The sequence below is a fragment of the Blastococcus capsensis genome (assembly GCF_030165005.1).
In the GTDB taxonomy this organism is placed as follows: domain Bacteria; phylum Actinomycetota; class Actinomycetes; order Mycobacteriales; family Geodermatophilaceae; genus Blastococcus; species Blastococcus capsensis.
This window is the reverse complement of record NZ_JASNNW010000026.1, coordinates 1-44,330: the sequence shown is the minus strand read 5'-3', so window position 1 is coordinate 44,330 and position 44,330 is coordinate 1. Positions and strand designations below refer to the sequence as shown.

The window sequence follows — 44,330 nt, the reverse complement described above, 5'->3', positions numbered from 1 at the left end:
GGCCCGGCTGCCCCGCGGGCGGGGGGGGCGGGGCGGGCGCCCGCGCCGGGGTGGGGGGGGCCGCCGGCCCGGCGACGGCGCAAAGGGTGGAGCCGGACCTCAGGTGAGCAGGTCCTTGGCCTTCTGCAGCATCGACTGGCCGGGCATCTGCGGGGTGCCCCACAGTCGCGGGTCGCCCGGGGGCAGCTGCGGTGCGTCCGCGGCGGCCTCGATCGGCCGGGCGGTCATCTCGCCGCGGCCGTCCAGGGCCGGGCCGTGCGCCCAGCGGCCGGCGGCGGCGTCGGGGCCGTCGGAGGCGACGATGAAGGCGTAGCCGAAGTCGGCGGGCTCCTCCTCCATCGGGAAGGCCTCGGGCACCGGGATGCCCTCGAGGCCGTCCGCCTTGAGCTCCTCGATCGCGGCCAGCCACTGCATCTGGTGCATGTGGTCACGGGCGATGAGGAACTTCAGGGTCTCCTTGACCCCCGGGTCGTCGGTCATGTTGTACAGCCGCGAGACCTGCAGCCGGCCCTGCATCTCGGCGGTGGCGTTGTAGTGGAAGTCGGCCATCAGGTTGCCGCTCGCGGTCACGTACCCGCCGCTCCATGGGAACCCCATGCTGTCGCGGAGGTAGGCGCCGCCACCGTTGACGATCGCGTGCTGCGGGTTGGACTGCCCGTACCCGGCGGCGGACTCCTTGCTGTGGTCCGCGGCGTCCGGCTTGAGCGGGATGTGGTCGAGCAGCCGGTCGATCATCGTCACCAGGATCTCGACGTGCGCCAGCTCCTCGGTGCCGATCGACAGCAGCATGTCCTTGTACTTGCCGGGCAACCGGCAGTTCCAGCCCTGCAGCAGGTACTGGGTGGCCACGGTCATCTCGCCCCACTGGCCGCCGAGGACCTCCTGCAGCCGGCGGGCGAACGCCGGGTCCGGACCGTCGGGCTTGGCCTCGTACTGCAGGGCCTGGGTGTGCGTGAACACGGCGTTCTCCTTGCGTCGTCACCTGCACCGCGATCGCGGTGGCACAAGGGATCTGCCCCGCCCCGGTGGCCCACCCGTGCCGTCCGGTGGCCCGCCGGTGCCAAGCTGGGCCGGGTCGTGCCGAGTGGGGCCCGGAGGGTTCCGCGCAGGCGCGACGGACGCGCTCAGCGCACATCGGGACGGCTCGTGGTCGCGGTGTCGTCCGGAGGACGACGATGTGCGCAGCTCAGCGGTCGGGGAGCTGCACCGTGAACGTGAACTCGCCGTCCCGGTCGGCCCACAGCAACCGCCCGCCGAGCTCGCGCGTCTGCTGCTGCACCGACCACAGCCCCAGCCCGGTCAGGTCGACCGGGGGGCGGGCGGTGCCCAGGTGCTGGACGATCCGGTCGACCGGGACGCCGCCCTGGCCGAGGGCCAGCTCCACCCAGCCGGCCCGGCGGCTGACCAGCAGCCGGACGGGGGCGCCGCCGCCGTGGCGGTGGGCGTTCTCGAGGAGGTTGATCAGGATCCGCTGGACGCGGGCGTCGCCGACGGCCACGCTCCCGGCGTCCTCCGGCATGTCCAGGGTCAGCTGCGACCGGGGCAGGCCGGACGATGCCACGGCCGCCAGGACGACGTCGCCGAGCCGGCGGGTCGTCCGCGACCGGCGGACGGCACCGCCGCTGGCATCGGCGGTCCGCAGCATGGACGACAGGTGCGCGGTCTGCGCGCGGGCCAGCTCGAGCAGCTCGGCTCGCTGCGCCGGAGCGCGGTCGAGCGACCCGAGCACCGCCTCCAGGGAGGCCAGCGGTGTCCGCATGTCGTGGCACAGGGCCCGGATGGCGGCGTCCTCGGTGCTGGTCGCCTCATCTGTTGGATCCGCCCGGCGGGGGCGCGGGAGATGCGCGCGCAGCACGCGGGCGAGATCGTTGAGCAATCCACGGCCGTGCGGCGGTGGCTGGGTGTCGGCGGCCAGGGTCACGGGCACCTCCTCGGGGAGTCCGGGCGGCCACGCCGGGCGACGCGCCGACCTTCGGGAGTGAAGTGAGCGAGGCCGACGGCACGGCCGCTGCTGGCCGCAGGCCGCCGGTGGACGTGGTGGTCGTCGACGACCACCCGCTGTTCACGCGCGGGCTGAGCCTGCTGCTGCCGGGGCTCAGCGGGGGACGGGTCCGGGTGGTGGGCACGACCGAGGACGCGTCGGCGGCCGCGGCGCTGGTCCGCCGCCACCACGCCGACGTGGCGATCGTCGACCTGCACATGCCACCGCCGGGCGGGACGAGGGCGATCGCGGCGATCCGCCGGGCGGATCCGCTGGTGCGGGTGGTCGCGCTGTCGGGGCTGGCCGAGGCGGACGCGGCGATCGAGGCGCTGCGGGCGGGAGCGTCGGGGTTCCTGCCGAAGACCGCGGACCCCGACGCGCTGGTGCGTCCGCTGCTCGCCGTCCTCGACGGGTGGTCGGTGCTGCCCGAGGCGCTGTTGCGCCAGCTGCTCGCCGACGCGGCGCCGAGCGGGCAGCAGAGCATCGCCGACCAGCTGACCGCCGACGAGCGCCGGCTGTGGCGGCTGGTCGCCGACGGCACCAGCACCGTGGACATCGCGACGACGCTGCACGTCTCGGAGCGGACGACGAAGCGGCTGGTGGCGCACCTGCTGCGCCGGCTGGACGTGGCGACGCGGGTGGAGGCAGCCGCACTCGCCGGCCGGGTGGGCCTGGGCAAGGAGGCCGGCGGCCTCGGCGGGCAGGCCGGCGGGCTCGCGGAGTGACTCCTGCGGGGTTGCATCGACCGGCCAGCTACCCGCGCGGATGATCCACAAGCACCGGTAAGGAAAGGTTCACTTTCGTTTCTGCCGGCGCACCCGCGCCGGGTCAGCCCTCCCGGCGGGCGACCAGCGTCCCGGCCCACGGGCCGGAGGCGGCGAGGGCGAACCCGGCGACGTCGCCGGTAGCCATGTCCACCGCGGCGTAACCGCCGCTGCCCGCGCCGACGCAGGCGGTGACGGTGGCCAGCCCGGCCCGGCGCTGGAACAGCGACTGCCGGACCTCCCAGCCGACGACGGCCCGGCGCTCCAGGACGGCCTGCTCGCGCACCAGCCACCCGCGCCGCACGCTGAAGGAGCGCGGGCCGGCGGCGTGACCGAGGGAGGCGTACAAGCCGCGGGCCAGCGGGGCGCCGAGGAGGGTCAGCGCGACGCCCGCCGCGAGCAGCTCCCAGCGGCCCAGCGAGGCCGCGAGCACGCCGCCTGCCGCCGTGACCAGCAGGCCGGCGGCGAGCGCGCGGACCACCCGCCGGCGCAGCGCCGCGGGGGGATGGGGGTGCAGCGGTCCGGGGTCGTCGATTAGCCGGTGGGTCAGCGACCACGCCTCCGTACGAGGGCCGAGCGGCAGCAGCTGCCCCCGGCGCTCGGCGTCGCCCAGCCCGGTCACCAGCGCGCCGACGCGAGCCGCGCGCACCCAGCGCATGCCCAGCCCCTCCGACACCGTGATCCCCCGGATGCGGTCGAGCTCCAGCTCGGTGTGCCGCCGGGTGAGCAGCCCGCGGACGGCGATCAGCGAGCTGCCGCGGCGCGCCAGCCGGAACCCCCAGTTGACGACGGCCGCGCCGACGACCGAGCCGGCGCCGACGAGCAGCAGCATGCCGACGAGCGCGACGCCGATCATCCACCCCGCCGGGACGTCGAGCAGCTCCACGCCGTCCAGCAGGTCACCGGGAAGCTCGTCGCCGAAGCGCAGCAGGGCGCCGAGCCCGGCCAGGGGCAGCGCCAGGTAGCTGCCGACCAGGGGCGCGTACAGCAGCCACCGGTTGTCCCAGCGGGAGAGCTCCTCCTCGGCCGGTCCGGTGTCCTCGGCGGGAACCCCGGGCGCTCCGCGGTGGGTGAGGACGGCGACGCGCAGCCGGTCGCCCTCGGCGCGCGGAACGCCGTCGACCACGAGTTCCTCGTCCTCCCCGGCGGCTCCCGCGGCGGCGTCGATGCGCACCCGGACGAGACCGAAGAGCCGGTGCAGCGCCGGTGCCTCCACCTCGACGCCGCGGATCCGGTCGTTCGGCACGGTGCGCACCGAGCGGGACAGCAGGCCGCGGGTGACCACGACGGAGGCCGGCCCGTCGGTGTAGCCGAACCGCCACCAGGCGACGGCGGCGACGGCGGCGGAGAAGACGGTGATGCCCACGACCAGCGCGGCGATCGTCCCTCCGCCGTCGAGGCCGGTGGCCGCGACGACCGGGATGAGCACCGGCACGAACTGCCGGGCCTGCCGGAAGGTGACCGTGTGCACCAGCACGATGCGGGGGGAGGTCCGCCGGCCCGGGGCGGTCACGTGGCGTGGTCGCGGACGAGCTCGGCCCGCCGGGCGAGGTCGTCGGCGACCCGCTGCGCGACGTCGTGCTCGAGGTGCCAGATGCGCACCGTGCCCTGGCTGGAGGCGGTCAGCACCGCGACCGTGGCCAGGCCGAACAGTTGCTGCAGCACGCCGCGGGTGACGTCGACGGTCTGGATGCGGGAGACGGGCACCAGCGTCCAGGTCTGGGTGAGCCAGCCGGTGCGCGTGTAGGCCGCCTCCGCGGTGATCTCCCAACGGTGGACCCGGTGCTTGATCCGCGGGCTGATGCCGATGCTGACGACGGCCTGGACCACCCCCAGGACGGGCAGCAGCCAGCGCAGGACGGGAACCGGGCCGCCCGCCGAGGCCGGTACGAACAGCAGGAACCCCCCGATCCCCAGCCACAGCAGGACCGCCCCGATCACGCCCTCGGTGGCCCACAGGCCGATCGCCGACCGGGGCAGCGACCAGGCGGGCTCGCGCACGGGTGAGGGGACGGTGGTCATCGTTGCCCATCCTGGCAGCCGGGGGAGCTCCGTCCCGTCGACCGCACCCGGCGGAGTCGGTGCCCCCTGCCCTTGCGCCTGGTCGGGTGACAGGCCTCGGGCACCGGTCCGACGGCGTGCTCGGATGGCGGGATCTTCGACCACGGGCCTGGCGGCCGCCCTTTCTCGCCGTAGTGGCGGTGCGCCACGTGAGCGGCGGCGTCGTCCTCCTGATCGTCCTCGCCGTGGTGCTCGTGGGGGGTGCCGGCCTGTGGTTCCACCTGAAGGCCGACGGGGGCCGGTGGCCCGTCCTTCGGTCATGTGCGGGCGTAACGGCGTGACGGCCGGGGAACAGGTCACGACGGCCCGACCGGCGCCCTGCCGATCGTCATCCGAGGAGCGTGGAGAGCCGGCGGGACGCTCCATGGCGGGCGATCGAGTGGACAGCCATCTTATGTTTTGCGTCTCCGTCACGTGACAGATTGCGACGCCGGGCCGAGTGCCTGTGATTCACGGCACTTTCCGCGAGCGCCGGCAGGCAATTCACTGATCTCCTTCGCGCGTCGCAGCAGGACGACGGGCTCGAGCGCACGTATCTCCTGGTGGATCGCCCATCGGGCGGCTCGCTGGCTTCCCGACCGGCTGGCTGCGACGTCATGTCGGTGATCGCCCGCAGTGGGCGATCGGGGAAGGGAAGCGCATGCTCAGTTCCGAACGACTCCTCCAGAGCCGGGGCCGTCGTGCCACCGCTCTGTTCGCCGCGGGGGGCCTCCTCGCCGGCTCGGCCGTGATCGGGCTGATGCCCACCGCGGCCATGGGCTCCAGTCACCGTGAGGCGCCGCTGATCCTGGGCGATCCGCTCGTGGACAACACCGACGTCTACGCCTTCTCCAGCCCGGAGAACAAGGACAACGTCGTCTTCATCGCCAACTGGATCCCGTTCCAGGAGCCCCTCCAGGGACCGAACTTTCACCCGTGGGCCGACGATGCGGAGTACATGGTCCACATCGACAACAACGGCGACGCCGTCGCCGACCTGACCTACCGGTGGCGGTTCAACACCGAGGACCTCCGCACCGGGGACACGTTCCTCTACAACAACGGCCCGGTCACCTCACTCGACGACGAGAACCTGCTGTACCGGCAGTACTTCACCCTCGACGTGAGCACCGACGGCGGCCACACCTTCGGCCACCCGGTCGCCGAGGGCCAGGCCGCGCCGTCCTACGTGGGGAAGGCCAGCATGGGCACCTCGGAGGACTACGTGGGCAATCTGCGCCAGCCGGCGGTCACTCCCGTCCACGGTGGTGGCAAGACGCTGGCCACTCAGGCGGATGACCCGTTCTTCCTGGACATCCGGGTCTTCGACCTGCTGTACGGCGCTGACCTCGACGAGCGGGGCCACGACACCCTGGCCGGCTTCAACGTGAACAGCATCGCGCTGGAGCTGCCCAAGTCCGCGGTCGCCATCAACGGCGATCCCGACAAGAACCCGGTCATCGGTGTGTGGAGCACGACGACGCGGCCCACCCTGCGCAACGCGGACGGTACTGCTGCGTCGGCGGACTACACCCAGGTGTCCCGTCTCGGACAGCCGCTGGTCAACGAGGTCGTGGTGCCCGTCGGGCTCAAGGACGCCTTCAACTCGATCGACCCCGCCGCGGACGTCGAGGCCGCTGGCGGCGCCGTCGTCGCCCGGGTGCTCGAGCCCGAGGTGCCACGGTTGATCGAAGCCATCTACGGCATCCCGGCGCCGCCGACCCCGCGGTACGACCTGTTCGAGGTGTTCCTCACCGGCATCGTGAAGAGCGACGTCGTCGATGTCGACGGGGATCCCGCCACGGAGAACCCGATCAACGTCAACCTCAACTCGCAGGCGTTGAACGCGGCCGCGGATCCGAGCGCATTCCAGCCCTCGGAGATGTTGCGGCTCAACATGTCGATCACCGGGCCGACGGGCCTCGACGGGAAACCGTTGAGCAGCGCCAGCCGGCTCGGCGTCATCGGCGGTGACATCCAGGGCTTCCCGAACGGTCGCCGGCTCACCGACGACGTGGTCGACATCGAGCTCCTGGCCCTCGAGGGCATCTACGACGTCACCAACGTCCCGGAGGACCGCGAGGCCGCCTTCGAGGCACTGAGGAAGGGTGACAAGGTCGACTCGAACGACAACGGGTTCAGCGGCACCTTCCCGTACCTCCCCGGGCCGAACACCCGGGCCGTCAACCGGGGTGGCGGTACGGGGGCAGACCGGAACGTGGCCCCGAGTTCGGCCGTCGCCGCGCCGGGTGGCTCGGCGCCGGGTGGCTCGGCCGGCAGCGGCGTCCAGCCGGTGGCCGGCCAGACGCTCCTTCCTGCGCTGACCGGCTCGGCCGCGGTGCTGCTGATCGGCGCCGGTGCCGCTTCGCTGATCCGCAGCCGTCCCCCGCGTCGCACGGGGGTGGTCACCGCGGAGGGCTGAGTGCAACGGTCGTGGGGGGGGGGGCCCCCCCCCCCCCCCCCCCCCCCCCCCCGGGGGGGCCCCCCCCCCCCCGGCCCCCCCCCCCCCCCCGGGGGGGCCCCCCGCCCCCCCCCCCCCCCGGGGGGGGGGGGGGGGGGGGGGGGGGGGTGGGGGGGGGGGGGGGGGGGGGGGCCCCCCCCCCCCCCCCCCCCCACGGCCACGCGCGCAGGTACGTACCCTCCCTGCCGTGCCCGCTCCCGCACCAGGGGCGGACGGCGAACAGCACACCGAAGGAGGCCACCGTGGCCGGCAGCACTCCCGAGCAGGCCGCGTACGCACCGGATGTCAGCACGGGCGAGGACCGGCAGCCCCTCGCCGGTGACCTTCCGGGCGTCTGATCGTGCGCACCCGGACCGCGGTGAGCGCGGTGGTGGTCGGTTGCCTGTTCCTGGTGGTCGCGCTGGCGGCTTTCTACACCGCCTCCGTCGACGGCGACGCCGCCGCGCAACAGCAGGCGGCGACTGCCCAGAGCGATCCCCTGACGGCGTCCATCGACGCCGCGCAGCGCCGGCTGGAGGACGTCCCGGGCGACTACACGACGTGGGCGCAGCTGGGCTCGTCCTACGTGGAGCAGGCCCGGGTGACCGCGGACCCGTCGTACTACGACAAGGCCGAGGGCGCCCTGCGGGAGTCGCTCGCCCGGCGGCCTGAGGGTAACGACGCGGCGCTGACCGGGCAGGGCGCGTTGGCCAACGCCCGGCACGATTTCGCCGCGGCGGCGGATCTGGCGGGTCAGGCGCTGGTGATCAATGCCTACAACGCCACCGCGTGGGGTGTGCTCACCGATGCACGCACCCAGCTGGGGGACTACGCGGGAGCGACCGAGGCGCTGCAGCGGATGCTGGCGCTGCAGCCGGGCCTGGCCTCCTTCGCGCGGGCGTCCTATGACGCGGAGCTGCACGGGGATCTCGCCGGCGCCCGGTCGGCCCTGGAGCAGGCCCTGGCGACTGCGCAGGGTGGGGCGGGGGAGGCGTTCTGCCGCACCTACCTGGGTGGACTGGCGTTCTCGGCCGGTGACCTGGAGGAGGCAGCCGAGCAGTTCACCGCCGGCCTCGAGGCCGCGCCGGGGGATCCGGCTCTGCTGCTGGGCCGGGCCCGGGTGCTGGCTGCCCGGGGAGAGGTGGACGCGGCGATCGAGGCCTTCCGGTCGGTGGTGGACACCCAGCCGCTGCCGGAGTACCTCGTCGAGTACGGGGAGTACCTGGAGTCGCAAGGCCGAACCGACGAGGCGGAGCAGCAGTTCGCGCTGGTCGAGACGGTCCAACGTTTGTTCGCCGCGAGCGGCGTGAACGACGACCTGACCACGGCGCTGTTCGCCGCCGACCACGGCGATCCGGCGGCGGCGGTGGCGGCGGCGCAGGCGGAGTTCGGGCGGCGGCAGAACATCGACTCCCACGACGCGCTGGCGTGGGCACTGCACAGCGCCGGTCGGGACGCCGAGGCGCTGCCGCACGCGCAGCAGGCGACCGCGCTCGGCGGAGCCAGTGCGTCGTTCCTCTACCACCGGGGCGCGATCGAAGCCGCTCTCGGCCAGTCCGATGAGGCGCGGGCGACCTTGACCCAGGCGCTGGACACCAATCCCTACTTCTCGCCGCTGCACGCCCCGCGGGCCGAGGAGCTGCTGGCGTCGTTGGGCGGCCGTCCGTGAGAGGACGGCGGTCACTGGCCGTCGTCCTGGCCACCGGGTCGCTCTGCATCGCCGCACCGGGCGGGGTCGCGCAGGCGCATCCGCTGGGCAACTTCACGGTCAACCACTACGACCACGTGCAGCTGTTCCCCGACCGCGTCGAGCTGACCGCGGTGGTGGACCGGGCGGAGATCCCGGCCGCGCAGGCATTGCAGGCGATCGCCCCGGACGGCTCCCCGAGCGGCGATCAGCTCGTCGCCGCGGCCGCCGCCGAGTGCGCGGACCTGTCCGAGGCGGTGCGGTTGGTGGTGGACGGCGGGTCGGTGGAGTGGCAGGTCGTCGGCAGCGGAATGGGGACCGTGCCGGGCGCGGCCGGCCTCCCCACCCTCCGGCTGACCTGCGACCTGCGTGCCGATGCCGAGCTCGATGCCGCGGCCGAGGTCGTCTTCGAGGACGACTACCTGGCCGACCGGGTGGGTTGGCGGGAGGTGACGGCGGACGGCGAAGGCGTCCGGCTGATCGACTCCCCGGTCCCGGTCGCCAGCATCAGCGACGAACTGCGCAACTACCCCGATGACCTGCTGGCGTCGCCGGTCGACGTCCGGTCGTTCACCGTCGCCACCGAGCCGGGGACCAACACCGGCGCCGGGACGGCGATCACCCCCGCTTCGGGTGACCCGTTCAGCAATGCCATGGCCGCGCTCGACCGGCAGCTGGAAGACCTCATCGGCGACCGGAAGCTGACCCCCCTGGTCGGCACGCTCGCGGTGCTGCTGGCGGTACTGCTCGGCTGCGGACACGCGCTGCTTCCCGGGCACGGCAAGACGGTGATGGCGGCGTACCTGGCGGGGCGCCGGGGGCGCAGCCGTGACGCGGTCACCGTCGGAGCCACGGTGACCGCGACGCACACGGTGGGTGTGCTGGTCCTCGGGCTGGCGATCTCCGTTTCCAGCTCGCTCGCCGGGGACCAGGTGATCCGCTGGCTCGGGGTGGTCAGCGGACTGATCGTGGCCGGCATCGGCGTCGTCATGCTGCGGGGGGCGCTGCCCCGGTGGCGGACGGCCAAGGCGCGACGGGTGCCGGCCGCTGAGGCCCTGCCGGAGCCGGCGTTGGCCGCCGCGGTGAGCGGACATGTCGGCGGCGGCGTGGCAGTACACGGACACGCGGTCCACGCCCGCCCGCACCACCAGACCCACGACCACGACCACGGCCATGGCCACGATCACGACCACGATCACGACCACGATCACGACCACGACCACGACCACGGTCATGGTCACGATCACGATCACGACCACGGTGGTTGGTGGGCGGGCGGGCACAGCCACGGTCCCGGCGGACACACCCACGCACCGGGCACGGGCCGCGGTGGATTGATCGGGATGGGCGTCGCGGGCGGCCTCGTCCCCAGCCCGTCCGCCTTGATCGTGCTCATCGCCTCGATCGGACTCGGACGCACCGTGTTCGGCGTCATCCTCGTGCTCGCCTACGGCCTCGGCATGGCAGCGACCCTGACCGCCGTCGGCCTGCTGCTGGTCCGGCTACGCGGTCGTCTCGAGCGCCGGGTCGCCGGCCTGCGCCAGGCCCGGCTGCTCTCCCGCGCCGTGCTCGCCGCTCCCGTGCTCACCGCCGGCCTCGTCCTGTTCGTAGGACTGGCCCTGGCTGCGCGCGGCGTGCTCCTCGGCGCCTGACTGTGCCTGGGTAGGGCCGAAAGGCGTGCTCCCGGCCCTACCCAGGCCGGGGCGTCCTTCGGGCGCTGGTGGGCCTGACGCCGTAGCGGCCGGGAGCGACCGGCTCGGCCCCTCCCGGCCGTCCCACACGTCGCCGCGACGGCCGTCCGACGATCACGCCGTCGTCACGGGCCGCTCGTCGCAGCGCCGGACGGAGCTGTGGCCGTGTGCCACGATGGCGCACGTGATGCCCCAGCAGGTTCCCACCGTCCCCGCCTCCGAGCTGCCCGCGGACGCCGTGATCCTCGACGTCCGGGAGGACGACGAGTGGGTGCACGGCCACATCGAGGGCGCCACCCACATCCCGATGGGCGACGTCCCGGCCAAGCTCGACGAGCTCCCCGAGGGCGACCCGCTGTACGTGACCTGCCGCGGCGGCGGCCGGTCGGCGCGGGTGGCCGCCTGGCTGAACCAGAACGGTTTCGACGCGGTGAACGTCGGCGGCGGCATGGGGGAGTGGCAGGCGGCCGGACGCCCCATGGTGAGCGAGACCGGCGAAGACCCGTTCGTCCGTTGATGCCGGCGGGACTTCCGGTACCGGAAGTTCCGCTCGTGGTGCCTGCTCAGCGCCAGGACGCCGCGGTCGCCTTGTCGTAGTAGCGGGTGAACCCGCACATCCAGGCGATGGGGTCGGCCAAGGCTCCCTCACCCCACCGGTCCTCGCCGCTCACCAGCAGACGCGACCCGACGCCGTAGACGGGGCCGCGTCCAGACCCGGCCGATGACCCCGCGGGCGCCGGGACGTCCACGGTCACCGTCGTCCCCTCCCCGCCGGAGAACCACTCCTGCACGGTGAAGGTGACGCCGACCAGATCCGGCCCCGGCTCGCCGGACCGGTCCGTCACGGTGGGGCCGATCTCGATCACCACGCCGGCGAAGGCGAAATCGCGCTCCTCCACGGCGGCGGGGCTGTACTCGGCGACGCAGGACGCCGCCCCCCCGTCGGCGAGCGGGCCCGTGCGGCCGGCGGTCGGGTCCTGCGGCAGCTGCGACATCGCGCTGCCCGCCGCGGACTCGGCTTCCTGACCGGCCTCCGGAGTCGCCGGCGGGCCGGCGCCGGGCTCCTCGGCGACCACCATCGGAGCCGGCGCGGCGCCGTCCGGTGCCGGGTCGACGACGGTGACGATCCCGCCGACCACCACGGCCACCCCGGCCGCCACCGCGAGCGTCGCACCGGCCGCCCGGCGGCGACGGGCTCGGCGCCCGGCACGGAGCAGCTGCGCCGTCGGCGGCGGGCCCACCGGCACCCGCCCGGCCAGTTCGTCGAGCAGGACGGAGGTCTCCCGATCGGTCACGATGCCCTCCCGCCGCGCAGTTCGGAGACGTCGAGGTCGGTGGACAGCTGGGTCAGCGCGCGGGAGAGCCGGCTCTTCACCGTGCCGGGCGCGATCTGCAGCGCGTCGGCGATCTGCTGCTCGCCCAGGTGGGCGTAGTAGCGGAGCACGACGACCTCCCGGTGCGCCGGGCTCAGCCGGCGCAGCGCCCGCCGGACGGCGTCGGCGTCGTCGACCTGCCCGGTGAGGTCGTCGGCAGGGACCTCGGGCAGTTCCCCCGTGGGCCGCTCGCGCCACCAGCGGCGGCGGTGGCTGTCGTGGTGGCAGTTCACCAGCACCCGGTAGACGTAACCGTCCCGGTTCGTCGCGCCCCGGACCCGACCCCAGGCCACGTAGCAGCGCACCAGCGCCGTCTGCACCAGGTCCTCCGCCTCCGGCGGGGTGCAGCCGAGCAGCACGGCGGAGCGGACGAGCACCGGCCAGCGCTCGTCCACGAACCGCGCGAACTCCTCGTCCCGCTCCACTCGGCCCTCCAGGCGTCCCGCCCTCTCGATCGGACGACGGGTCGGCACCGTACCGTGTTTCCCCCCGGCGCCGTTTATCTTGGGCCGGTGGGTGGCCGACACGCCGGTGCGGGCAGCCACCCGCCGATGATCACCCCGCGGTGGGGGTCAGCTCTTCAGGTCGTACTCGGCGAACCGGCTGCGCAGGTCCTTCTTCGAGAACTTCCCGACGCTGGTCTTGGGCACCTCGTCGATGAACTCGACGGCGTCGGGCATCCACCACTTGGCCACCAGGGGCTCGAGGTGGCGGAGGATGTCGGCCTCGGTTGCGCTCTCGCCCTCGTTCAGCACGACGCAGGCCAGCGGCCGCTCGTCCCACTTGGGGTGCGGGATGCCGACGACGGCGGCCTCCTTCACCGCCGGGTGGCTCATGATCGCGTTCTCTAGGTCGACCGAGCTGATCCACTCGCCGCCGGACTTGATGAGGTCCTTGGTGCGGTCGGCGATCCGGATCGAGCCGAATTCGTCCATCGCGGCGACGTCGCCGGTCTTCATCCAGCCGTCCGGGGTGGTGAGCTCCACGCCGGCGTCCGGGTTGTAGTAGTCCTGCGCGCACCACGGGCCGCGCACCTGCAGCTCACCGGTGGCCTGGTCGTCCCACGGCTGCGGCTCCAGGGTGTCGGAGTCGACGATGCGGGCCTCGACCCCGAACAGCGGGACGCCCGCGCGGGCCCGGCGGTCGGCCTTGGTCGCGTCGTCGGCGTCCTCGAAGCGCCGCGGCAGGATCCCGGAGGACGCGACGGGGGACGTCTCGGTCATGCCCCAGGCCTGCAGGATCGGGATGCCGACCTGCTCGCGGTAGGCCTCGCTCAGCGCCTTCGGAACGGCGGAGCCGCCGCAGCCGATGTCCCGCAGCTTGTGCGGCTGGCCGGCCAGGTGGGGGAGCACGCCCTGCCAGATGGTCGGCACGCCCGCGGTGAACGTGACGCCCTCGTCGACGATCAGCTTCGCCAGCGCCTCGGGCTGCATCATCGCGCCCGGCATGACCAGCGAGGCGCCGGCGGCCGGCGCCGCCTGCGCGATGCCCCAGGCGTTGGCGTGGAACATCGGCACGACCGGCATCGCCACGTCACGGACGCTGAACCCGAACGCGTTGGGCGCGATGGCGGCCATGGCGTGCAGCACCGTCGAGCGGTGCGAGTAGACGACGCCCTTCGGGTTTCCGGTGGTGCCGCTCGTGTAGCACATGGAGGCGGCCCGGTTCTCGTCCTCGACGCGGAACTCGACCGGCTCGGCGTCGGCCAGCAGCGTCTCGTAGTCGAGGATCCGGGCGTCGTCGGGGATCTCGTTGTCGCCGCCGTCGTCCATGACCACGACCTGCTTGACCGTCTTCATGGTGTCGATCAGCGACCAGAGCAGGGGCAGCACCGTGCGGTCGACGAAGACGACCTCGTCCTCGGCGTGGTTGGCGATGTAGGTCAGCTGCTCGGGGAAGAGCCGCACGTTGAGCGTGTGCAGCACGCGGCCGGTGCACGGCGCGGCGAAGTACAGCTCCAGGTGGCGCTGGCTGTTCCAGCCGAAGGTGCCGACCCGGCCGTCGGCGCTGATGCCGAGGGTGTCGAGCACGCCGCCCAGCCTTCGGGTGCGCTGCGCCCACTCCGCGTAGCTCGCCCGGGTCACGCCCCCGGGGTTGTTGGTGACGATGGTCCCGTCGCCGTAGTGCTGCTCGACGTGGCGGAAGATCGCGTCGACGGTCAGTGGGGTGTCCTGCATGAGGCCGCGCATGGCCGGATCCTGCCAGTGACCGCGCTCACGTTCCACTGGTGGTACGCCCGGCCGCCGACCTCACCCTGGGGTCGCCGTCCTCAGGGTGCAGCGCGAGGTCGGCGCCCTCCGGGTGAGGTCGGTCAGCGCGTGAGGACGACGGGCAGCTCGCGCAGTCCCCGGATGACGAACTCCGGACGGCGCTGCGCGGGGCGGCCCAGCTCCAGGTGCGAGGTCCGCTCCAGCAGCGCCCCGAACGACGCCTGCAGCTCCACGCGGGCCAGCGGGGCGCCGATGCAGAAGTGCACGCCGGCCCCGAAGGAGATGTGCGGGTTCTCGGCGCGGCCGACGTCGAGGGTCCCCGGGTCGGCGAACACCGCGGGGTCGTGGTTGGCCGAGCCGAGCAGGGCGGCGATCTTCTGGCCGCGCGCCACCGTGATCCCGCCGATCCCGACGTCCTCGGTCGCGGTGCGCTCGAACAGCTGCAGCGGGGAGTCGAAGCGCATCAGCTCCTCGATCGCCGTCGGCAGCAGGCCCGGGTCGTCGCGCAGCCGCCGCAGCTGGTCGGGGTGCTCCAGCAGCGCGAGCAGGCCGTTGCCGCTCACGTTCACCGTGGCCTCGTGGCCGGCGTTGAGCAGCAGGATGCAGGTGGTCACCAGCTCGTCCTCGGTGAGCCGGTCGCCCTCGGCGTCCCGGACGCTCACCAGGTGGGAGACCAGGTCGTCACCGAGGTGCCTGCGGCGGTCGGCGGCCAGCTCCCGCAGGTAGGCCACGAACTCCGCCGCCGCGCGCTCGGCGTCGTCCTCGACCGCCGTCGTCCGGCCGTACTCGTACATCTTCACGATCGCGTTCGACCACGGCCGCAGCAGCGGCCGGTCGCCCTCGGGCACCCCGAGCAGCTCGGCGATGACCGCCACCGGCAGCTCCTCGGCCATGCCCGACAGGACGTCGACCGGCTCGGTCCCGGCCGACCGCTCGACCAGCTCGTCGACCAGCTCGCGGGCCAGCTCCTCCACCCACGGCCGCAGCCGCTCGACGTGCCCGCGGGCGAAGGCGGTGCTGATCAGCCGGCGCAGGCGGGTGTGGTCCGGCGGCTCCATCTCCAGGATCGCGTTCCGGTGGATCAGGTTGAAGCTCCCGAACCGCTCGGCCGGTGCCCTGTCCGACCAGATCCGGCCCAGCCGCCGGTCGCGCAGCACGGCGTTGGCCTCGGCGTGGGTGAACGCCAGCCACAGGCCCAGACCCTCGTGCCACTGCACCGGCGCCTGGCTCCGGGCGCGGGTGAACGCCGGGTACGGATCGGCGACGACGGCCGGATCGGTCAGGTCGAGCGGCAGCGTGGGCACGGAACGAGCCTAGGAACGGCGGCAACGCCCGTCCCTCCGGGGACGAGTGTGACGAACTGGTGGCGATCGACCGCCGATGACCACCGGTTCGTCGCACTCGGCGCCGCTGCACTGATCGGCGAGGCGGAAGAGGACGACGGACCGCGCGGTGGGCCGGCGCCCGGGTGGGCTGCTCCGCGACTCCGGCGTCCCACCTACGCTTCAGCGCATGGCTTCCCGCAAGCGCTCCTCCGCCCCCGCCGCCGCGCCGGAGGGCACCAACCCCAAGGCCCCGTGCTTCTGCGGCTCGGGTCGCCGCTACAAGCACTGCCACGGCTCCGGGTACGCCCCGGTCGTTCCCCGGCCGTTCGAAGGCCTGCCCGGCGAGACCGACTGGGTGGCGCTGCGCGAGCTGGTCCCCGCGGCGACGGCGAAGCTGAAGTCGGCCGACGGCCGCGACCTCACCCTGGCCAGCGTGCTCCCCGGCGGCGCGCCCGCGCTGGTCCGCGCCAACGGCGAGATCATGGTCGGCGCCCAGCTGGCGACGTCGTCCGACGACGTCAGCCGTGATCTCGGCACCTCGGTCGCCGCCGCCCTGGAGGCGCCGGCCGGCGCGCCGGTGGAGCCCGGCCCGATCGGTGGCGCCGGCTCGGCCGGGCCGCGGCTGCAGGAGGTCCTCGACCTCACCGTCCCGCTCGAGGTGACCGTGCACGACACGTTCGACTTCTGGCTGGAGGGCGCCGAAGCCGGAGCGGCCGCCCGTGCCGGCCTGCAGCAGGCCAACGAGTCGATCCTGCCGACAGTCCGGCTGGAGGGCCTCGAGGCGGCCTACTGGGTGCGGCCGGGCAACGAGCGGGCGCACCTGCGCTGGGTGCGGCCGGAGAAGGAGGAGCAGCTGCTCGACGCGCTGGCCCGCCTCTCGGCCGCCGAGCAGATCCTCCTCGGCGAGGGCACCCGCTACGCCGGCGCCTTCCGCGCCCACGGGCTCGTGGTCCCGGTGTGGGACCTGCCCGCCGACACCCCGGCCGGGGACTGGGTCGGGCCGGCCACCGAGTTCCAGGGGCGGCTGGAGAAGGCCCTGGCCGAGACGGCGCCCCTGAACGCCGACGAGCGGCGCGCCCGCGCCGGGCTGCTCTCCCGGCAGATCACGCTGCGCTGACCCCCGGCTCCCCGTGCCCTTCCGCAGGGCGCGGGGACGCCGGGCCGGGCATGGGCCGCCGTGGCCCGGGTAGGCCGGTCGGTCATGGAGGACCCTCGCCGACCCCCGGTCGGCAACGCCCCGCCGGGGGCCGACGCCACGGCCGCCGGAGCGTTCGCCCCGCCGCCGGGGTCCGGCCGGAGCGTGACCGCCTTCGTCGCCGCCCTGGTCGCGGTCGTCTGCGGGGTGGCCGGCGTGCTGCTGTTCTTCACCGGGCTCCCGGCCTGGTACGGGGTGCTCGTCCTGGCCGTGGCGTCGGTGGCCGCCGTCGTCTGGGTCGGAGCCCTCCGGCGCAGCCGGCGCTGATCTGCCGAGGCGCAGCATCGGGACTTCGTGCACAGGAAGTCCCGACTGCTCAGAGGCTGCGGACGAGGTGGCGGAAGAAGCCCGCGCCGCGGTGCAGCGCGGCCACCGAGATCCGCTCGCCCGCGGCGTGCAGTGCGGTCAGCTCCGCCTTGCCCAGGTCGAAGGGCGTGAACCGGTAGACGCTGTCGCAGATCTGGCTGAAGTGCCGGGAGTCGCTGGCCTGCACCATCACGTGCGGGGCGCCGGTGGCGTCCGGGTACGTCGCCCGCGCCGCGGCGCTGATCAGCGCGAACGCCTCGTTGTCGGCTCGCGACACCGGGGACGGGTCGTTGCCGGACACGCCCCGCAGCTCCACCGACGGGTCGTCGATCACGCGCCGCAGCCGGTCCACCGTCGACTGCACCGTCTCGCCCAGCGCGATGCGGATGTTCAGGTGCACCACCGCCCGGGTGGCGAGCACGTTGGCCGCCCGGCTGCCCTCGAGGCGGGTGACGGCGACCGTCGTCCGCACCATCGCGCCGGCTTCCCGGCCGGCCCGGGCGAAGACCGGGGCGAACACCGGCCGCAGCCCCGCGGCGTGGGCGAACAGCGCGCGGTACGGGAGCGGGCGCGCCGGCCGACGGCGTCGACCATGCCCAGGACGACGTCGTGCAGCCGGGCGGGGAACGGGTGGTCCTCCAGCGCGAGGATCGCCCGCGCCAGCCGCGCCGGGGCGCCGCCACGGACCGGGGCGGAGGCGTGCCCGCCGGCGTCGGTGGTGATCAGCTCGACGTCCAGCAGGCCCTTCTCCGCCAGCCCGACGACGGCGACCTGACCGGCGACGCCGGGGAACATCCCGCTGACCACGGCCCCGCCCTCGTCGACGACGGCCCAGGGCGCGACGCCGCGGGTCCTGAACACCTCCACGGCCAGCCGTGCCCCCACGCCGGCCACCTTTTCGTCGTTACCGAACGAGAGGTGGACGTCCCGCCGGGGCGCGAAGCCGCCGGCGACCAGGTCTTCGACGGCCTCGAGGATCGCCACCGTCGAGCCCTTGTCGTCGATGGCGCCGCGGCCGTGCACGTAGCCGTCCTCGATCGAGCCGGAGAACGGGTCACGGCTCCACTCCTGCCCGGCCACCGGGACGACGTCGTAGTGCGCCATGAGCACCAGCGGCGGCTCGTCGGTGACCCCGCGCCAGCGGTAGAGCAGCGCGCCGCCGCCGAGCTGCTCGCGCTCCAGCGCCGCGTGCGTGTGCGGGTACAGCTCGGCCAGGCGGGCGCGGTGCCGCTCGAAGACGGACCGGTCCACCTCGGCGGGGTCGCGGGAGGAGATGGTCGGGATGCGGATCAGCTCGGCCAGGCGGCCGGCCGCGGCTTCGGCGTCCAGCCCGGTCAGGTCGACGGGGTTGACCGGTAGCTCCTCCGGCCGGAACCGGGCCACCCGGCGGCGGTCGTGGTGGCGGCCGTCACGGCGGCGGCCAGCGCGAGCGTGCGCTCCATGCTGGGACTCGGGGGCCGGGTCAGAGGGGGGCGCGGGCGACCGGGCAGGACATGCACCGCGGGCCGCCGCGGCCGCTGCCCAGCTCCGAGCCGGCGATCCGCACGACCTCGATGCCGGCCGCCTCCAGTGCGGCGTTGGTGACGGTGTTCCGCTCGTAGGCCACCGTGAGCCGGGGGGCCAGCGCGAGGGTGTTGTTGCCGTCGTCCCACTGCTCGCGCTCGGCGGTGACCGGGTCGAGGCCGGTGTCGATCACCCGGAGCCGGTCGATGCCCATGGCCGCGGCGGCCGCGGTGACGAACGGCTGCGGCCCGGTGACGGCGAGGTCGGTGGTGTCGGCGTCGTCGGCCACCCCGTACGGGGCACGGACGGTCCAGGCGACCAGCGAGTCGGCGACCGCCGGGTACATGACCATCGCGTCGACGTCGACCATCGTGGCGATGGTGTCCAGGTGCATCGTCGCCCGCTCCTGGGCGATCGGGACGACGAGCACCGTGTATGCCAGCCCGCGGGCGAACAGCCGCCGGGCCAGCCGCTCGGCGCCACCGGGCGTCGTCCGCTCGCCGACGCCGACGGCCACCACCCCGGGTGCCAGCAGCAGGACGTCGCCGCCCTCCAGGTGCTCCAGGCTCGACGCGTACAGCTGCTCGGCGCCGGCGAACCGCGGGTGGTGGGTGTAGACGGCCGCGGTGATCGTGCTCTCCCGGTGCCGGGCGGGCATCGCCAGCGACGTCACGGCCACCTCGTCACCGATCCAGACCGACGAGTCGCGGGTGAACAGCAGGTTCGGCAGCGGCGGGACGACGAAGTCCGAGCGGTCCATCAGCTGGTAGGCCAGCCCGTGCCCGCGCAGCTCGTCGTGCGCCACGCCCGCGATCAGCGCCGACGCGAGGTCCTCCGGCGACAGCCAGGCCAGGTGGCGGGTGGTGTCGCGCTGCAGGGTGGCGCCCAGCCGGGGGTCGTCGACCGCGGCGCCGATGAGCTCGGCGCGGGCGGCGGGGAAAGCGAGGACCTCGGCGAGCAGGGTCGCCAGGTGCAGCACCTCGACCCCGCGGTCGGTCAGCGCCTGGGCGAACGCGTCGTGCTCCTCCTGCGCGCGGGCCACCCACGGGACACCGTCGAAGAGCAGCTGGTCGTTGTTCCGCGGCGTCAGCCGACGCAGCTCGGGACCCGGCCGGTGCAGCAGCACGGTGTGCAGCGGGCCGACCTCGCTGGTGGCGCCCAGGGTCGCGGCGGAGTCGGTCACGCGCAACAGGCTGGCATACCGTGCGTCGGAAGCGCCGTCCCGGCGGTCCGGACCGCCTCGTTAGGGTGCCGGGAGGGGCGCCGACGACGGCGTCGCGACCACCCGAACCGGAGGTACCCGTGGACCTGTTCGACCTGACCGGCAAGGTGGCCGTGGTCACCGGGGGCACCCGCGGCATCGGCCTGATGATGGCGCGCGGTCTGCTGCAGGCGGGGGCGAAGGTCTACATCAGCTCCCGCAAGGCCGAGGCCGGGGACGCCGCCGTCGCGGAGCTGGCCGAGTTCGGCACCGCCGTCTCCATCCCGGCCGACCTCTCCACCGAGGCCGAGTGCCTCCGGCTGGCCGAGGAGGTCGGCCGGCAGGAGGAGAAGCTGCACATCCTGGTGAACAACGCCGGTGCCACCTGGGGCGAGCCGCTGGAGACCTTCCCCGAGTCGGCGTGGGACAAGCTGCTCGACCTGAACCTCAAGTCGCCGTTCTTCCTCACCCGCGCCTTCCTGCCCAGGCTCGAGGCCGCGGCGGCCGACGGCGACCCGGCGCGCATCGTCAACGTCGGCAGCATCGACGGTCTGCACGTCAACCCGATGCCGACCTACTCCTACGCCGCCAGCAAGGCCGGGCTGCACCACCTCACCCGGGTGCTGGCGCGCGAACTCGGGCCGAAGCAGATCACCGTCAACGCCGTCGCGCCGGGGCCGTTCGAGTCGAAGATGATGGCCGCCACGCTCGACGCGTTCGGCGCCGAGATCGCCGCGAAGTCACCGCTGGGCCGGATCGGCCGCCCCGACGACATGGCCGGCGTCGTCGTCTACCTGTCCTCGCGGGCCGGCTCCTACGTGACCGGTGCGGTCATCCCGGTCGACGGCGGGATCGCCACCACCGTCTGAGCGGACCGAGATCCTCGCAGGGCGCTACGGAGCCACCGACCTCGCCGCCGGATCGCCGTCCTCACGCTGCAGCGCGAGGACGGCGACCGCAGGGTGAGGTCTGTGGCGGGCCGGAGCCCACGGGTCAGCGTGCTCGCCTCAGTTCAGTCGGGGAGCGGGACGCCGGGGTTGCAGATCCCGCTCGGGTTCAGCTGCTGGGGTCATGTCGCGGAACTCAGGCGTTCCTGCGCCCCGAGCGCGGACAGGCTGCGGCGGACACCGACGGCGACCGCACCGAGGGCGAAGAAGCCCTCGTCGTCGGAGACCGTGCTGGTCCGGACGAGACCGACCAGGCGGTGCAGCGCATCGACGGCGCGGGCGATCCGCGCGTCCCGCTCGTCGGGCGCCGTCCCGTCGCCGGTGTGGTACGGGGTGCTGAGCACACCGGCGAGCCCGTCCAGCGCCTCCCCCAGCACCCAGCCGGTCCCGGCGTCGGCGTGGTCGACGCCGCGCCGGTGCGGATGGAACTCGACGAGCAGCGACGTGAGGTCGTCGACGAGGACGGCGACGCGGTCGACCGCACGGGACTCGTCGCGGATGGTCTCGGCGCGTCCCTTCCAGCGGCGGGCCCGCGGGTTGGCGAGGCGGGCCCGCTCGACCTGGCGCTCGGCGGCACGCATGCGGTCGAGCGAGCGGTCCAGCCGGTGGTTGCGTCCGGTCCACTCGGCGGGGTCGGGGATCCGTCCCTCGCGCAGGGTCCCGGCCATGTCGTGCAGGTGCTCGGCGAGGACGGCGCGGGTCGCGGTGATCCGGTCGACGGCGTGGGTGAGCTGCAGGGGCGGAAAGAGCACGGCGGTGACCAGCACACCGATGGCCGCGCCGATCAGGGTGAGGCCGGCGTACCGCAGGACGTAGGGCCCCGGTTGCCCCGCTCCGACGGTGATCATGAGGACCGCGGCGAAGCTCACCCAGCTGGCCTGGTCCCGCAGGAGCCGCCGCCACTGCTCGACGCCGATGGCCAGGGCGACGATCAGGGCGATCGTCAGGGCGTCCGGGACCGACCGGGTCAGCTCGTAGACCACGTACGCCAGGGCGAACCCCATGAGCATCGCCAGGACGCTCCGCCAGGCCGCGCTCGCCGAGTCGGCGATCGTCGGGTGGACGGCGATCACCGCCCCGAGGGGGGCGTAGTACGCGTACTCCGACAGCAACGGCGGCAGGAGGACGGCGACCTGCCAGGCCAGCCCGGCCGCGACGGCAGCCCGTACCCCGCGCTGCGCGGCGGGGCGGTGCAACCACATCCATACGCCCTTCATCCGGTCCCAGGATGACCGCTCACCGAATGTGCTCCACAGCGGGGGGCGGGAAAGCGCCGAGTGGACGTGCGGCTGCGCCGTCGGCCTTCTTCACGACTTCGTAATGTGGTTGCGCTGGCTGGCGGGTGTCTCGTGTGACAGCGTCTGTCAGGGACGAGCGCGGAGGTCCCCGCGCAGCCGGGCATCGGCCCGGCGGGCAGCATCGTGCGCCGGATCCCGGCACCGCGCAGCCACCACGAGGCGTGGCAGGACACGAACGACGAGAGCCGACTGCGGTGTCGGATGGGAGAGGTGCTGTCGCGATGTGGGAGTACGTGACCGAACGTGCCGACCTCGTCGCCTTCCAGGCCTTCCAGCACGTGAGCCTGGTCGTCCAGTGCGTCCTGCTGGGCTCGCTGATCGGCGTCGCGGTGGCCGTGCTGGTGTATCGCAGCCCGAAGGCGACCGCCCTGGCCAACGGCGCGTCGGCGGTGGGCCTGACCATCCCGGCCTTCGCCCTGCTGGGCGTGCTGCTGACGCCGTTCGGTTTCGGGATCACCCCTGCGGTCATCGCCGTGACCTTCTACGCGGCGCTGCCGGTGCTGCGCAACGCCGTGGTGGGCCTGGCCGGTGTGGACCGCTCGCTGGTCGAGTCGGCCCGCGGCATCGGGATGAGCCGGATGCGCACCCTGCTGCGCGTCGAGCTGCCGCTGGCCTGGCCGGTCGTCCTCGCCGGCGTCCGCGTCTCCACCCAGATGGTCATGGGGATCGCGGCCATCGCCGCCTACGTGCTCGGTCCGGGCCTCGGTGGCTTCATCTTCTCCGGGCTGTCCCGGCTGGGCGGCGCCAACGCCGTGAACTCCACGCTGACCGGGACGATCGCGATCGTCCTGCTCGCACTCGTCCTCGACCTGCTGCTCGTGCTGGCGGGTCGGCTCACCACCTCCAGGGGGATCCGTGTCTGAGGCAACTTCCGCGCCGCCGGCCGGAACGGTCGGCAGCGGCGACCGGCACATCAGCGGGGTGGCGATCCGCCTGGACGGCGTGACGAAGCGCTACCCGGGACAGGACCACCCGGCCGTCGACGACGTCACCCTCGAGATCGCCGCAGGCGAGACGGTGATGTTCGTCGGCCCGTCCGGCTGCGGGAAGACGACCCTGCTGAAGATGCTCAACCGGCTCATCGAGCCGTCGAGCGGGCGGATCCACCTCGGCGATGAGGACGTCACCGACCAGGACGCCGACCAGCTGCGCCGGCGGATCGGCTACGTCATCCAGGCCGGTGGCCTCTTCCCGCACATGACGGTCGCCACCAACATCGGGATGGTCCCGCGCATGCTCAAATGGGACAAGCAGCGGATCGCCGAGCGGGTCGACGAGCTGCTGGACCTGGTGGGGCTGGACCCGGCCGTCTACCGCGACCGGTACCCGCGGGAGCTCTCCGGCGGCCAGCAGCAGCGCGTCGGGGTGGCCCGGGCCCTGGCCGCGGACCCGCCGGTGCTGCTGATGGACGAGCCGTTCGGCGCCGTCGACCCGATCACCCGCCAGCGCCTGCAGGACGAGCTGCTGCGGATCCAGGAGGAGCTGGGCAAGACGATCGTCTTCGTCACCCACGACTTCGACGAGGCGGTGAAGCTCGGCGACAAGATCGTCGTCTTCGACGTCGGCGCGCGCGTGGTGCAGTACGACACCCCCGAGCGGATCCTGGCCGAACCGGCCGAGGACTACGTGGCCGACTTCGTCGGCGCCGGGGCCACGCTGAAGCAGCTGACGCTGACCCGGGTCGGTGACGTCGACCTGATGCAGGTGACGACGGCGACCGTCGGATCGGACTCGGCGCAGGTGGTGGCCGCGGCGCAGGCCGCCGGCGACGGCTTCGTCGTCGTGCTGGACCGCCGGGGCCGGCCGATCAGCTGGCCGACCGTGGCCGAACTCGCCCGGACGACCACGGTGCCGGACACGGTCGACGAGCGGCTCCCCGTCGTCGGGCTCCGGTCCACCCTCAACGACGCGCTGGACACCATGCTGGCGGCCAGCCAGGGCGGTGTCGTGGTCACCAGCCGGCGGGGCGGCCTGGCCGGGGTCATGGCGGTGGAGACCGTGATGGCCGCCATCCAGCGCACCCGCACGGAGGTGGCCGGATGACCGCGGCCACGGAACTGCACCCGGAGGACGCGCCGCAGGAGGTACCTCCGGAGGAGACCGCGCGGCAGGCCGACCCGTCCGCCGCCGGGGACGGCGGCTGGCGCGCGCTGCTGCTGCAGCCGACACTCCTCGCCCTCGGCGTCGCCGCCTTCCTGGTCTGGCGGGTCACCGCCGCGCTGAGCGAGACCGAGCGCCGCCAGCTGGGCTGGACGGTCCTGGGTAACAGCATCCGGGAGCACCTGGCCCTGACCGCGGCCGCGGCGGTGATCGTCCTGCTGATCGCGGTGCCGCTGGGCATCGCGCTGACGCGGCGCCCGCTGCGCCGGCTCAGCCCGCTGGTCATCGGGATCGCCAACACCGGGCAGGCCGCGCCGGCGATCGGTCTGTTCGTCCTGCTGGCCATGTGGCTGGGCTTCGGCTTCGGGACGACGGTGGTCGCGCTGGTGGTCTACGCGGCGCTGCCCGTGCTGCGCAACACCATGGTCGGCCTCCAGGGCGTCGACGCGCGGCTGGTCGAGGCCGGCCGAGGCATGGGGATGAGCGCGCTCTCGGTGCTCCTGCGCGTGGAGATCCCGCTGGCGGTGCCGGTGCTGCTCGCGGGAGTGCGCACCGCGCTGGTGCTGCTGGTGGGCACCGCGACGCTGGCGACCTTCATCGACGGAGGGGGGCTCGGTGTGCTGATCAACACCGGGATCACGCTGTCGCTGGACTCGCTGCTGATCAGCGGCGCGGTGCTCGTGGCGCTGCTCGCCCTCGCCGTCGACTGGCTGGGCCGGGTCGTCGAGCACGTCGCCCGACCGAGAGGACTCTGATGCGTTTCCCGCTGGCCGCCGCGGCAGCCCTGCTGAGCTCCGCTGCGCTGGTGGCCGGCTGCGGCCTGGAGAGCGCCAACACCTTCACCCCGGAGGCGCAGCCCGGGCTGATCGAACCGGTCGCCGACGAGGGCGCGGAGATCACCGTCGGGACCAAGAACTTCACCGAGGCGCTCATCCTCGGCAAGATCGCCGCGATCGCCCTGCAGACCGCCGGATTCGAGGTCGTCGACCGCAGCGGCATCCCCGGCGCGGCGCCGGCCCGGGCCGCGATGCTCGACGGCGAGGTCGAGTTCCAGTGGGAGTACACCGGCACCGGGTGGCTGAACTACCTGGGCATGCCCGAGGGCATCCCGGACCAGCAGGAGCAGTACGAGGCGGTGCGGGACGCCGACGCGGCCAACGGGCTCACCTGGCTGCCGCCGGCGCCGCTGAACAACACCTACGCGTTCGCCGTCCGCAGCGAGGCGGTGCCGGAGCTGGGCGGGGTCGACAGCCTCTCCGACATCGCCGAGCTCCCGGTGGAGGAACGGACGTTCTGCGTCGAGTCGGAGTTCGCCACCCGCGGTGACGGGTTCGAGCCGATGCTGGAGGCGTACGGCATCCCGCTCGGCGACCCGCAGGGCGTGCCCCGGGACAACGTCCGGGTGCTCGACACCGGCGCCGTCTACACCGCGACCGACGAAGGCGCGTGCAACTTCGGCGAGGTCTTCACCACCGACGGCCGGATCGAGTCGCTGGACCTGACGGTCCTCGAGGACGACCGCGGGTACTTCCCCGCGTACAACGTGGCGCCCGTGGTGCTGACCGACGTCCTCGAGGAGAACCCGGAGATCGCCGACGTCTTCGCGAAGATCACCCCGCGGCTCACCGACGAGGTGATGATCGAGTTGAACAGCCGCGTCGACGTCGGCGGCGAGACGCCCGCCGACGTCGCGCTGGACTGGCTGGTGTCCGAGGGCCTGGTCACCCGCGGCTGACCGCGCCCGTACGGATGTGAGCGACGAGTGCGACGGACTCGTGGCCATCAGCGGGTGATGACCACGAGTCCGTCGCACTCGCCGGGCTCGTTCGGTCAGGGCGCCATTCCCGGGACGGCGCGGGGCGACCGCCCCGTGTGAGGATCGGGGGCATGGCTGACGAGATCTCCCCCGAGGACCCGTTCCCCCGCCGGCGCGTGCAGGTGAAGGACGCCGAGATGGCATACGTGGAGGCCGGGGAGGGTGACCCGGTCGTCTTCCTGCACGGCAACCCGACGTCGTCCTACCTCTGGCGCAACGTCATCCCGCACGTGCAGCACCTCGGCCGCTGCCTCGCGCCGGACCTGATCGGCATGGGCCGGTCGGACAAGCTGCCGGACGCCGGCCCGGGCACCTACTCGTTCGCCACGCACGCCGGCTACCTCGAGGAGTTCCTCGCCGCGGTGGGCGCGACGGAGCGGGTCACGCTGGTGCTGCACGACTGGGGCTCCGGGCTCGGCTTCGACTGGGCCGCCCGCCACCCCGGCGCGGTCCGCGGCATCGCGTTCACCGAGGCGATCGTCACGCCGGTGACCTGGGACGACTGGCCCGCCGACGCCCGCAACATCTTCCAGCTCATGCGGGGCCCCCAGGGCGAGGCAGCGGTGCTGGACAAGAACGTCTTCGTCGAGCGGATCCTGCCGGCGTCCGTGGCCCGTGGCCTTCCTTCCGAGGCGCACGACCGCTACCGCGAGCCCTTCGCCGGGCCCGAGGACCGCTGGCCGACCCTCGAGTGGCCGCGGCAGCTGCCGATCGAGGGCTCCCCCGCCGAGGTGGTCCAGGTCGTGGAGCGGTACGCCGGCTGGCTCTCGGGCAGCGACGTCCCGAAGCTGTTCATCGACGCCGAGCCCGGGTCGATCCTGGTCGGCCGCCAGCGGGAGTTCGTGCGCAGCTGGCCGGCGCTCACCGAGGTCACCGTGACGGGCAGCCACTTCGTCCCCGAGGACTCGCCGCACGAGATCGGGCGCGCGGTCGCCGACTGGATCGCCACGCTCGGGTAGTCAGGCCAGCGCGCGGACGGTCTCCACGGCGGCGACGACGGCGAAGACGAGGAACAGGCCCGCGGCCACCCGCCTGATCAGCGGGATCGGCAGCCGGTCGGCGAGCTTCCTGCCCAGGAACACCGCGAGGCCGGAGACGACCAGCAACGCGGCCCAGGAGCCGACGAACACCGACACGGGGGCGTCGTAGCGGGCGGCGAGCCCGGCGGTGGCCAGCTGGGAGAGGTCGCCCCACTCGGCGGCGAACAGGACGCCGAACGAGATGGCCGCCGCCCGGAGGAACGACGTCTGCTCCCGGGTCTCGGCGGCCTCCCCGCCGTCCTCGGGCCCGCTCGCGGCGCTGCGCCACAGGATGACCGCGCCCACCAGGAACAGCAGCGCGACGACGCCGGTGACCAGCGCCTCGGGGAGCAGGGACAGCAGCGACCCGGCGGTGACGGCGATCGCCACCTGCAGCCCGAACGCCGTCCCCACCCCGACGAAGACCGGGAGCGGGGGGAAGCGGGTGGCGAGGACGAGGCTGGCGAACAGCGTCTTGTCGGGCAGCTCGACCGGCAGCACCAGGACGAACGCGGCCAGGACGACCGACCAGATCACTCTCGAACTCTCCTCGCTCGGCTCTGCCGGGCGGGGCTCGGGCAGGCGATCTCTCGGTGGCCCACGGTAACGGTCGGTGCTCACGCGCCCGGTGGGAGGCGGATCAGACCGTGGCCGGTGCCCGTCTGTGCGCCGGCCGGCGGGCGGCCTTGACCCGGTACATGGCGGCGTCCGAGGACGCCAGGGCGGTGTCGGCCGTGTCACCGGGGCCGCAGAGCGCGACGCCGATGCTGATGCCGACCGCGTGCTCGGCGCCCCCCGACCGGCGCAGCGGCTGGTCGAAGGCGGTGGTGATCCGGTCGGCGATCACCTGGGCGGCCGCCTCCGAGCCGACCTCGGGGCAGAGCACGACGAACTCGTCGCCGCCGATCCGCGCCACGGTGTCGCCGGGGCGCACCGCGGCGGCCAGCCGGCGCGATGCCTCGACCAGCACCTCGTCGCCCGCCGCGTGCCCCGCGAAGTCGTTCACCGGCTTGAACCCGTCGAGGTCGCAGTAGAGCACCGCCATCGGCCGCTGCGCGCGCTCGGCGGCGGCCAGGCTCTGGTCCAGCCGGTCCAGCAGGAGGTTGCGGTTGGGCAGCCCGGTCAAGGGGTCGTGCAGCGCCGCCTCGCGCAGCGCGGCCTCCAGCGCGCGCTGCTCGGTGACGTCGGTGGAGGTCAGGACGAGGCCCAGCAGCTTGCCCGTGTCGTCGCGCACCCGTGCGCCCGCGGTGGAGACCCGCCGCAGCGGCCGGCCGGGCAGGGCGACGGCCACCTCGGTGGCGTCCAGCCGGCCATCGGCGAGGACCCGGTCCCTCCGATACGGCCGGCGACTCCGATCCGTTCTGTTTCGCAACGGCGCGGACAGTAGCGTCATCGAGGCCCGCCGGGGCAGTTCCCCCGCACGAGTTGTTCCGCTGCTCGCCTCCGGTTCCCGCCTCGGATTCGGGACCGGAGCCGGAGTCGGCGAGTACGGTCCCCGGCATGCGCCGACATTGATCCGCACCCTCCCCGCTGCCCGGGGCGGCCCGGCCGCTCGCCCGCCTGGCCGTGGGCTGGGCCGCGCTCTCCGAGCTGGTGCCGCTCTATCCGCTCTACGCCCTGCTCTTCCTCGACACGGGGCTGTCGGGTGCCCAGCTGTCGTTGCTGTCCGCGCTCTGGTCGGTCGCCGGGCTGCTGGCCGAGGTGCCTGCGGGGCTGCTCGCGGACCGCTGGTCCCGCCGGGGCGTGCCGGCGCCGCCCTCGGCGGCCGGCCGGCCCGGCCCTCGGCGGTCCTCCTGGCCGCGTTGCTGCTGGGGGCCGGGTCGGGTCTGCTCCTGGTGCCGGTGGTGGCTCCGCCGGTGGCCTTGGCCGCGCTGGCGGTGGCCTACGGCCTGTACCTGGCGGTGCTCGTCGCCGCCGAGGCGGAGTTGCAGCGGCGGATCACCGGGCCGTACCGCGTCACGATCACGTCGGTCGCCGGCGCCGGGACCGAGCTGTCCTCACTGCTGGTCTTCGCGGCCTGGGCCGGTGGTGGCGGGACGGCGGTCGCGGTGCTCGTGCTCGCCGTCGTCCCGGTCGTGGCCGCCACCGGGCTGCGCCGCGGGCACTGACCCGGCCAGCGGCAGCGACAGCCGCGGCAGCAGCACCTGCACCAGCGGGCCGATGGCCAGCGCGTACACGACGGTGCCGAGCCCGAGCGTGCCGCCCAGCAGCCAGCCGGTGGCCACGACGGCGACCTCCACCGACGTCCGCACCAGCCGCACCGACCGCCCGGTGCGCCGCACCAGGCCGGTCATCAGCCCGTCGCGCGGCCCCGGGCCGAGGTGCACGCCGATGTAGGCGGCGGTGGCGACGGCGTTGAGCAGCACACCGGCGGCCAGGAACCCGGCCCGAGCCGCCGGGGCCTCCGGTGCGGACAGGACGGCGAGCGTCGCGTCGACGGCCAGGCCGATGACGACGACGTTGCTCACCGTGCCCAGCCCCGGGCGCTGGCGGAGCGGGATCCACGCCAGCAGCACGAGGACGCCCACCGCGATGGTGACCGCCCCGATCGACCAGCCGAGCCGGCCCGCCAGCCCCTGGTGCAGCACGTCCCAGGGCATCACGCCGAGGGTCGAGCGGACCATCAGCGCCATCGAGGCGCCGTACAGCGCCAGGCCCGCGTAGAGCTGCAGCAGCCGCCGGGGGGTGCCGCTGACGGTGGCGGGGGCGCCGATGAGCAGGAGACGCTGGTTCACACGTCGATCATCGGCCAGGATTGGCCCGTCAACCACAGTCCAATCGGGAGGAAATGGCGTGGCGGCGACCTCGGCGCGGCGGCTGGCGGGGCTGGTCGGCGACCTGGGCGCCACGCGCGTGCCCCGGTACGCGGCGCTGGCGTCGCGGGTGCGGCTGCTGGTCGCCGACGGCCGGCTGCCGCTGGGCACCCGACTGCCCGCCGAACGCGAGCTGGCCGCCGCACTCGGGCTGAGCCGGGCCACGGTCACCGCCGCCTACGCACGGTTGCGGGAGGACGGCTGGGCGACCGCCCGCCAGGGCGCGGGCACCTTCGCCGCGCTCCCGGCCGGTCCGCACCGGGGCAGCTGGGTGCCCGGGCCGGCCGACGACGGACTGATCGACCTCGCGCACGCCGCACCGTCGGCCCCGTCGTCGGTGCCCGCCGCGTTCGCCGCCGCGCTGGCCGAGCTGCCGCGGTACCTGCCCCAGCACGGGTACCACCCGGCCGGTCTGCCCGACCTGCGTGCGCGGGTGGCCGAGCGGTACACGGCGCGCGGACTGCCGACGAGCGCGGAGCAGGTGATGGTCACCGTCGGCGCCCTGCACGGTCTGGCGACGGCGTTCACCGGCCTGTTCCCGCGCGGGCGGCGGCTCCTGGTCGAGCAACCCACCTACCCGAATGCGCTGGAGGCCGCCCGGGCGCAGGGATTGCGGCTGCTGCCCACCGCGCTCGACCCCGACGACCTCGACGCCTGGCTCGGAACCGCCGAGCGGGTCCTCGCGGAGGCCCGGCCGGCCGGCGCATGCCTGATGCCCGACTATCAGAACCCCACCGGACGGCTGCTCGACACCGCGGGCCGGGAGCGGCTGGCCCGCGCGCTACGCCGGGCCGGCACCCTGGCCGTCGTCGACGAGACGATCGCCGACATCTGGTTCGAGGGCCCGCCCCCGCCGCCGCTGGCCGCGTTCGGTACCGGGCACGTCACCGTGGGCACCCTGAGCAAGGTCGCGTGGGGTGGGCTGCGGATCGGATGGGTGCGCGCGGACGCCGACGTCGTCCGGAAGCTCACCGCCGTCGCGGTGCGCTCGGTGATGTCCGTGCCGCTGGTGGAGCAGTTGGCCGCCTGCGTGCTGCTCGAGGGGCTCGACGCCGAGCTCGTCGGGCACCGGGCCAGGCTGCGGGAGCGTCGGGACGCGCTCGTGGCGGCGCTCCGGGACCGGCTGCCGGCCTGGCGGGTACCGGTGCCGACGGGTGGGCTGGTGCTGTGGTGCGGCCTGCCGTCGGCCCGGTCCCGGGCGCTGGCCGCCGCCGCCGAGCGGCACGGCCTGCGGCTGGCAGCCGGGCCGCTGTTCGGCACCGGGCACGCCCTCGACGACCGGCTCCGGCTGCCGTTCACCCACCCGCCCGAGGTGCTCCGGGACGCGGTGGAGCGGTTGGCGCGCGCCGATGCGGAGACCGGGCCGGCCCGGGCCGGCGCGGTGGAGCGGGCCGTCGGCGACCCGGTGGTCTGAGCTGCCCGCGCGCGCCGACCTCACCCTGCGGTGCCCGACCTCTCGCAGCAGCACGGGGACGGCGACAGCACGGTGAGGTTCGTGCCGCTGACGCCGGTTGCAGCCCGGGCGCCGTCAGCGCCAGAGCGGCGGGGTGCCGGCCGGAGGCCCGGGCGCGACCGGATGGGCGGCCTCCGCGGCGGCGGTGGCCGCCCGCAGCACCTCCTTGACCGGCAGGCCGAGGTCCTGGGCCAGGGCGGCGACGTCGTCGAACTCGACGCTCACGTTCACCGGCCGTCCGCCGGAGACGGCGAGCTTCACCCCCACCTGCCCGCCGAGCACGGTCACGGCCGCCTGCGTCCGGTCCAGCGCCACCTTGCCGACCTCGAGCACCCGCAGGCCGATGGTCGACGTCGTCGCGAAGACGGCGGCCTGGACCGCCGCCACGGCGTCGGGCCGGCAGAGCACCGAGAGGGTGTGCGCCGGGCGGCCCTTCTTCATCAGGATCGGCGTCAGCCAGGCGTCGGAGGCGCCCGCCGCCAGCAGTGCGTCGAGCACGCCCGGCCACAGCCGGGGATCCAGGTCGTCGACGTTCGCCTCGAGCACCACCGGCCGTGGCAGGGCCGGGTCGGCCGGTTCGCCGAGCACCAGCCGGACGACGTTGGGCAGCTCCGCGGGATCCCGCTGGCCGGCGCCGGTGCCCACCCGCTCCGGCCGCAGGGCGGGCAGGGTCGTCCATTCGTCCACCCGCGCGGCCAGCAGCGCCGCGCCGGTGGGGGTGCACATCTCCGCGGCCACTGCCCCGGCGTGCACCGGGACCCCGGCCAGCAGCTCCAGCACGGCCGGGCCGGGAACGGGGACGACGCCGTGCGCGCCCCGGGCCGAGCCGCTGCCCAGGGCCACGGAGGAGGCGGTCAGCCGGTCGAGCTCCAGGTACTCCAGGCAGGCCACCACCCCGACGACGTCGGCCAGGGCGTCCAGCGCCCCGACCTCGTGGAAGTGCACGTCCTCGGGGTCGGTGCGGTGCACCCGCGCCTCCGCCACGGCCAGCCGTTCGAACACGGCCAGGGCGCCGTCGCGCACCGGTGCGGGCAGGGCGGAGGCGGCCAGCAGCGACCGGACGTCGGCCCAGGTGCGCGCGGTGTCCGACGGAGGGGTGCGGACGTGGACGCGGGTGGCGCCCAGCCCGTGCCGGGTGACCTGCTCGATCTCCAGGACCACGTGCTCGACCGGCAGCGCGGCCACCGCCTCGGCCGGCACGTCCAGCGGCACCCCCGCGTCGACCATCGCGCCGAGCAGCATGTCGCCCGATGCCCCGGCCGCCAGATCCAGCCACCCGATCACGATGACACCGTCGTCCTCCGGACGACACCGCGGCCAGGTGCCGTCCCCCAGAGCCTCACGGCCGCTCGCCGCTCCTCCGGCTCACCCGCGCCGCGAACACACCCGCCGCGTAGCCGTTGTCGATGGTGCTCACCACGACCCCCGGTGCGGAGGAGTTGAGCATCGTCATGAGCGCGCCGAGGCCGCCGAACGCGCTGGGCTGACCGGCGGAGGTGGGCACGGCGACCACGGGGACGTCGGTGAGCGGGCCGATCGCCGTCGCCAGGTAGGCGTCCATGCCGGCGACGACCACGAGGCAGTCGGCGACCAGCGAGCCGCCGTCCAGCAGGGCGCGCAGCCGACTGACGGAGACGTCGTCGAGCCGGGTGACGGACGTGCCGGCCATCCGCGCGACGAACGCCACCTCCGCGGCGACCGGGGCGTCGGCGCCACCCGCGCAGAGCACGGTGGTGCGGCCGACCGGCTCGGGCACCGGGCCCACCGCCGCGGCCATCGCGAGAGCGTCCATGGTCGCGGCCGCACCGTGCTCGGCGGCCAGCGCCAGCAGCGTCTCCGGGGCCGCGCGCAGCACGAGTGCGGGGCGGTCGGGCTGCTCACGCCGCGTCTGACGGACCAGCGCCAGCACCTGCTCGGTGCTGCGGCCGGTGGCCCACACGGCCTCCGGCCCGCCGGCGGTGACGGGAGCCGGCGTCGTCGGCTGCGGGGACCGGGGGAGCGGCCCGAGCAGGGGGTCGCCGGGCCGGCCGCTGCTCAGCGGGGGATGCGGCGGGTCCACCAGCGGCGCGAATCCGGTCGCCTCCTCGCGGACGGCGGCCAGCGCATGGTGCGCGTCGTCCGACGGCCTGGGCAGCACCGGAGCCGGGACGCCGCCGGTGCCGCCGGGGGTCACGGGGGCGGGAGCGGCCGGTGCGCCCGGGGCGCGGGTCTGGGTGAGCGCCGAGAGCCGCACCACCCGGTCCCGTCCGCTGCGCTTGGCGTCGTAGAGGACGCCGTCGGCCGCGGCGAACAGCGTCTTGCGGTCGTCGCCCCGGGTCGCCGAGGCGATGCCGGCGCTGATCGTGACCGGTACGTCGAGGCCCAGCTCCACCCACGGGTAGCGGGCGACCGAGGCCCGGATGCGCTCCAGCGCTCGTTCGGCCTGCTCGGCGGTGGTCTCGGGCAGCAGGATGACGAACTCGTCGCCGGCCCAGCGGCACACCTCGTCGGTGTCGCGGACGCCGGCCACCAGCAGCTCCCCGACCACGCGCAGCACGGCGTCGCCGCCGGGGTGCCCGATGGAGTCGTTGATCGACTTGAACCGGTCGACGTCGACGACGGCCAGGGCCGGGATGCCGCCGGCGGCCAGCAGGCCGTCGAGCCGCGCCTCGGCGTAGCGCCGGTTCGGCAGGTGCGTGAGCGGGTCCTCGTAGGCCTGCCGGCGCAGCTGGCCCGCGGCCCGCTCGGTCTCCAGCAGGCTCTTGCGGCGGCCGAACAACTCCACCCAGCGGGTGCGCCGCTCGTCGACGCGGTCCAGCTCGTCGGTCAGGTACGCCTGCAGGTAGGGCAGCGCCCGGCCGGCGTCGTCCAGGTCGGCGTGCAGTGTGCACAGCTCGCGCAGCGCCGCCCGGCGCAGCCGGGGCAGGCCGTGCTCGGTGGCGAGGCCGAGGGCGGCGACCAGGTGCTCGTCGGCGGCCCGTTCCTCGCCCTGCCGGCGCAGTGCCCGGCCCAGCGCCAGCTGCGCCGAGGCGAGGCGGTCGCGGTCGGCGGCGGCCGCGGAGTGCCGGACGGCGGCGCGCAGCGGACCGGTCGCCGCGGCGTGCTCGCCCATGCCCACCAGCGCCCAGCCGTGCACCACCTGGGCAGCCACGATCCCGGCCGTGTCCGGGGGCAGCTGCGCCAGGGCCCGCTCGGCCAGCTCCCGGGCCTCGCTGAAGTACGGGGCGGCTGACTCGGGCGCGCCGTCGTCGAGCAGCCCCTCGCCGAGCTCGGCGCACAGTTCACCGAGGCGGGCGGCAGCGACGGCCACGAGCACATCGGGGTCGGGGTCCTCCGGACCGAGGACGGCGGGGTCGGCGGCGGCCGCCTGAGCCGTCTCGTGCGCGCGTCGCTGGTAGTCCAGCGCGAGCGGCATGAGCTCGAGGTCGGCCAGGACGCCGGCCAGCGTGCCCAGGGTGTCCACCAGCAGCGCGCTGGGCGGGAGCGCCGGGTCGAGCAGGCTCGCGGCCTCCACGGCCTCGTCCATCGCGGCGTCGATCCGCCGGGAGAGCAGCTCGATGCGGGCGTGCCGGGCGAGGCCCGCGGCCCGCTGGAGGTCGTCGTCGGCGGCGTCGAACGCGGCCTTGGCCGAGCGGACGAGGGCGATGGCCAGTGCGGCCCGGGACGCCGACTCCGAACGCGGGTCGGCGTCCTCGCGGGAGGGCGCGCCTTGGCCGTCGATCAGTTCGGCGACCCCCGCGTGCAGGTCGAGCGCCGGCTCGGCGGGAGAGTTCCCGGCCACCGGGTCGCCGACCAGGGTGAACCCGGCGACGCGCAGCCGGCGCACCAGCAGCTCGGCGCGCAGCGTGTCCGCCCACGCCCGGCCCAGCGACGTCGGGGCGCCCTCGGGCGCGTCGGCGGTCGGCACGGCCGCGACGTAGGGCGACGGGTCCCGCTCGACCCCGGACAGCAGCTGCTCGGCGTCGTCGAGCTGCCAGTTGCTCAGAGCGGCGGTCACCCGGTGGTGCAGGGCTCCCGGTGGCACGAGCGAACTGTGCATGTCGTTACTGAACGTGTCGAGCACGTCACTGGAAACGCGCCGCTTCCTGTCCGTCGCGCCCCTCCCGTCCCACGCGTGCGGGAAGCTCACGTGCTCTCCTCCCCGGGTGAGCTCACGCGCTCGCCCCGCGACCGGTGGCCGCGTCGGCCGGGCCGTGGGCGCGCACCCGGTTGCGCCCCAGCCGCTTGGCGGAGAACAGGTGCAGGTCCGCGGTGTCGAACAGCGACCGCCAGCCCACGACGGTGCCCGGCTGCCCGTCCGGCGCCGCCGGTGCGGTGGCCACGCCGATGCTGACGGTCACCGGATCGGGCAGCCGCAGGTCGCTCCAGTCTGCCTCCGCGACTGCGGACCGCAGCCGCTCCATCACCACGAGCGCCTGCGCCTCGGTCGCCGTCGGCAGCAGGACGAGGAACTCGTCCCCGGCCCAGCGGTACACCTCGTCGTCCCCACGGCTGTGCTCGCGGAGCAGGTCGGCGACCCGGCGCAGGACGGCGTCGCCGTGGGTGTGCGACGTGTCGTCGTTGACCTCCTTGAACCGGTCGACGTCGACGACGGCCAGCGACAGCGGCTCCTCGCCCAGCCGCAGGGCGCCCAGCCGGCGCTCCGCGCTGCGCCGGTTGCCCAGGCCGGTGAGCGGGTCCTCCAGCGCGTGCCGGCGCAGCAGTGCCGCCTGGCGCTCGGCCTCGCGCAGTCGGCTGCGGCGGACGAACATCTCCGCCCACATCTCGCGGCTGCGGGCGTGCGCGCGCCCGGTCTCGGCGCGGTAGGCCTCCAGCCAGTGCAGCGCCTCGGCCGGCCGGCCGAGATCGGCGTAGTCCTGGCCGAGCTCCAGCAGGGTCTGCCGGTAGCGGCGGCGGTCCCCGGTGGCGGCGAACGCCCCGGAGGCGTCGACCAGCAGGTCGATGGCCTCCTCGCCGATCGTCACGTCGCCGTCCCGCCGGGCGAGCGCGGCGAGCAGCCGGGCGAGGACCAGATCGGTGTAGCCGCGCAGCCACAGGCCGCCGTCGCGCTGCAGCGACCGGCGGACCCGCCGCAGCGGGCCGAGAGCGGCGTCCAGCTCGCCGCTGCAGACGAGCCCCCAGGCCTGCACCACGTCCAGGAGGTCGGCGTCGGCCTGCTCCGGTTCCCAGGGCAGCTCCCGGGCCTGCGTGGCGCAGGAGATGGCCTCGGCGGCCAGCCGCCCGGCGCGGCCGGCGTCCCCGCGGCGGCGCAGCGTCTGGGCGAGCTCGACGCGCTGGCGGGCGGCGAGCAGCAGCAGCCGCCAGCGGTCGCCGACGTCGGGCAGTGCCGCGGCCACCCGGTGGCCCCGGACGGCGTGCGCAACGGCCAGCTCCTCCAGGTCGAGGCCGGACAGGGTCATCGACAGCCAGCGGTGGGCCTGCAGCAGGGGGCGCGAGGGTTGTCCGGACCGCCCGTCGGTGAGCAGGCTGGCGTCGACGGCGAGCAGCATCGCGTGGTCGAGGTGGTCGCAGGCGGTCTCGACGTGCGCGAGGTACGCCATCAGGACGGCGGTCTCCGCCGACACCGGGCACCGGTCCAGCAGCTCCCGCGCCGCGGCGATCTCGTCCGCGGTGGCGTCCTGGTTGCCGTCGAGCTGGTTCCTGCAGGCGCGCACCACGTGCCGCCAGGCGGTCCAGAGGGGCTCGTCGCTGCCCGCGAACGTGTCCTCGGCCTCGTCGAGGAGAGCATGGAACCGGGTGGGATCCTCCCGCTGACCGGCGTCGAGCAGCCGCCACAGCGCAGCCTCCAGCCCCATGGGGGGAACGCGGGCGGGGGCGGGGGTCACGCATCCCTCCAGTCAGGGGTAGGCGGCCGCGAGGCCGGTGCTGCCGGTGGCCCGCCCCTGCTCCCGGGCCGGGCGACCGCCTCGTGCTCAGCGCACTACCCTCGTCGGATGCCCGGGATGCCACCCAGTCCGTCTCCGTCGCGGTTCGCCTATCTGGGGCCCGAGGGTACCTTCACCGAAGCGGCCCTGAGCAGGGCGATCACTGCCCCGGAGGGACGGCGCGACCCCCAGCCGAGTGTCGCCGCCGCGCTGGCCGCCGTCCGGTCGGGGGACGCCGATGCGGCGCTGGTCCCGCTGGAGAACTCCGTCGAGGGCTCGGTGCCCGCGACGATGGACGGGCTGGCCGACGGCGAGCCGCTGGTGATCACCGCCGAGGTCTTCCTGGACGTCGCCTTCGTGCTCGCGGTGCGCCCGGGGACCGCGCTGGCCGGCGTCGGCTCGGTGGCCAGCCATCCCCATGCGCTCGCCCAGACCGGCCGGCGGCTCACCGAGCTGCTCCCCGGCATCTCGCCCCTGCCGACGACGTCCACCGCCGCTGCGGCCGCGGCAGTGGCGGCCGGCGAGTTCGACGCGGCGGTCTGCGCGGCGATCGCGGCCGAGCGGTACGGCCTCGACGTCCTGGCCGACGACGTCGCCGACCACCCGGGTGCGGTGACCCGGTTCGTGCTGGTGTCGCGCCCCGGTCCGCTGCCCGCGCCCACCGGGAACGACAAGACCTCGCTGGTGGCGGTCGTCGGCGACCGCACCGGGGCGCTGCTGGAGCTGCTGCAGGAGTTCGCCGTCCGCGGCATCAGCCTGACCCGCATCGAGTCGCGTCCCACCCGGCAGCGGCTCGGCGTGTACTCCTTCTCCCTGGACTGCGAGGGGCACGTCGCCGACCCGCGGGTGGGGGAGGCGCTGGCCGCGCTGCACCGGCTCTGCGACGACGTGCGGTTCCTCGGCTCCTACCCCCGTGCCGACGGGCGGGAGAACCGGCCGGTGCGGCCGGAGTCGTCCGACGCCGCGTTCGCCGACGCCGACGCCTGGCTGGCCCGGCTGCGCGCCGGCGAGATCTGAGCGCCCCTCCGCCGCGTCGATCATCGTCGCGTGGTGGTCGCCGTCGGCGTGTCGGCCGGCCATTCGCCGAGGATCGTCCGCGGCGCCCGTCCGGGAACTGCCCCCGCGGCCTCCCCGCCGCGGCGCTGCGCCGCCGTGGCCGTCCACACCCCGCCCCTGCCGCCCGGCGCCGCGCCGCGGTCCAGCTGGGCGTGCCGAGCGGTAGGGACTCAGAGGTAGAGGCCGGTCGATTCCTCGATGCGCTCGGCGGCGACGGCGTGCACGTCGCGCTCGCGCAGGATGATCAGGTCCTCGCCGTGCACCTCGACCTCGTGCTGGTCCTCGGGCGAGAAGAGCACCTGGTCGCCGACCTTCACCTGGCGCACGCTCGCGCCGATGCCGCGCGCCTCACCCCACACCAGCCGCTTGGCCACCTGCGCGGTCGCCGGGATGAGGATGCCGCCGGTGGAGCGACGGTCGCCGTCCTCCTTGCGGAGCGCGACCAGGATGCGGTCGTGCAGCATCTTGATCGGCAGCTTGCCGGTGGCAGCGATGTCGTCGGGCACGTCGTCCCACGCTACCCGCCGGTGAGTTGCTGGAGCGGCCCGCTCCAGGGGCCCGCCCCGAGCATGCGAGGGGTGGGGAGGAGCGGGTCCTTCTTCAGCCCCAGCCGAGCTCGTGGAGGCGCTCCTCCTCGATGCCGAAGTGGTGCGCGATCTCGTGGACGACGGTGATCGTGACCTCCTCGACCACGTCGTCCTCGGTCTCGCAGATGTCGCAGATCGCCTCGCGGTAGATCATGATCCGGTCCGGCAACGAGCCGCCGTAGTCCCAGCCGCGCTCGGTGAGCGCGTACCCCTCGTAGAGGCCGAGCAGCTCGCGCTCGTCGGGGTTGCGGTCCTCCACCAGGACGACGACGTTGTCCAGCAGCGCCATCAGCTCGGCCGGCACCTCGTCGAGCGCGTCGGCGACCAGCGCCTCGAACACCGGCAGCGGCAGCGCCTTCACCAGGACGTCGGCAGCGGCCGGCCCTCCTCGTAGCCGGCCGAGCTCTGCACCCCCAGCACCGCCCGCTCGTGCAGCTCGTCGACGGTGCGCGCGCCCGCGTAGGTGCACGAGGACCGCACCCCCGCCACGATCTGGTCGATCAGGTCCTCGACACCCGGGCGGGCCGGGTCCAGGTACATCCGGGACGACGAGATGCCCTCCTCGAACAGTCCCGCCCGTGCCCGCTCGAAGCCGGTCTGGGTCGACGTCCGGGCCTTGACCGCCCGCGCGGACGCCATCCCGAACGACTCCTTGTAGAGCCGGCCGCCGTCGTCGTGCACGTCACCGGCCGACTCGTAGGTCCCGGCGAACCAGGAGCCCACCATCACGTTGGCCGCGCCCGCGGCCAGGGCGAGCGCGATGTCGCGCGGATGCCGCACGCCGCCGTCGGCCCACACGTGCTTGCCGAGGGAGCGGGCCTCGGCGGCGCACTCCTCGACGGCGGAGAACTGCGGCCGCCCCACCCCGGTCATCATCCGCGTGGTGCACATGGCGCCGGGGCCGACGCCGACCTTGACGACGTCGGCGCCGGCCTCGATCAGGTCGCGGGTGCCCTGCGCCGTCACCACGTTGCCGGCCACCACCGGAACCGCCCCGGCCACCGAGCGCACGGCGCGCACCGCCTCGATGGCCTTCTCCTGGTGGCCGTGCGCGGTGTCGACCACCAGCACGTCGACGCCCGCGGCGAGCAAGGACGAAGCCTTGCCGGCGACGTCGCCGTTGATGCCGACGGCGGCGGAGGTGAGCAGGAACCCGTCGGGCCCGGTGGCCGGCGTGTAGATCGCCGAGCGCAGCGCGCCCTTGCGGGTGACGACGCCGACCAGCCGGTCGCCCTCCACCACCGGCGCCGCGCTGACCCGCTCACCGGAGAGGACGTCGAAGATCTTGGGCAGGTCGGTGCCGGCCGGGATGGTGAGCGGCTCGCGGGTCATGACCTCGGACAGCTGGGTGAACCGGTCCACGCCCTGGCACTGCCCGTCGGTGACGACGCCGACCGGGGAGCCGCCCTCCACCACGACGACGATTCCGTGCGCCCGCTTCGTCAGCAGCGCCAGCGCCTCACCGACGGTGGACGTCGGGCCGAGGGTGATCGGGGTGTCGTAGACGGGGTGCCGCGACTTCACCCAGGAGACGACCTCGCTGACGACGTCGACCGGGATGTCCTGCGGCAGGACGGCGAGCCCGCCGCGCCGGGCCACGGTTTCGGCCATGCGCCGGCCGGAGATCGCCGTCATGTTGGCCACGACGATCGGGATGGTCGTACCCACCCGGTCGGGGGTGGTCAGGTCGACCTCGAGCCGGGACCCCACCGTCGAGTGCGCCGGCACCATGAAGACGTCGGAGTAGGTCAGGTCGTGGGAAGGCCGCTGCAAGAACCGCATGACCCCATGGTCCCTCAGGCCGCGTCTACCCAGCAAAGCCTGTTCCGCGGGATGCGCCCACCTGAGTCGTAGGGGTACACCTCGATGCAACTGTCTTGCTCAACTAGAGCGCAATCAATAGGGTGATCGCGCCTGCAATTGCGCGTTTTAAACTGCGGGTCGTCGCTTCGAACGGAGATCTGAGTGCGAGCTAGTCGCGAAGAACGAATTGGCACATCTGGGATAAGCGACGTTATGGGAAACCTGCGCAGGATCAACTGGGGTCCCGTTGAGAACAGTAATCACGACCTAGGGACAGACATCTACTGCCAAGTCCGTGATGGACGAAGATTCGATCTACATGTCCTTATTGGCATCCAGGTTAAGTCTGGCCACAGTTGGTTCAGCCATGAAATCAAGGATGTGGCGACCGGAGACGTATCTGGGTGGTGGTTCTATGAGTCCGACGCAAGGCATTTCGATTATTGGGTAAACCACGCCATTCCCCATATCGTCGTCTTGAATGACGAAGATTCGCGAGTATCGTATTGGGCGCATGTGACAGCCGATGCTCTGGTCTCAACCGGAGACGGCGTTCGTATCGCTGTACCCAGAGCGCAAACGATCGACATGGGTCATCTGCAGTCGTTGATCAACGTGGCCACCACAGGTCTGTCAGCGCCCGACTATCAAGGATCCGCGTGGAGCGCGGGAGTCCACTCCCTGAGCATGGGTCGCCGTCTCAGAACGGCGCTACTGGCGCCGCGACTCGTAGCCCCCCACCCGAGCGCCGGTACTGAGTCGGCCATCTCGGCCGAGGAGGCTCTAGCGCTGATATATGCAGGTCGTCTGCGTGACTATCGTGCGGCCGCTGAGGAGCACGGTGATGTGCCTTCTGAGTCAGAGGCATTAGGGCGCAGGGAGTGGCGTTGGCGGTTGGTTGGTGCGTCATGGCAGGCCGCCATGAGGGAAGCGGGAGCGTGGAGCCTCTTCACCGCCCTGCGCGACGCAGCGCCCGCTGGCTCCGCGAACCGCGCTGCCGCATCTGCGCTGATGATTTGCCACCTCGTGGACGAAGAGAAGTGGGATGAAGCGTTAAGGTTGGCCGCTGAGGAGGTTGATGGTGACCGCCATGAACCCACTGACCATGCGTGGCTGTCTGCGCACATGATGAATCTGTTGTTCGAGGTTGGTCGGGTGTCCGAGGCTCGAGCCCTAGCCGACAGGATCGTCTCTCAGTCTGATCCGGGTGACGACGTCACCCTTCGAGCGATACGCGCATCAGCCGCCTGGTTGATCTTCAGCACCGCTGAGATTGGGGCGCGAGAGGGGCAGCGGGATTCGTTCCTGACTTTCTCGGATAATGTGATGGCCTGGTGGCGACAGCAGTCCCTCAGCTACGGGCTCGCAGACGCACTTACGAAGAACTTCAGGCTCCGAGTCCAGGATCGGACTCGAAGATGGTCCGTCGAAGATGTCGCTGCTGCCCGGCTATGGAGTGCCTCGGCCACGGGTCAGCTCGCCGCTGACTATTCCGCGTATCGATCCGCGCTCCGTCAGGCCGCCATGTATCGGGTCACGCAGGCGGCGAATGATCGAGCCAGTCTTGGGTCCGCGCTTGCGTCACTCCGACTGTCGGGGGACGTTGAGTCCCTGAAACTGGTGGCGCAGTGGCTCGAGACGAATGGCCCAGCCGAGGTCATGGCCGATTGGGTCGAGGCGACGGTTCCTGCGCATTGGTGCCATTCGTTGGCGCGATCGACGTTGGAGCTATGGCGGCGCGCCGGCGACTTCCTCTCTAGTGATTCCGCACATAGTGCAGTGTCCGAGTGTCTCAGGATACTCGAAGACACCCCCTCCTTTGTGGCCCGAGTTAGCCCGACCTTCATCGTTCGTCTCTACGTTGTGGATGCGCTAACCGGTCTCGTTCGGGCCTGTGGCAAGGAGGGCCGTCGCGCCATTATGGCGCATGTGTGTGCCATGCCCGACGTGGGTGACGGCGTCCTTGAAAACTCGTACGGGCGCCTGGTGAGCAGGATGGGGCCCTTTGTCGAGATGGAGATGGGGGAGTGGACTGGTCTCTCTGGAGCGATCTCTAGGCAATCTGGGCAAGGCCTCTCCGCCTCACTGGCCGAGCTCGCGGGAACTGACGAGGCCATGAGCTCTATGATGGCTAGGGCGGAGGAAGGGGACGATGATGCATTGGGCGCTATCGGTGACGTTAGGCAGCTGACGGAAAAGGCGGCCAGATCGGCGATCGAGCGTCATTCCTCGCGGCTAGCAGGCGCGGTGGCCTCGGCTCGTGCGCATAGTTATGGATTTGGTGGACATGACTCAGGGCGCACTGTGGCGCTGCTGAATTTCCACTGGCCGACATTGGCGCGCTGGGATGAGTTGATTGAGACCCTCGTGGAGCCTCAAGTCAGCGGTGAGGACAAGCGGGGAGCGGCCAGGTTCATCGCGAGCCACTTTCGGGAGTATCCCGCCAACGTCCAGGAGCGCTTTCGGTCTATCGCGCCTGCCTTCCTCGAAGACGCAGAGCTGCCTGACCACGGGTGGATGGCAGGTCGTGAGAAGGGTGCGTCAATGCTGACCCTTGCGGTAGCCAGCGGCGCTTTATCCCGGACTGAGGTGGCACGCCTGGTAGCGCAATCAGTGACCGGCGGAAAGCAGTTGCGGTCGGACTCGGCTCGTCTGATCGAGGCGGCGACGCTGGGGGGTGATGTGCTCGCATGGACCGTTCTCCTCGGAGACCCTGATCCTGAGGTTCGGAGCGGTGCAGCAGCCTGCATCGCAGAGTCCGCTGAAAGGCAGCCTGAGGCGCTTGCGCTAGCGGCCCTCGAACGAGCCGCTGGAGACCCAGGGATCCTGGCGCCTCTAACCATCGCCATCCGGCTGCACGCATTCCGTGACAGAGGTGCGGAGTGGCCACTACCTATTCTCGAGAAGTTGGGCGCGCACAGATCGGCTGCGGTCCGACTCGCCGCGGCCGTGGGGCGGACTGTCTAGCGACGTCCGCTTGGACCGTAGCGCTTCGTCTCGGCGTGACTGACTCTCCGACCTGACTTCGATCGGGGCTGCATGATCATTTCCGCTGCGGCTCGCTGAGCTGCGGGGACGGTCTGGACTTGGCGCGGTTTCACGCACTAACGGGGTCAGCCTAGGGTCGGGGTGTGGCGTTCATCCGGCGGGTGCGGACCGCCTCTGGGGCCACGGCGGTGCAGATCGCGGCGTACCGGGCCGGGCGGCAGGAGATCGTCAAGCACGTGGGGTCGGCGCACACCGATGCCGAGCTCGGGGTGCTGATGCAGCGGGCCCGGGAGCTGCTGGGTGACCCGGCCCAAGGCGTGCTGGATCTGGGGGTCGAGCCCACGCCGCGGGTGTTGCCGCTGGCCGGGGCCCCGGGCGGGCAGGGCGTGCTGCCGGCGGTGCCGGCGCCGCCAGCTCGCCGGTCGGCGGCTGCGCGGGACAGCGGAGGCCGGGTGCTGGCGACCGGGTCCCGGCTGCTGTACGACGCCCTGCTCGGGGTGGTCACCGCGCTGGGATTCACTGCGGCCACCGATGAGGTGTTCTGCGACTTGGTCATCGCCCGGATCGTGGAACCGACATCACTGCTGGACGCCGGTCGGGTGCTCACCGACCTGGGGCGCCGGCCGGCCAGCTACCCGACGATGAACCGCACCCTGCGTAAGGCGGTGAGGGGCGACTACCGGGCTCGGGTCGCAGCGGCGTGCTTCGCCCGCGCCAGCACGGTCGGGGATCTGACCTTGTGCCTCTACGACGTGACGACGCTGTACTTCGAGGCCGAACACGAGGACGACCTGCGGAAAGTCGGCTACTCCAAGGAACGGCGAGTCGACCCGCAAGTCGTGGTCGGGTTGCTCGTCGACCGCCAGGGCTTCCCGCTGGAGATCGGCTGCT

General features: G+C 73.6%; 39 protein-coding genes and 1 pseudogene. 19 read left to right on the top strand and 21 right to left on the bottom strand.

The window, feature by feature from the left end; genetic code table 11:
* Positions 1 to 99: 99 nt before the first annotated feature.
* Together QOZ86_RS18930 and QOZ86_RS18925 are read right to left on the bottom strand one after the other, a co-directional pair.
* Positions 100 to 960 (bottom strand): manganese catalase, encoded by an 861-nt coding sequence (locus QOZ86_RS18930; protein WP_284493530.1) that lies wholly within the window; start codon positions 958 to 960, stop codon positions 100 to 102.
* A 226-nt stretch (positions 961 to 1,186) separates the two neighbouring features.
* Positions 1,187 to 1,921 (bottom strand): sensor histidine kinase, encoded by a 735-nt coding sequence (locus tag QOZ86_RS18925; RefSeq protein WP_284493529.1) that lies wholly within the window; start codon positions 1,919 to 1,921, stop codon positions 1,187 to 1,189.
* Between the two features lie 62 nt (positions 1,922 to 1,983).
* Between QOZ86_RS18925 and QOZ86_RS18920 the strand changes: the two genes are divergently transcribed.
* Positions 1,984 to 2,706, top strand: coding sequence for a response regulator (locus QOZ86_RS18920; protein ID WP_284493528.1), 723 nt, complete (start codon positions 1,984 to 1,986; stop codon positions 2,704 to 2,706).
* Positions 2,707 to 2,809: 103 nt separating this feature from the next.
* On the opposite strand, the gene QOZ86_RS18915 is transcribed toward QOZ86_RS18920, so the two are convergent.
* On the bottom strand, positions 2,810 to 4,258 hold the full coding sequence (locus tag QOZ86_RS18915; RefSeq protein WP_284493527.1) for a PH domain-containing protein: 1,449 nt from the start codon (positions 4,256 to 4,258) through the stop codon (positions 2,810 to 2,812).
* Positions 4,255 to 4,767, bottom strand: coding sequence for a PH domain-containing protein (locus QOZ86_RS18910; protein ID WP_284493526.1), 513 nt, complete (start codon positions 4,765 to 4,767; stop codon positions 4,255 to 4,257). The genes QOZ86_RS18915 and QOZ86_RS18910 overlap by 4 nt, the downstream gene beginning before the upstream one ends.
* Positions 4,768 to 5,446: 679 nt before the next feature.
* Between QOZ86_RS18910 and QOZ86_RS18905 the strand changes: the two genes are divergently transcribed.
* The 4 genes from QOZ86_RS18905 to QOZ86_RS18890 all read left to right on the top strand — a co-directional run bounded on the left by QOZ86_RS18905 (position 5,447) and on the right by QOZ86_RS18890 (position 11,120).
* Entirely contained in the window at positions 5,447 to 7,207 is a 1,761-nt protein-coding gene (locus tag QOZ86_RS18905; protein WP_284493525.1) for a DUF4331 domain-containing protein, read from the top strand.
* Between the two features lie 379 nt (positions 7,208 to 7,586).
* Positions 7,587 to 8,894 carry a tetratricopeptide repeat protein gene (locus QOZ86_RS18900; RefSeq protein ID WP_284493524.1) on the top strand — a complete coding sequence of 436 codons (1,308 nt, stop codon included), beginning with the start codon at positions 7,587 to 7,589 and terminating at the stop codon, positions 8,892 to 8,894.
* Positions 8,891 to 10,564: a HoxN/HupN/NixA family nickel/cobalt transporter gene (locus tag QOZ86_RS18895; RefSeq protein WP_284493523.1), complete on the top strand. Its 1,674-nt coding sequence runs from the start codon at positions 8,891 to 8,893 to the stop codon at positions 10,562 to 10,564. Before QOZ86_RS18900 ends, QOZ86_RS18895 begins: the two co-directional genes overlap by 4 nt.
* Before the next feature lie 226 nt (positions 10,565 to 10,790).
* Positions 10,791 to 11,120, top strand: a complete 330-nt coding sequence (locus QOZ86_RS18890) for a rhodanese-like domain-containing protein (protein ID WP_284493531.1) — start codon at positions 10,791 to 10,793, stop codon at positions 11,118 to 11,120.
* 46 nt (positions 11,121 to 11,166) lie between these two features.
* On the opposite strand, the gene QOZ86_RS18885 is transcribed toward QOZ86_RS18890, so the two are convergent.
* The 4 genes from QOZ86_RS18885 to QOZ86_RS18870 all read right to left on the bottom strand — a co-directional run bounded on the left by QOZ86_RS18885 (position 11,167) and on the right by QOZ86_RS18870 (position 15,490).
* Complete coding sequence (locus QOZ86_RS18885) at positions 11,167 to 11,898, bottom strand: hypothetical protein (RefSeq protein ID WP_284493522.1); 732 nt, start codon at positions 11,896 to 11,898, stop codon at positions 11,167 to 11,169.
* Positions 11,895 to 12,401, bottom strand: a complete 507-nt coding sequence (locus QOZ86_RS18880) for a SigE family RNA polymerase sigma factor (RefSeq protein WP_284493521.1) — start codon at positions 12,399 to 12,401, stop codon at positions 11,895 to 11,897. Before QOZ86_RS18880 ends, QOZ86_RS18885 begins: the two co-directional genes overlap by 4 nt.
* A 147-nt stretch (positions 12,402 to 12,548) precedes the next feature.
* A complete protein-coding gene (locus tag QOZ86_RS18875) occupies positions 12,549 to 14,165 on the bottom strand; it encodes a long-chain fatty acid--CoA ligase (protein ID WP_284493520.1) in 1,617 nt (538 codons plus the stop codon).
* 122 nt (positions 14,166 to 14,287) lie between these two features.
* Positions 14,288 to 15,490, bottom strand: a complete 1,203-nt coding sequence (locus tag QOZ86_RS18870) for a cytochrome P450 (protein ID WP_284493519.1) — start codon at positions 15,488 to 15,490, stop codon at positions 14,288 to 14,290.
* 208 nt (positions 15,491 to 15,698) lie between these two features.
* Here QOZ86_RS18870 and QOZ86_RS18865 point away from each other — a divergent pair, with 208 nt between their 5' ends.
* Both QOZ86_RS18865 and QOZ86_RS18860 read left to right on the top strand, forming a co-directional pair.
* Positions 15,699 to 16,628 (top strand): DUF5926 family protein, encoded by a 930-nt coding sequence (locus tag QOZ86_RS18865; protein WP_284493518.1) that lies wholly within the window; start codon positions 15,699 to 15,701, stop codon positions 16,626 to 16,628.
* A gap of 84 nt (positions 16,629 to 16,712) precedes the next feature.
* Entirely contained in the window at positions 16,713 to 16,973 is a 261-nt protein-coding gene (locus tag QOZ86_RS18860) for a hypothetical protein (protein WP_284493517.1), read from the top strand.
* 49 nt (positions 16,974 to 17,022) lie between these two features.
* On the opposite strand, the gene QOZ86_RS18855 is transcribed toward QOZ86_RS18860, so the two are convergent.
* The 3 genes from QOZ86_RS18855 to QOZ86_RS18845 form a co-directional block, all read right to left on the bottom strand.
* Entirely contained in the window at positions 17,023 to 17,487 is a 465-nt protein-coding gene (locus QOZ86_RS18855) for a peptidase dimerization domain-containing protein (protein ID WP_284493516.1), read from the bottom strand.
* Positions 17,403 to 18,395 (bottom strand): M20/M25/M40 family metallo-hydrolase, encoded by a 993-nt coding sequence (locus QOZ86_RS18850; RefSeq protein ID WP_284493515.1) that lies wholly within the window; start codon positions 18,393 to 18,395, stop codon positions 17,403 to 17,405. The genes QOZ86_RS18855 and QOZ86_RS18850 overlap by 85 nt, the downstream gene beginning before the upstream one ends.
* 79 nt (positions 18,396 to 18,474) lie before the next feature.
* A complete protein-coding gene (locus tag QOZ86_RS18845) occupies positions 18,475 to 19,698 on the bottom strand; it encodes an arginine deiminase (protein ID WP_284493514.1) in 1,224 nt (407 codons plus the stop codon).
* Between the two features lie 119 nt (positions 19,699 to 19,817).
* Here QOZ86_RS18845 and QOZ86_RS18840 point away from each other — a divergent pair, with 119 nt between their 5' ends.
* Entirely contained in the window at positions 19,818 to 20,585 is a 768-nt protein-coding gene (locus tag QOZ86_RS18840; RefSeq protein ID WP_284493513.1) for an SDR family oxidoreductase, read from the top strand.
* A 200-nt stretch (positions 20,586 to 20,785) separates the two neighbouring features.
* Here the strand turns inward: QOZ86_RS18840 and QOZ86_RS18835 are convergent, their stop codons facing one another.
* Positions 20,786 to 21,880, bottom strand: a complete 1,095-nt coding sequence (locus QOZ86_RS18835; protein WP_284493512.1) for an FUSC family protein — start codon at positions 21,878 to 21,880, stop codon at positions 20,786 to 20,788.
* Positions 21,881 to 22,182: 302 nt separating this feature from the next.
* On the opposite strand from QOZ86_RS18835, the gene QOZ86_RS18830 reads away from it, so the two are divergent.
* From QOZ86_RS18830 to QOZ86_RS18810, 5 genes are all read left to right on the top strand, one after another.
* Positions 22,183 to 22,824, top strand: coding sequence for an ABC transporter permease (locus QOZ86_RS18830; RefSeq protein ID WP_284493511.1), 642 nt, complete (start codon positions 22,183 to 22,185; stop codon positions 22,822 to 22,824).
* Positions 22,817 to 24,004: an ABC transporter ATP-binding protein gene (locus QOZ86_RS18825; protein WP_284493510.1), complete on the top strand. Its 1,188-nt coding sequence runs from the start codon at positions 22,817 to 22,819 to the stop codon at positions 24,002 to 24,004. The genes QOZ86_RS18830 and QOZ86_RS18825 overlap by 8 nt, the downstream gene beginning before the upstream one ends.
* On the top strand, positions 24,001 to 24,816 hold the full coding sequence (locus tag QOZ86_RS18820) for an ABC transporter permease (RefSeq protein WP_284493509.1): 816 nt from the start codon (positions 24,001 to 24,003) through the stop codon (positions 24,814 to 24,816). Before QOZ86_RS18825 ends, QOZ86_RS18820 begins: the two co-directional genes overlap by 4 nt.
* Entirely contained in the window at positions 24,816 to 25,796 is a 981-nt protein-coding gene (locus tag QOZ86_RS18815; protein ID WP_284493508.1) for a glycine betaine ABC transporter substrate-binding protein, read from the top strand. The genes QOZ86_RS18820 and QOZ86_RS18815 overlap by 1 nt, the downstream gene beginning before the upstream one ends.
* Before the next feature lie 152 nt (positions 25,797 to 25,948).
* The gene (locus QOZ86_RS18810) at positions 25,949 to 26,836 is read left to right on the top strand and encodes a haloalkane dehalogenase (protein WP_284493507.1); all 888 of its coding nucleotides are present in this window, start codon (positions 25,949 to 25,951) and stop codon (positions 26,834 to 26,836) included.
* On the opposite strand, the gene QOZ86_RS18805 is transcribed toward QOZ86_RS18810, so the two are convergent.
* Positions 26,837 to 27,433 (bottom strand): TMEM165/GDT1 family protein, encoded by a 597-nt coding sequence (locus QOZ86_RS18805; protein WP_284493506.1) that lies wholly within the window; start codon positions 27,431 to 27,433, stop codon positions 26,837 to 26,839.
* A gap of 103 nt (positions 27,434 to 27,536) precedes the next feature.
* Entirely contained in the window at positions 27,537 to 28,187 is a 651-nt protein-coding gene (locus tag QOZ86_RS18800) for a GGDEF domain-containing protein (RefSeq protein ID WP_284493505.1), read from the bottom strand.
* A gap of 511 nt (positions 28,188 to 28,698) precedes the next feature.
* Here QOZ86_RS18800 and QOZ86_RS18795 point away from each other — a divergent pair.
* Positions 28,699 to 29,004, top strand: a complete 306-nt coding sequence (locus QOZ86_RS18795; RefSeq protein WP_284493504.1) for a hypothetical protein — start codon at positions 28,699 to 28,701, stop codon at positions 29,002 to 29,004.
* Here QOZ86_RS18795 and yczE read toward each other — a convergent pair.
* The gene (yczE, locus tag QOZ86_RS18790) at positions 28,894 to 29,631 is read right to left on the bottom strand and encodes a membrane protein YczE (RefSeq protein WP_284493503.1); all 738 of its coding nucleotides are present in this window, start codon (positions 29,629 to 29,631) and stop codon (positions 28,894 to 28,896) included. The genes QOZ86_RS18795 and yczE overlap by 111 nt on opposite strands.
* A 58-nt stretch (positions 29,632 to 29,689) precedes the next feature.
* On the opposite strand from yczE, the gene yczR reads away from it, so the two are divergent.
* On the top strand, positions 29,690 to 31,123 hold the full coding sequence (gene yczR / locus QOZ86_RS18785; RefSeq protein ID WP_284493502.1) for a MocR-like transcription factor YczR: 1,434 nt from the start codon (positions 29,690 to 29,692) through the stop codon (positions 31,121 to 31,123).
* A 114-nt stretch (positions 31,124 to 31,237) separates the two neighbouring features.
* Here the strand turns inward: yczR and larC are convergent, their stop codons facing one another.
* The 3 genes from larC to QOZ86_RS18770 all read right to left on the bottom strand — a co-directional run bounded on the left by larC (position 31,238) and on the right by QOZ86_RS18770 (position 36,966).
* Positions 31,238 to 32,446: a nickel pincer cofactor biosynthesis protein LarC gene (gene larC / locus QOZ86_RS18780; RefSeq protein WP_284493501.1), complete on the bottom strand. Its 1,209-nt coding sequence runs from the start codon at positions 32,444 to 32,446 to the stop codon at positions 31,238 to 31,240.
* A gap of 55 nt (positions 32,447 to 32,501) precedes the next feature.
* A complete protein-coding gene (locus QOZ86_RS18775) occupies positions 32,502 to 35,180 on the bottom strand; it encodes a diguanylate cyclase domain-containing protein (RefSeq protein WP_284493500.1) in 2,679 nt (892 codons plus the stop codon).
* 112 nt (positions 35,181 to 35,292) lie between these two features.
* Positions 35,293 to 36,966 (bottom strand): GGDEF domain-containing protein, encoded by a 1,674-nt coding sequence (locus QOZ86_RS18770; protein ID WP_284493499.1) that lies wholly within the window; start codon positions 36,964 to 36,966, stop codon positions 35,293 to 35,295.
* Positions 36,967 to 37,074: 108 nt separating this feature from the next.
* Between QOZ86_RS18770 and pheA the strand changes: the two genes are divergently transcribed.
* Entirely contained in the window at positions 37,075 to 38,022 is a 948-nt protein-coding gene (pheA, locus tag QOZ86_RS18765) for a prephenate dehydratase (protein ID WP_284493498.1), read from the top strand.
* Positions 38,023 to 38,231: 209 nt separating this feature from the next.
* Here pheA and QOZ86_RS18760 read toward each other — a convergent pair whose 3' ends face one another.
* The 3 genes from QOZ86_RS18760 to QOZ86_RS18750 all read right to left on the bottom strand — a co-directional run bounded on the left by QOZ86_RS18760 (position 38,232) and on the right by QOZ86_RS18750 (position 40,430).
* Entirely contained in the window at positions 38,232 to 38,567 is a 336-nt protein-coding gene (locus tag QOZ86_RS18760) for a GroES family chaperonin (RefSeq protein ID WP_284493497.1), read from the bottom strand.
* A 94-nt stretch (positions 38,568 to 38,661) separates the two neighbouring features.
* Complete coding sequence (locus QOZ86_RS18755; RefSeq protein WP_284493496.1) at positions 38,662 to 39,009, bottom strand: metallopeptidase family protein; 348 nt, start codon at positions 39,007 to 39,009, stop codon at positions 38,662 to 38,664.
* Positions 39,006 to 40,430, bottom strand: coding sequence for a GuaB1 family IMP dehydrogenase-related protein (locus QOZ86_RS18750; RefSeq protein ID WP_284493495.1), 1,425 nt, complete (start codon positions 40,428 to 40,430; stop codon positions 39,006 to 39,008). The genes QOZ86_RS18755 and QOZ86_RS18750 overlap by 4 nt, the downstream gene beginning before the upstream one ends.
* Before the next feature lie 234 nt (positions 40,431 to 40,664).
* Here QOZ86_RS18750 and QOZ86_RS21290 point away from each other — a divergent pair.
* The 3 genes and pseudogenes from QOZ86_RS21290 to QOZ86_RS18740 all read left to right on the top strand — a co-directional run.
* Positions 40,665 to 41,054 (top strand): annotated as a pseudogene (locus tag QOZ86_RS21290) (DUF4365 domain-containing protein); the annotation flags it as partial.
* Between the two features lie 423 nt (positions 41,055 to 41,477).
* Positions 41,478 to 43,418 (top strand): hypothetical protein, encoded by a 1,941-nt coding sequence (locus QOZ86_RS18745; protein WP_284493494.1) that lies wholly within the window; start codon positions 41,478 to 41,480, stop codon positions 43,416 to 43,418.
* Positions 43,419 to 43,582: 164 nt separating this feature from the next.
* Positions 43,583 to 44,330 (top strand): IS1634 family transposase (locus QOZ86_RS18740; RefSeq protein ID WP_431521233.1); only part of this gene is annotated, 748 nt, incomplete at its 3' end.

Excerpts from the sequence above, each read along its gene's own strand:
- QOZ86_RS18875 (WP_284493520.1), bottom strand. The coding sequence starts at position 14,165 with ATGCGCGGCCTCATGCAGGACACCCCACTGACCGTCGACGCGATCTTC.
- QOZ86_RS18750 (WP_284493495.1), bottom strand. The coding sequence starts at position 40,430 with ATGCGGTTCTTGCAGCGGCCTTCCCACGACCTGACCTACTCCGACGTC.
- QOZ86_RS18865 (WP_284493518.1), top strand. The coding sequence starts at position 15,699 with ATGGCTTCCCGCAAGCGCTCCTCCGCCCCCGCCGCCGCGCCGGAGGGC.
- pheA (WP_284493498.1), top strand. The coding sequence starts at position 37,075 with ATGCCCGGGATGCCACCCAGTCCGTCTCCGTCGCGGTTCGCCTATCTG.
- QOZ86_RS18860 (WP_284493517.1), top strand. The coding sequence starts at position 16,713 with ATGGAGGACCCTCGCCGACCCCCGGTCGGCAACGCCCCGCCGGGGGCC.
- QOZ86_RS18775 (WP_284493500.1), bottom strand. The coding sequence starts at position 35,180 with ATGCACAGTTCGCTCGTGCCACCGGGAGCCCTGCACCACCGGGTGACC.
- QOZ86_RS18815 (WP_284493508.1), top strand. The coding sequence starts at position 24,816 with ATGCGTTTCCCGCTGGCCGCCGCGGCAGCCCTGCTGAGCTCCGCTGCG.
- QOZ86_RS18890 (WP_284493531.1), top strand. The coding sequence starts at position 10,791 with ATGCCCCAGCAGGTTCCCACCGTCCCCGCCTCCGAGCTGCCCGCGGAC.
- QOZ86_RS18855 (WP_284493516.1), bottom strand. The coding sequence starts at position 17,487 with ATGGTGCGGACGACGGTCGCCGTCACCCGCCTCGAGGGCAGCCGGGCG.
- QOZ86_RS18835 (WP_284493512.1), bottom strand. The coding sequence starts at position 21,880 with ATGAAGGGCGTATGGATGTGGTTGCACCGCCCCGCCGCGCAGCGCGGG.
- QOZ86_RS18830 (WP_284493511.1), top strand. The coding sequence starts at position 22,183 with ATGTGGGAGTACGTGACCGAACGTGCCGACCTCGTCGCCTTCCAGGCC.
- QOZ86_RS18905 (WP_284493525.1), top strand. The coding sequence starts at position 5,447 with ATGCTCAGTTCCGAACGACTCCTCCAGAGCCGGGGCCGTCGTGCCACC.
- QOZ86_RS18820 (WP_284493509.1), top strand. The coding sequence starts at position 24,001 with ATGACCGCGGCCACGGAACTGCACCCGGAGGACGCGCCGCAGGAGGTA.
- QOZ86_RS18810 (WP_284493507.1), top strand. The coding sequence starts at position 25,949 with ATGGCTGACGAGATCTCCCCCGAGGACCCGTTCCCCCGCCGGCGCGTG.
- QOZ86_RS18910 (WP_284493526.1), bottom strand. The coding sequence starts at position 4,767 with ATGACCACCGTCCCCTCACCCGTGCGCGAGCCCGCCTGGTCGCTGCCC.